The sequence below is a fragment of the Streptomyces sp. TAA040 genome (assembly GCF_000424845.1).
The window spans coordinates 398,518-447,062 of record NZ_AUKR01000001.1 but is presented as its reverse complement, the minus strand read 5'-3'; the positions used below and the strand labels follow the sequence as shown (position 1 = coordinate 447,062).

The following is a 48,545-nucleotide window of genomic DNA, read 5'->3' as shown; positions in this document are numbered from 1 at the left end:
CCCGCCGCTGCCGCATCGACAGCTTCGTCGACCTCCAACGCCGCATCCGCCACCACGACGCCATCCGTGCCGCCTTGACCACCGGCATGAGCAACGGCCTGATCGAGTCCACGAACACCAAGACCCGCCTGATCATCCGCCGCGGCTTCGGCTTCCACACCGCAGACGCCATCATCGCCCTCGTCATGCTCACCCTCGCCGGTGACAACCCCCCCCTCCCCGGCCGCCAACCCGCCACAGAGTGACCCACACATACGGCAGGAGAGCCAGTATTCGCAACTGGCGAGCCAACGGCACTGAGCCGATCGAGTCCATGAAGCTCGGCAGCTCGGTCTTCTACAACGAGGCCGATGTCATGCGCCTTGCGGCTGAGCGTGCCCGGTGAACCGACGCTCTACCGGCCACTGGGTGGGAAGCACCCGAGCCGCCTCATGGCTCGGCGTGAGCCGTCCGCTCCTGCGGACCTTCCTGCTCCACTGCCGCCACGAGGGCAAGTTGCCCGAAGCCTGGGACCACGATCCTGAGCGTCGCCCCGTGCTGGCCCTCAACACCGAGCACATCTATGAGCACTGGGACGACTGGAGCGCGGCTTACGCCGCTTGGCGCAGACGTCGCCACTGACCCCGAGCCGGCCAACCACGACCCACCCCTGAACCACACGCCCTCTGGCCCGATGCCGGGGGGTTTCTGCATGTCCAAGCACATCGAACCAAGGAGACACGAACACAGATGGCTACCAAGAAGACCTTGACCTTCGCCGACGCGATCGAGAACGCCGACCGCGAGGCGCTGATCAAGGCGACCGCTGCACGCGAGGCTCTCGAAGAGCTGAAGGATTCGATCGAGCGTTGGAACGATGCCTACTACGAGGCGACCGGCGTGGTGCAGGGCATGAGGGCCCGCTTCGCCCGAGGCATCGAGACAGCGACCCCGGCCGAGTTCGCCGAGGCACTGGCCGCCGAGGAGCGCGCAAAGCTCCTCGCCAACCGACACGTCGACAAGCGCGACCCTGACGGCGAGGACCCGCGCATCCAGCGCGCCGAGCGCGCCCTTCCCCCGTCCGACAAGAAGGTGGCGAAGGCGGTGGCGTCCGCTCTCCTGGAGGCGAACACCTTCCCCGCCGCTCAGGTGTTCTCGACCTTCGCCGACGTGCGTGCCCTCGTGCCGACCGAGGCCGACGCTCCGGTCCTGATCGTCAGCCAGTCGGAAAGCTCCTGGGACGGCACGTACGACGACCGGCAGTACAAGCGCCGCACGATGTTCCCTGGCGTCACGTACAGCGCAGACGTCACCCTCACCCTGTACCGACGCCCCGAGCACCGCGACATCGTCCCTGAGCGCGTCGTCCGGGCGCTGCGGAAGGTTGGCGGAGAGGTCCGCAACCCCGACTCCTTGAACGTCCTCATGCGGAGCGTGGGGGACGGCTTGGAAAGGGATGAGGTCCGCTTCACCGTGAAGCAGATCGAGGACCCGAACGTCGACCCCGAGCTGAAGGCTCGGCGTGACGACTGGTTCGCGTCGAGGCGAAACACGCTGTCCGCCGGTCCGCAGAGCGGCATGGACGTCTTCACGAGCCTGTATCGATGAGCCTCTGATCGGCCGCTGAGTGTCGCCCCTGGCCTTACGCGCCGGGGGCGGTGCTGAACGGCCCGCTCAAGGGCTGTCAGACACAGGAGGCACCCCGTGTTCGTCATCGTCACACTCGTCCGTACCGTCACCGATCTGCTCGTCACACCGGGAGCACCGGCACCGGCACGTAAGACCGGCTGACCAAGCTCGACCAATACGGAGGCGCCCCCGTCACACGGGGCGCCCCTTCGTCATGCCCTCAGGAGGAACCCACCAGCATGAGTAAGACAACGATCTCCGTCCGCCACACCGACGTAACGCGCGAGCAGCTCGCAGAGATCCAGCGCATGACCGGCAGTACGACGACAGCCGAGGTCGTCACACAGGCGCTCGACCTCTACCTGTCCTACCTGAAGATGCCTGCCGGAACGCCCCTTGTGGCGACCGGTCACACACGCATCCGACAGCCGCAGGGGGTGTGAGACATCAGCCGTACGACGCATCTCGACGTCCGCAAGACAACGGCGCCCGAGCTGTCCCACCTGCCAGTCGGCACCATCGTCGAGCTGCCGGTAGGTACCGGGCGACTCCTCTTCCGTCACACAGCAGACGGCCGATACTGCCCTGTCTCCGGCTCGGGCGTACCGGCCTGGCTGCTCGTCGAGGTCGCCGAGCTCATCGGGTCTCACAGCGTCTGACCAACCTTCCCGGACCTGCCAGCCGGCCGTTTCCCCGTCTTTGGGAAAGGGCCTGCTGGCGCACCCTGCTCAGTCATCAACACCACATCGCCGAGGCGTAGCTACGCGTGGCCGAACTTGACGGATGACCACCCGAGAGGGTAGAACCCTCTCCCTGCCCCCTTCGAGGGGGCGAGACCGTAGCTCCCGCCGTTCAGCGGCGGTAGAGCTGGCCACTCCGAGAGAGGCCGGGACTCCGAGGGAATCCCAGGGGAAGCCGAGGGCACCCCGAGCGTGAACGGACACGCGACCAACCATCACCGCGCCGAGGCGTAGCTACGCGCTGTCCTCGGCCTCTTGAGGGAGGTTGCACACCCGTGCCCATGACCAACAACCCCGCCGCTCCTTCCTGGGTCGGCTACGCATCTCAGTACCTCACGCTCCCCGCGAGCGAGCCGTTCCGGCCCTCCCCTCGGAAGCTGGCCCGGAAGTGCTCCATACCCGCAGCCGAGTTCGAGTCTGGGCTTCGCTCCCTGCAAGAGGCGGGGTTCCTCCGGCGCCTCGGTTACGACACTTGGCAGCTTGCTCGGCCGGTGCGGTAGCCGATGCTGGAAGACCTGTTCCCCAAGATCGAGGAGAGCCGAGCCAAGCTGAGGAAGCGCGGGTACGCCCTGGCGGCCGAGCACTACCCGCCGACCGGGCAGGCGTCTCGGTGGTACGCCGACGTGATCCAGTGTGTTCCTCGTAGCGGCCAACTGGTAGCGAAGCAGCTTGCCCGGCTCTGTGGCGAGGACTCCCGAGTGACCGTGCCGTGGCGCTCCCTGGCGGACGCCGTGGGCGTCCGGGACAGCGCCGGTCGAGAGCGCGCGTACACCGAGCGAGGCGTTCAGGTGCTTGTCGAGGCCGGGTGGCTGTCGGTCGAAACGGTCGGCGCCAAGCGCGGGGCGAAGACGACGTTCAGCCTGGAACCCGGAGAGCGGGCCACAGAGTGGCTGGGCTGGATCGACGTTGATGACTGGCTCAACGAGGCCGCCTGACCGAGCTCGAAGTTTTGGCCAGAGTATGAGCCCCTCGCACGCCGAGAACTTTTGGCCAGAGTAGAGAACACGGCTTCGTCGTCGGCTTCGCCTCCGCCTCACTGCCGCGTAAGCCGCTCGTCGTCTTCGGCCATCGCCGGACGGAGTCCGGCACAGGCGCAGTCGCTCAGCTCATGGGCCGCGTACGCGGCCACTTCCCGTAGAGGCAGCGGCGAAGAGATCTCTTCCGAGTGGGCCGCGTAGCGGCCACCAACCGAAGACGACTTGCCGCTCTGCTCCCTGGGGCCGTAGGCCCCACTTCCCGAAGACGCCTTGCGCTCTTCGAGGACTGCCGCCTGTCGGCTCCTGTCGGAGCCTCCGGCTCGCAGTGCACCACCTGCATCCCTTCGCCGCCGCGTACTCGTCGTACGCCGCTGACAGGCGGCCCTACCCACGGAGGTAATCCACCCCATGAACAACTACTCCCCGATCATCGCCGCCGATGGACGCAAGCTCTGCGGCATCAAGTCGTGCGGCCGTCCGCACCGTGTGCGCGGCCTCTGCCTGGCGCACGGTCAGCGTGTCCGCTTGCACGGCGACCCTCAGGCCGACAAGCCGTTGCGCTCCCACTCCTCGCGCCCCTGGAAGGGCGACGACGTCTCGTACGTCGGTGCCCACAACCGCGTGACTCGCGAGCACGGCAAGGCCGCCGAGTGGAAGTGTGCTTGCGGCTGTGGCCGACAGGCCACTGACTGGGCGTACCTCGGGACCGATCCGGCGGCGAAGGTCGACGAGACCGGCCGCCTGTACTCCGTCAGCCCTGACCACTACGCATCGTTGGCAAGGTCGTGCCATCGCAAGTTCGACGCCTGGCAGGCGCAGCGCCGTACCGGCGTCCCCCTGGGCGCCGCCATCGTCGAGGCAATGGGCGCTTGAGTCGACCGGACCCCGCATTCTCGGGGCGATGGTTCGGTGCCTGGCTTCAGTTCCGAGGTCAGGCTCCCCCGCCCCGCAGATCGGCCGGCTGACGCAGACCGGTAACCAAGTCACAAAAATTCAGTACGAGTTGGCTCGCCTTGTCGCCACACTGGAGGGATGGACGAACTGCATGTGGTCAGACACCTGCCAACCTGGCATCAGGAACCGGAGCCGGACGACGAGTACGACAACGGCACGGACGAGAAGACCGTGTACGCCCTCTTCGGACTGGCCATCTACAAAGCCAACGTCCTCGAACACTCCCTCGTCAACCTTCTCGCCTTCACGAAGATCATTACAGCGAGGGAGCAAGGAGAACAGCTCATCCGCGACCCCTGGACTCAGGGCTTCAAGGACATGATGGGCAAGCTCATCAAGCGCGCCGAGGCTCACACCAGCGCCCACCCGGAGGTCATCGACGACCTCACGAGCAGCCTGAAGCGGCGCAACTTCCTGGTTCACAACTTCTGGCGCGAGCGCATCCCAGACATCATCTCCGAGGCTGGCCGAGTCAAGCTGTGCGCGGACCTGAAGGCGGACTGTCGGCTCTTCACCCAGACCGATGAATGCTTCAGCAAGCAGGTCCTGGACCCCCTCATGGCGAGCATGGGCATCACGGCCAGGGCGATTGAAGCCCAGTACGCAAAGGAGCGCCGCGAGGCGATGGCGCGCTACGAGACCGGGGCGTTCACGGATGAGGACAAGTCCGCCTGACGTGCGTGCGCTTGCGTCTCCCTGCGCGACGACATGCGACCTGACCAAGCAGGGGCTTGAGCACGGGACTTGCGGGCTTCACGGCTCAGGTATTTTCAGGGCATGGAGACACTTGCGGGGCAGTGGTGGCAGAACGTAAACGTGTGGGCAATCATCGTCTCTGCCATCGTTGCCGTACTGCTCGGTTGGCTGAGCGCGTGGGCCACGCTCAAGGCCAGTAACCCCAAGCGCAAGGTCGGTTGGTGGGAGCAGTCCAACACCCCGCTGTTCGCTGAGTCACGTTACGCGGGGGGAAGTGGCCCGCTCACGGTACAACTCGGCAACACTCAGCTGGAGAAGCCGCGCATCGTCGACCTCGTGATCACCAACCTTGGCAAGCACGACATCACGGCAGCCATGTTTCACGAGGGGGCGCCGTTGCGGTTCTCGTTCGGAGCCCCCGTTCTCGTCACTCTGGAATACGGTTCGACGCCGACTGCGGACCTGAGTCAGTTGATCGACACTTACGCCGACAACGGAGCGATGCCCACTGGACCTCTGGTCGGCGGCATTGAACTCAAGCCGACCCTGCTACGCAAGGGGCAGACCGTGACAATCACGGTCCTCGTCGACGGCGACCGCCAGCCCACTCAGTGCACCAGCTTTCCGCTGGTCGACGTGGTGGAGGTGACGGAACCGCCCAGCGTACGAGCGAGGACGCTCGGGAGAGCCGTCCTGGACAACGCGTTGGCGGTCCTCCCCGGCGGTGGACTCTTCCGCTGATCGACCCTGAAACCGTGGCAAGATCCCGGCCGGTAAGACGTAGCGGTCGGGAAGAACGCTCCCAGGGGGTCACTCCCCACCCCTCCCGGCCGACCGGCCGCACGTCGTCAGCCACCCGACCGGCCAGGGACGCGCCACGCGCCACGCTCGCAAGCGATCATGCAGCCTCGGGCCCAAACTCCTCGCCGACGCACTGGCAGGCCGCGAGCGAGGCATACAGCGGCTCGACGGCTCAGCCGGACGGCTTGGCTCTCGGGCTCAGCCGGTACGCCGAGACCGTTGGATCACCGGCAAGGTAGAAGCGGCGATGCCAGTCGTGGGCCTTGCTCACCCCTACCCGAGGACCAACACGGATGAGCTCAGCAGGTACCCGCTCACCCCTGGACAGAGTGACCGAGGTACCCGCCACTACGTCGGTTCCACCCTGCTCTGACGTGATGCCGAGTGCCTGGCAGAAGTTCCCTGGGCCTCGGGCAAGTCGTGCGCTCTCAACCTTCGCTCCTCGCCGCTCGCGTGCCAGGTCTTCCCCCTCGACAACCTCGCCCGCACGGAGGAGGACACCCGAGGCGACGCCGTCTGTCCCCGTGGCGACGTTGGCGCACCAGTGGAGACCGTGAGAGCGGTAGACGTAGAGGTGCCCTGCCGGGCCGAACATCACGGCGTTGCGTTCGGTGCGTCCTCGGTAGGCGTGCGAGGCAGGATCAGCCTCCCCCTCGTACGCCTCCACCTCTGTGATGCGCGCCACAACTTCACCCCGGTCGGTCCGCGTACGGAGTGGGCATCCGAGCAGGTCGGGGGCCACTTTCTCTACGGGGCGACTCAGATCGGGAAGGGGAAGGTTCATGCTGACCGACTTGACATTCCGTAGGTGAAGTAGACGTACGCGTGGCCCGGGGGGGGGGCCGAACATGGAAGAGTTCCGGTCGGTGCGCCCGCGGAAGGCGTGCGAACCGGGGTCCCGTTCCCCCGCGTACGCCTCGACCTCGGTCAGTCGCAGAGCGATCGGCCCGTCCTCGGTGGTCCTCACCAGGACGCGGCCGAGCAGGTCCGCAGCAACATCGAGCACGGGTCGGTCGAAGAAGGTCCGCGGCAACGCAGTACCGTCACGGCCAGCAATCATGTGGCTCGATCCTAGTCGAGCATCGGGGAAGGACGAGATGGCCATCAAGAAGCTGTTCGCGAGTGTGGGGATCGGCGGGGCATCGGTGGAGACCGTGCTGAGCGAACCGAACGTGCTGCCCGGCGGGGTGGTGCACGGCGAGGTCAGGATCGAGGGCGGGTCCGTGGCCCAGCGCATCCAGGGGCTCTCGGTGGGCCTCGAGGCCAAGGTCGAGGTGGAGACTCAGGACGGCGAGCGCCTGCAGAACATGGAGTTCCACCGGGAGCGGCTCGGCGGAGAGTTCGAGCTCCAGCCCGGTGCCGCCCACGTGGTGCCGTTCGGCCTGAGCGTCCCGTGGGAGACGCCGGTGACGATGTTCCTCGGGCAGCCGCTGGCGGGCACCCACATCGGTGTCAGCACCGAGCTGGACATCGCACGGGCGCTGGACTCCACCGACCTCGACCCGGTCAACGTCCACCCGCTGCCGGCGCAGCAGACCCTGCTGGAGGCGTTCGGCGCCCTGGGGTTCCGCTTCAAGAAGGCCGACATGGAGCGCGGGCAGGTGCACGGCACCCGGCAGCGGCTGCCCTTCTACCAGGAGATCGAGTTCTTCGCTCCCGCGCAGTACCGCGGGCTGAACGAGGTCGAGCTCACGTTCATCGCCGACGGCACCATGATGGACGTGGTCATGGAGATGGACAAGAAGCCCGGGCTGTTCACCGGCGGCAGCGACTCCTTCCGCTGCTTCCAGGTCGACCTGGCCGACTTCGACGGAACCGACTGGTCCGCCTACCTCAACCAGTGGCTGGCCGAGGTGGGCGGCCGCCGCAACTGGTTCTGATCAGCACAGGAGCACTGTCATCGGGTTGCTCCGCCCGGACCGGTAGCCGACGGCCGCGGAGAGGACCTCCGCGGCCGTCACCGCGTCCGCGGGAGCCGCCCCGGCGAAGTCGTCCCAGCGCGGGAGGACGAGCAGGCAGCTCCGCCACTCCCCCCACCACGAGAGGTCGGTCAGGCAGTCGGCCAGGGCATCCCAGTTGCGTCCCGACCACTCGGGGAGGTCGAGCGCCTCCCCACAGCGGTCCAGGAAGGCGGCCCTGCCGCCGACTCCGCTGGATCGACCAGCAGGTTCCGCCTACCGGTGCCCGCCGCGTCCGCGAGGAGTGCACGCACCTCCGTCGGGTCAACCGGGGCCGCACGGTGCACGCCCGGCGGCACGGATCCGTCGAGGACTCCGGGCAGGTCGCCCGCCAGGAGTTCGGGGATACGGTCGGAACTGGTCATCGGTTCACCACCGCCTTGAAGCTCTCGCAGTGGTCTTCGGCCCAGTACTGCTCCCCGCCGTCACCCGCGACGATGCGGCGTGCCCCGCGGCCCGGGGAGTCCGGGGCGGGGACGGTGTACTCGCGGTAGTACCCACGAGGCTGCCGTGGCAGAAGTCTTTCGAAGTTGCCGAAGACAGACCCGTCCTTGTGATAAGGGAACGGGCCCTCCTCGATGAGCCGGAGTGTGCGCCTGGCCTCCGGCGGCAGCTCCGCGGAGTGCGCCGGCGCCGGCTCGTCCGGCGAGGCAAGTGCGGAGCCGAGCCGCCCGGTGCCGACGGCCGACCGTCGGCACAGCCGCCCAGCAGCAGCGGCAGGGTCGTGAGGAGGACGAGCAGGAACTTGCGGAGCACCCGGTCATGCTCGCAGCGCCCGGGACGCCTGCTGGTTAGGCTGGCCCGGAAAGCGATCCGCACGATCAGGAGGTTCCGTCCGTGACCGAGCAGACGCGTCCGCCGCTCCCCCATGACTTCCATCCGCCGGTGCCGTCGTTCACGGTCGTCAGCGAGGACGTCACCGACGGAGCCGGTCTGAAGGACGCCCAGGTGCAGGCGACCGGGAACACCTCGCCGCACCTGCGATGGGAGGGCTTTCCGCCCGCGACGAAGAGCTTCGCCGTCAGTTGCTTCGATCCGGACGCGCCCACTGGGAGCGGCTTCTGGCACTGGAGCGTGTTCGACATCCCCGCCTCGGTGACCGAGCTGCCCGCCGGCGCCGGGACCGGCGACTTCGCCGGTCTGCCGCCGGGCGCTGTCCAGGTGCGCAACGACGCCGGGACCCGGGACTTCACCGGAGCCGCGCCGCCTCCCGGGGATGGTCCGCACCGGTACGTTTTCACGGTGTTCGCCGTCGGCGAGGACGCGCTCGGTCCCGACGCCGACGCGACCCCGGCGGCGGTCGGCTTCAACCTGCGGTTCAAGGCCATCGCCAGGGCCCAGCTGATCGGCGAGTACGAGGTGCCCGGCTCCGCCTGACATGTACCGCGGGTGATCCGGTTGAGGCGCTACGTGCGCGTGCCGTTCCGACAACGGGCACCGTGGTCGCGGCGCGGTGTGCTGGTGCGCGACCGACACCGGTGCGCGTACTGCGGACGGCGTGCGACCACGGTCGACCACCTGCTGCCCAGGTCCCGCGGCGGCGGCGACACCTGGCTGAACACCGTCGCGGCCTGTTCCGAGGACAACCAGCGCAAGGCGGACCGGACACCCGCACAGGCCGGGATGCGGCTGCTCACCCAGCCCTTCGAGCCGACCCCCGCGGACGCGCTGCTGCTGGCGCTCGGGCTCCCCGCCGGCGAGGCGGCTGCCGCCTGGCCCGTCGCCCCCGCCGCGGTCTGATCCCGGCGGCCGGCACCGTGGGAAAGCGAAGCGCCCGCCCAACCCCGAGGGGTTGGGCGGGCGCTTCGCTTTGCGGTCTGCGCCGATCCGGTGGTCGGACGCGCAAGTCAGTCGATCGGCGGGCGTTCGGTGGCGGTCGGCTTGGTCACGCTGGGGCCGCCGCTGCCGCCGCCGCGGAACCCGTCCAGCGCGCCGCCCAGCCCCTTGAGCGCGTCGCCGATCTCGCTGGGCACGATCCAGAGCTTGTTGGCGTCGCCCTCGGCGATCTTCGGCAGCATCTGGAGGTACTGGTAGGAGAGCAGCTTCTGGTCCGGGTCACCGGCGTGGATGGACTCGAAGACCGTGCGGATGGCCTGGGCCTCGCCCTCGGCTCGCAGGGCGGCGGCCTTGGCGTCTCCCTCGGCCCGGAGGATCTCGGACTGCTTGTGCCCCTCCGCCTGGAGGATCTCCGACTGCCGGACACCTTCGGCCTGGAGGATCGCGGCGCGCTTGTCGCGGTCGGCGCGCATCTGCTTCTCCATCGAGTCCTGGATGGAGGTCGGCGGCTCGATCGCCTTCAGCTCGACGCGGTTGACCCGGATGCCCCACTTGCCGGTCGCTTCGTCGAGCACCCCGCGCAGCGCGGCGTTGATCTCCTCGCGGGAGGTCAGCGTCCGTTCCAGGTCCATGCCGCCGATGATGTTGCGGAGGGTTGTGACGGTGAGCTGCTCGATGGCCTGGATGTAGCTCGCCACCTCGTAGGTGGCGGCGCGGGCGTCGGTGACCTGGTAGTAAATGACCGTGTCGATGTTGACGACGAGGTTGTCCTGGGTGATCACCGGCTGCGGGGGGAAGGGGACGACCTGCTCCCGGAGGTCCACCCGGTTGCGGATGGTGTCGATGAACGGCACCACGATGTTGAGGCCCGCGTTGAGTGTGCGGGTGTAGCGGCCGAAGCGCTCCACGATGGCGGCGCTGGCCTGCGGAATGACCTGAATCGTCTTGATGAGTGCGATGAAGACCAGCACCACCAGGATGATCAGCACGATGATGACGGCGTCCATCGCGTCTTCCCCCTGGGTTCTCGGGTGGCTCTACGGGCTGTGACCGATCGGTTGTCGCGGGCTATCACATCACGACAGCGGTGGCTCCGTCGATCTCCACGACGTCCACCCGGCTGCCGGGTTCGTAGGCCTCGCCGGCGTCGAGGGAGCGGGCCGTCCAGACCTCACCACCGATCTTGACCCGGCCTCCGTGCAGATCCACACGCTCCAGGACGAAGGCGTGCTGCCCTTTCAGGGCGTCGACCCCGCTGGCGAGTTCGGGACGCTCCGCGCGCATGCGTTTCGCGAGGGGGCGGACGACGACGATCAGCGCGGCGGAGACCACGGCGAAGACCACCACCTGCGCCACCACTCCCCCGCCGAGTCCGGCGGTGAGCGCCCCTGCGACGGCACCGACCGCGAGCATGCCGAATTCGGGCATCGCGGTCAGCACGAGCGGGATTCCGAGCCCTACGGCGGCCATCAGCCACCACACCCAAGCGTCCACCTCACCCATGGTAGGCGGCCGGAGCGCTGTGCGACAGGGCAGGACGGAACGGATCAGCCCAGCGGCAGTCCGTGGGCCGCCCAGCGGTCGCCGCGTTGTTCGACGACGAGGGGCAGCCCGAAGCACTTGGAGAGGTTGCTGCTGTTCATCTCGGTCTCCAGCGGCCCGGCGGTGAGCACCTTGCCCTGGCGCACCATCAGGACGTGCGTAAAGCCCGGAGCGATCTCCTCGACGTGGTGGGTGACCATGATCATGGACGGGGCGTACGGGTCCCTGGCGAGGCGGCCCAGCCGCCGGACCAGGTCCTCGCGTCCGCCGAGGTCGAGTCCGGCCGCCGGCTCGTCGAGCAGGAGCAGTTCGGGGTCGGTCATCATGGCGCGGGCGATCTGGGTCCGCTTGCGCTCGCCCTCGGAGAGGGTGCCGAAGCGACGGTCGAGGTAGTCGCTCATGCCGAGCCGGTCGAGGAAGGCGCGCGCCCGGTTCTCGTCCACCTCGTCGTACTCCTCGCGCCAGCCCGCGGTCATGCCGTAGGCGGCGGTCAGCACCGTCTGGAGGACGGTCTGGCTGCGTGGGAGCTTGTCCGACAGCCCGCTGCCCGACATGCCGATACGGGGGCGGAGTTCGAAGACGTCCACTCCGCCGAGCCGGTCGCCGAGGATGCTGACCCTGCCGCTGCTGGGGAAGAGGTAGCTGGAGGCCAGGTTGAGCAACGTGGTCTTGCCCGCGCCGTTGGGCCCCAGGATGATCCAGCGCTCGCCCTCCTTGACCGACCAGGAGACGTCGTCCACCAGAGCCCGGCCGTCGCGGACCACTGATACGTCCACCAGCTCCAGTACATCGCTCATGAGCGCGTTGTCTCCCATGCAGTCGCTTTCGTGTGTGCCTGTGGGCACAGACCCCAGGGAAAACCTACGCCACCGCTCCGGGCCGGTTCCCGCCAGGCTTGCCCGGCGGAACTAGCCGGGGCCTCCCCCCACCGCTCTCCACCGTACGGCGGTCGGCGCCGTGCTCGCGAGGGCCGCCGCACGGCCGGGGCCGCGGACACCCGGTCGAGGTTCCGGCCCGACCTCGCCGGGGAGCGGGCCGCGGCAGCTTCTAGAGTGGGGGGATGCTGGAGGAATCCCGTTCCGGGCGGCTGGCCGCCTGGGGAAACGCCCTGTTCGCCGGTGAGGTCTCCCCGGACGAGGCGGTGGCACGCGTCGTCGGCCCCGACGCCGTACACCGGGTTGCCGGTCTGCCGGGAGAGGAGTCGGAGGTCGGCCTGTCGCTCGCGCTGGGCAGGTTGCGGGCCCGGGTGCCGAGCGGCGCCCGGGACGCCGGAGCGGCGGGCCTGCGCGTCGCCCTGCCCGTCCCCGGTCATCCGCTGGGGCTCTCGGGTCCGCCGGAGTTCAACGCGCGGGCGCTGGAGGCGTGCGAGGCGGTGCTGGCGCCAGGCGCCGGGGTGGGGCTGGTGCCCGAGGTGCGGACCCGGGGCCCCGCCGGTGACGCGCACGTCTCGGTGCGCTGGGAGTGCCTCCCGATCCGGGTGGCGCCGCCGGCAGACGTGCCGACGCTGGGCGAGGCCGAGCGGGAACTGACCGAGGCGTTGCGCGACGCGACCGAGGCCCTGACCCGACTGGACGTGGCGGGTTCCGGGCCGGTGGCGGGGGCGGCGCTGGCCGCCTACCAGGCGCGGGCCGAAGCGGGGCGCGAGTTGCTCGCCCCCGGTTGCCCGCCCCGGGCGGTACGGGTGCTGGAGCTGGCCCAGCGGGTGGCGGCGCTGGTGGACATCGCCCGCGAGCCCGAGCAGGGGGCGGCGGTGAGTGCCTCGCAGATGGCCGTGCGGGCGGAGTTGCTGCGTCCGGTGGAGCGGACGGCCCGGCGGGCGCAGGTGGCCGCCTACAACGCCTACGCGGAGGAGCTGGACCGGCGCCGTGCCTGACGGGAGGTGCCAGAGGGGGTCCGCCGGGCCTCGCCCCGAGCGGAGGAAGAACCCGTGCGGCCTGCCGGATGGTTTCGCCAGGCATGGTGCAGGGCCTTCTCGGCGCCGGGCCGCCCGGCAGGGGCCGGGAGGGCCGTGGCGGGTGCCGGGAACGGCTCAGCCGTTGACGCCCTGATTGCCGAAGGCCGGGTTCAGCCCGCCGATGACGGTGGCGGTGTTGCCGACCGCGTTGACGGGGATGTGCACGGGGACCTCGGCGAGGTTGCCGGAGGCCACACCCGGGGAGTGGGCGGCCACGCCGCCGGCGTGCGAGTCGGCGCATACGGCACCGGCCGAGGCGCCGACGGCGACACCGGCGGCGGCGACTGCGAAGGCGGCCTTCTTGGCAGCGTTCATGGGTAGTGACTCCTCCTGGTTACGATCAGCGACTCCAACCGCGGGGTCGCGCACTGAGCAACGCGACGCGGTCCCCGATGACACGCCCGGCGCGGCCGCACCCCTCGTTCGGAGCAGTGCGCGCCCGGGTACGGGCAGGGCGATGGGCGGGGTGCGGCCCCCGGGCCGTGAGCCCGGGGGCCGCACCGGCACGGCAGGGGTGCCGTGCCGGTGCGCTCACTTGTTGAGGCAGAAGTTGCCGAAGGCGGGGTTCAGCGCGCCGATCACGGAGACGGTGTTGCCGCAGGCGTTCACCGGGACGTGCACCGGGACCTGGACCTGGTTGCCGGAACCGACGCCGGGCGAGTGGGTCGCGGCACCGCCGGCGTGGGCGCCGCCGGTCGCAGCGGCGACACCGGCACCGGCGGCGACGAGCCCGCCGGCTGCCATCGTGATGGCCGTGGCCCTCTTCAGGTTCTTCAGGTTCTTCAGGTTCTTCACTTTCTTGACCCTCCTTGCCAACGCCGCGACCTGTCGCCGCGGCACACCAGGAGTAACCGCGGAGGGTCGCCGGGGATGCGGCAATAGGCCTACAACCACACGACGGTATGAAATTCTGGCCCGGAACCTGACCCTCCGTATCAACCCGGCGCGAACGCGGCGGTCCGGGTGCGCCCGGGTATCAACTGGTCAACCCCTGTCTGACCGCCCAGAGCGCGGCCTGGGTGCGGTCGGCGAGGTCCAGCTTCATCAAGATGTTCGACACATGCGTCTTGACGGTCTTCTCCGAGAGCACCAGGGCGCGTGCGATCTCGCGATTGGAGCGCCCGTCGGCGATCAGCCCGAGCACCTCGCGCTCCCGCTCGGTCAGCGAGCCGGCCCGGCCGCCGCCCTGCTGCCGTTCCGCCGCCAGCAGCGCCGCCGCCACCTCGGGCTGGAGCAGCACGTGCCCGGCGTGGACCGACCTGATCGCGGTGGCCAGCGCGTCCGGGGCGACATCCTTGTAGACGTACCCGGCGGCGCCGGCGCGCAGCGCGGGGACGGCGGTGCGCTGCTCGGTGAAGCTGGTGACCACCAGGACCCGGGCGGGGTTGCCCAGCCCGTGCAGGGTCCGCAGTGCCTCGACTCCGTCGGTGCCGGGCATCCTCACGTCCATCAGCACCACGTGCGGCCGCAGCTCCTCGGCCCGGGCGACCGCCTCGGCCCCGTCGGCGGCCTCGCCCACCACCTCGATGTCGTCCTGCACCTCCAGGAAGGTGCGCAGCCCGCGCCGGACGACCTGGTGGTCGTCGGCGAGCAGCACACGGATCCGGTCAGCCACCGGGCACCTCCATCTCGATCAGGGTGCCCTTGCCGGGCTCGGACCGCACGGTGAGTCCGCCGCCGACCGACGCCGCCCGGTCGCGGAGGGAGACGAGTCCGAGGTGGCGTCCCGCCTGCCGCACGGACGCCGGGTCGAAGCCCCGGCCGTCGTCGGTGACCCGCAGCACCGCCCCGCTGCCGCGCCGGTGGAGCAGCACGTCCACCCGGGTCGGGTCCGCGTGCCGCAGCGCGTTGTGCAGCGCCTCCTGCGCCACCCGCAGCAACGCCTCCTCCTGGGCCGCGGGCAGGGCGCGCACCCCGCGGCTCTCGAACGCCACCTCGGCGGAGTGGGCCCGGTCGAGCACCTGGACCTGGGTGCGCAGCGTGGCGACCAGTCCGTCCTCGTCCAGGGCCGCGGGCCGGAGCTCCACGACGGCCGCCCGCAGCTCCTCCGCGGCGTCGGCGGCGAGCCGGGCCACCTCATGGAGTTCACTCCTGGCCCGGTCCGGGTCGCGCGCGACCAGCTCCGCCGCCGCGCGGGCCGTCAGCCGGAGCGAGAAGAGCTTCTGGGAAACGGCGTCGTGCAGGTCGTGCGCGATCCTGGCGCGCTCACCGGCGATGGTGAGCTCCCGGCTCCGTTCGTAGAGCGCGGCGTTGGTCAGCGCGATCGCGGCGTGCTCGGCCAGCAGGCTCAGCAGTTCCTCGTCCTCGTCGGTGAAACCGCAGGCCCCGCCGGCGAGCGCGTCCGGGCCGCGGCGGCGCTTGTTGGCGAGGAAGAGCGCGCCGAGCACCTCGTCGCCGTCCACGACCGGCATCCCGAGGAAGTCGGACAGCTCAGGGTGGGCGGCGGGCCAGCCCTCGAAGCGCGGGTCACGCCGCACGTCGGCGAGCCGCTGCGGTCCGGAGCCGTCCAGCATCGCGCCCAGGATGCCGTGCCGGCGGGGCAGCGGACCGATGGCCCGCCACTGCTCGTCGCTGACACCGTCGACCTCGAAGCGGGCGAAGCCGCCGCGGTCGTCCGGAACGCCCAGGGCGGCGTACTCGGCGTCGAGGAGGTCCCGGGCGGAGCGGACAATCGTCCGGAGGACGTCCCTGACCTCCAGGTGCCGGTTCATGGCGAGGAGGGCTGCGCTGACGGTCGCCAGACCGGTTCGGAGGGCCATGCGGGCCACGGTACGCGCGGGGACGCGGCGCTGGCACCAGTCCCCGGTCGGGGCCGGTACGGGCCCGTGGACGTAGGCCGCGGGGCGCGAACGCCGGGGACGGCCGCGAGTCGCGGGACGTCGACGCCGGGCCGCTGCCCGTACGGTGCGTCACCCGCACCCCGGCGCCGGTGACTCCGTGTCACGGAGCGGCCGACGCGGTGTGAGTCGGCGCATAGGACGCAGATCACTTGCTGAGGGGGTTGGTCCACGAACCGCGCGGCTCCCCCATCCCGAGCAGCGGATGGACACCGCGAACCCGGACGTCCGGTACATTCCCACTAGGGAGGGCAGGAGGAGGGAGCTTTGCCCGGTTGTGCACCGGACACCCACACTGTCCGGCGGCGCGGGCAGTTCGCGTCCAGCTGACCGGAAGGTTGAACCCCCATGGCCGCTGCCTCCGCCGTTCTCCCCCGCCGCCCGCACGGCCGCCGTACGAAGACGGCGACCGGACTCGTGGCAGCGGGCACCCTGGCCGTGGCGCTGACCCCCGTCACCGGACCCGTCCAGGCACAGGGCTCGGCACCCGCGCTCCCCACCACGGCGCAGACCGCCGAACGGAGCGCCGCGGGTCTGGAGGACCAGGACGCCGCGCAGGCGGAGGAGAGCCGGGAGCGCACCGAGGACAACGCGGCGAGCCGCTCGGACGCCAGGACGGCCCTGCCGACAGCGCCGCAGGAGGCCGCCCGCGCCCTGCTCGGGGACGGCGCCGAGTACGCCTGCTTCGCGAACATCGTGGAGCGCGAGAGCGGCTGGGACCACGAGGCGCGCAACCCCAGCGGGGCCTACGGGCTGGTGCAGGCACTGCCCGGCTCCACAATGGCCGCGGCAGGCGAGGACTGGCGCACCAACCCGGCGACCCAGATCGAGTGGGGCGCGGAGTACATGAAGGACCGCTACGGCAGTGCCTGCGGAGCCTGGGCCTTCTGGCAGGAGCACCACTGGTACTGACCGCTCGTCAGCGGGCCGCCCGCTGACGAGCGGCAGCGCGCCTACTTGCGCATGACCTCCGGCTCGTGCCGCCGAAGGAAGCGCGCCACGACCACACCGCAGACCAGGGCCATGGCGAGCAGGACGCCGACGTTCATGAACCACTGGCCGAGCTCGTGGTCCCACAGCGGGTCGGGGTTGTTCCGGTCCCAGGGCAGCAGCACGTTGAGCTGCGCGGTGTCGCCCATGCCGGCGACCGCCCAACGCGAGGGCATGAGCCAGGCGAGCTGCTCCACCCCGGCCTTGTCATGGATCTGGAACAGCACACCGGTGAAGACGACCTGGATGATGGAGAACATCACGAGAAGCGGCATCGTCTTCTCCGCCGTCTTGACCACCGCCGAGATGATCAGGCCGACCATCATCGAGGTGAGCCCCAGGGCGATGACGACCAGGGTCATCTCCACCGCGGGGGTGTCCTCCAGCAGCAACCCCTCCGCGGGCATGTCCCGCGGCAGGAAACCGATCGCGCAGAGGATCACTCCCTGGAACGCGGTGATCAGGCCGAGGACGAGCACCTTCGACATCAGGTACGCCGAGCGGGAGAGGCCGGTGGCCCGCTCGCGTTCGTAGATCACCCGTTCCTTGATCAGCTCACGCACGGAGTTCGCCGCGGCGGCGAAGCACATGCCGACCACCAGGATCAGCAGGATGGTGGTCGCGTCCCGGTTGGCGAACGAGGGCGGGGCCCCGAAGGCGAGCCCCTTGTCGGAGGGGATCACCACGCTGACCGTGCCCAGCACGGCAGGCAGGATCACCATCAGGCCGAGGAAGCCCCGGTCCGAGGCGATGACCGAGACGTAGCGGCGCATCAGGGTCCAGAGCTGCGAGCCCCAGCTCTGCGGTTTCTGCAGCCTGGGCTTGCTCTGCTGCGGGGGCATGCTGACCGCCTGCGGAGCGGCCTCGTCCACCTCTGCGGCGTACAGCCGGTAGTGCTCCGAACCCCGCCAGCGGGACATCCAGTCGTACTCCCGATAGTTCTCGAAGGCGGAGAAGACATCCGCCCAGGAGCCGTATCCGAAGAAGTTGAGCGCCTCCTCCGGCGGTCCGAAGTACGCGACGCCGCCGCCCGGTGCCAGCACCAGCAGCTTGTCGCACAGGGCCAGCTCGGCCACCGAGTGGGTCACCACGAGGACGGTGCGCCCGTCGTCGGCGAGTCCGCGCAGCAGCTGCATCACGTCGCGGTCCATGCCCGGGTCCAGGCCAGAGGTGGGCTCGTCCAGGAATATCAGCGAGGGCTTGGTGAGCAGCTCCAGTGCCACCGACACCCGCTTGCGCTGCCCGCCGGAGAGCGCCGTGATCCGCTTGTCCGCGTGCGGGTCGAGCTTCAGCTCGGCCAGCACCTCCTCGACGCGGGCGTTGCGCTCCGCCTCCGCGACGTCGCCGGGGAACCGGAGCTTGGCCGCGTAGCGGAGCGCCTTCCGGACGGGCAGCGCGGTGTGCAGGATGTCGTCCTGCGGAACCAGTCCGATGCGGTGGCGCAGCTCGGCGAAGTGGGTGTAGAGGTCGCGGTCGTCGTACAGGACCTCGCCCTGGTTGGCGGGGCGGTAGCCGGTGAGTGCCTTGAGCAGCGTCGACTTGCCGGACCCGGAGGGGCCGATCACTGCGATCACGGACTTCTCGGGGACTCCGAAGGAGACGTCGTTGAGAATCGTCTTGCCACCGTCCACCTGGACGGTCAGGTGGCGCGCGGCGAACGAGACCTCACCGGTGTCGACGAACTCCTCCAGCCGGTCCCCGACCAGGCGGAAAGTCGAATGGCCGACACCGACGATGTCCTGGGGGCCGAGCTGCACCCGGCCGTTCCGGGGCATCTGCCGACCGTTGACGTAGGTGCCGTTGTGGCTGCCCAGGTCGTGGATCTCGCAGCGCCCGTCGGGGCCGGCCAGGAACTCCGCGTGGTGCCGCGAGACCTGGAGATCGGAGACCACCAGTTCGTTCTCCAGCGCGCGGCCCAGGCGCATGACCCGCCCGAGGGCGAGCTGGTGGAAGGTGGTCGGGCTGCGGTCGCCGGCAGGTCCCTGCGGCCCCTCCGGCCGACCGCCCTGCTGGCGGCCGGCTCCCGGCTGCGACTCCCGGGCCTGCTGCCGCGCGGGCTCGGGCCGGTACTGCTGCTGGTAGGGCTCCGGCTGCTGCCGGTACTGCTCCTGCTGCTGGCGCGGGTGGTGCTGCCGCTGATCGTGCTGCTGGTGCTGCGGCGCTTCCGGCCGGGCCGCGGCGGTGCTCGTGAGCACCAGGCGGGGGCCGTCGTTGGCGTTGCCGAGGTGCACGGCGACGCCGGGAGCGAGCTCCAGCTGCTGGACCCGCTGCCCCTGTGCGTAGGTGCCGTTGGTGCTGCCGTGGTCCTCGATGACCCAGCTCCGCCCGCCCCATCGGACGGTGGCGTGGCGCCAGGAGACCCGTGCGTCGTCCAGGACGAGGTCGCCCTGGGGGTTCCGGCCCAGTGTGTAGGACCGGGACGGGTCGAGCGTCCAGGTCTGTCCGTTCAGTTCCAGTGCGTGTTCCGACACTCCATGCCCCACAAAGTTTTCCCCCGAGCCACCCCCGGCGACGGGGGTCTGAGGACGGCGAACATCGTGGGGGAACTATTCCAGGCTTCCAGCCCGCGCAGGAAACCGCCCCGGAGGAACGGTCCTGTGCGCCCCGTCCGGGGAACGGACACCCCGCACGCCCGCGGCACGGCGCCGGATATCGTGGTGCCATCATGAGCTCACCTCTGACTCCCCCGCCCCCGATCGGCTCCGTCGACGAGGACGCGCCCACTCTCCTCGTGAAGATCTTCGGCAAGGACCGCCCGGGGATCACCGCAGGCCTCTTCGACACCCTGGCCGCCTACGGTCTGGACGTCGTCGACATCGAGCAGGTGCTGACCCGTGGCCGGATCACCCTGTGCGCACTGGTCACGGCGCCGGACGGCAGCGGCAACGGCAACACCGAGGGCGGGCTGCGGGCCACCGTGCACAGCTGGGCCGAGTCGATGCGGCTGGAGGCCGAGATCATCTCCGGCCGCGGCGACAACCGGCCCCGCGGCAGCGGCCGTTCCCACGTGACGGTGCTGGGGCAGCCGCTCAGCTCGGCCTCCACCGCGGCCATCACCGCCCGGATCACCGGAGCGGGCGGCAACATCGACCGCATCTTCCGGCTGGCGAAGTACCCGGTCACGGCGGTGGAGTTCGAGGTCTCCGGCGCCGAGACCGCCGCCCTGCGCACCGCCCTGGCCACCGAGGCGGCGGCCCTGGGCGTGGACGTGGCGGTCGTCGCGTCGGGCCTCCAGCGCCGAGCGCAGCGGCTGGTGGTGATGGACGTGGACTCCACCCTGATCCAGGACGAGGTCATCGAGCTGTTCGCCGAGCACGCCGGGTGCGGGAACCGCGTCGCCGAGGTCACCGAGGCGGCCATGCGCGGCGAGCTGGACTTCGAGGAGTCGCTGCACGCACGGGTGGCCCTGCTGGCCGGGCTGGACGCCTCCGTGGTGGACAAGGTGCGGGCCGAGGTCCGGCTCACGCCGGGTGCCCGGACACTGGTGCGGACGCTCAAGCGGCTCGGCTACCAGGTCGGGGTCGTCTCCGGCGGGTTCACACAGGTCACCGACGACCTCCGGGAGCGGCTGGGCCTGGACTTCGCCGCGGCCAACACGCTGGAGGTCGAGGACGGCCGGCTCACCGGCCGCGTGACCGGCGAGATAGTCGACCGGGCCGGGAAGGCACGGCTGCTGCGCAGGTTCGCCGAGCAGGCCGGGGTCCCGCTGTCCCAGACGGTGGCGATCGGCGACGGGGCGAACGACCTGGACATGCTGAACGCCGCGGGGCTCGGGGTGGCCTTCAACGCCAAGCCCACGGTCCGGCAGGCCGCGCATACCGCGGTCAACGTCCCGTTCCTGGACACCGTGCTCTACCTGCTGGGCGTGACCAGGGAAGAGGTCGAGGCGGCCGACGCCCGGGAGTGAGCCGACGCCCGGGAGCAGGGGCACACGCCTCGGCGGACGCGACCCGGTGTGCGGGCCGGGGCCCCGCCGGGAGGCACGACTCGCGTCCGCGGAATCGCCCCCGGGGGGTGGCTCGCGCTCAGCCGTGCGGCGCCCAGTAGTCGACGAGCTTCGCGGCGCCGGGCTCCAGCGACTTCCAGGAGCCGCTGAAGTCGAGGACCGCGACGGCCGAGGTGGGGAAGCCCCGCTCGGCCATGCGCGCTCGGACGCCCTCGTCCGCCTCGCCGGTGAGCACGTCGGCCAGCCCCTGGATGCCGGGGTTGTGGCCCACCACGAGCAGGTCTCCGATCTCGTCCGACACCTCGTTCAGCACGGCGATCAGTGCGCCGGGGGACGCGTTGTAGATCCGCTCCTCGTACACCGTCTTCGGGCGCTTGGGCAGGTGGGGGGCGGTCAGCTTCCAGGTCTCCCGGGTGCGGACCGCGGTGGAGCAGAGAGTGAGTTCCGGACTGATCCCCTGGGCTGCCAGCCATTCACCGGCAACGGGGGCGTCCTTCCGCCCCCGTTCCGCGAGGGGACGCTCGTGATCGGCCACCTCGGGCCAGTCTGCCTTGGCGTGTCGGAGCAGGACCATTTTGCGGGGCACATCGACGCTCATGGCTCCCAGCTTCGCACGAAACGAGCCGTGCGGCTCGGGGTGTTGACAAGGCACCCGAGCCGCCCCTCCGTGCCGACGGCCGAAAGGTCAGCCGCGCAGCAGCTCCCAGACATGGAGGAGGAGACTACCGGGGGCGGCCGCCAGTCCGCCGGACGCCTGCACCTCGCCACCGCTGGTCAGCAGGGTGAGCAGGGCCAGGAAGGCGAGCACGGGGACGACCGGTGCCCACCAGCGCAGCCGTGTACCGTCGCCGCCGGCAACCTCAGCGGTGGTGCCGTTTCGCGCACGGGCGGTCATGGGTTTCGCCTCCGTCGGCCGTAGCTTCGTGGTCTCCCTCGAAGCTACGGAAACGCGGGGCGGGGCCCATCCGGTGGCCCACCCACTCGACCCTGAACCCTGCCCCCTAGGGGGAGGTGGGACCTGCGCCACCACCGGGTGAGGGGGCCGACCGGGAGCAGGACACGGCGGCGGACGTCAGGGTGCGGCGATGCTCGCGACAACGCCGATCAGGACCGAGATGCCGAGCATCAGGCCGAGGACGAGCAGCAGCTTCTTCTGGCCGTTGCCGGGGTGAGGATCGAGCACGGGCATACTCCCAGTCTCGCACTCAGTCGCCGTCCTCGACGCACCGGTCCCGGCCGGCGATCGTGCCCACCACGATCTGGAGGGCCATCAGCACGGCCATCAGCAGCAGAGGCGCCCGCCAACTGCCGGTGCCGCCGTGCAGGGCGCCGACGAGCAGCGGACCGGGCAGGGAGATCAGGTAACCGGTGCTCTGCACGAACGCCGACAGCTTGGCCACCCCCGGGCCGCTGCGGGCCCGCATCCCGATCATGGTCAGCACCAGCGGGAAGGCGCAGTTGGAGACGCCCAGGAGCAGCGCCCAGGCCCAGGCCCCGGCCGCCGGGGCGAACCAGAGGCCGGCGTAGCCGCTGAGTCCGCATACGCCGAGGAGCACCGCCAGCGGACCCTGGTGGGCGAGCCGGGCGGCGATCCGGGGCAGCACGAAGGAGAGCGGGATGCCCAGGCCCATCGTGACGGCCAGCAGCAGGCCGGCGGTGGACGCGGGCAGGCCCGCGTCCCGGAAGACCTGCGGCAGCCAGCCCAGGATCACGTACGCCGCGGTGGCCTGGAACCCGAAGAACACCGCGAGCGCCCACGCGGTCGCCGAGCGGGTGATCCGCAGGTCCGTCTGCCCGGCGGGTGTTCCGGCCGTGCCGTCGCCGGCGGGTCCGCCTGCCCGGCCACCGGGCGCGTCCCCCGGGGCCGCGGCGCGGGGGCCGCCCGCCCGCCGCCCGGCCACTGCCACCGCGGCCCACGGGACGACGGCCAGCGCCGCGAGGGCCGCCCACAGGACCAGTCCGGTCCGCCAGTCGCCGCCGAGGGCGCGAGAGGCGGGCACCGTGAGGGCGGCGGCCGCCGCAGTGCCCAGCGAGAGGGACATCGAGTAGAGGCCGGTCATGGTGCCCACGCGGTCCGGGAACCAGCGCTTGACGAGCACCGGCATGAGCACGTTGCCGACGGCGATACCCGCCAGGGCGAGGGCACTGGTCAGCAGGAAGACCGCGGTGCCCCCGGCGAGCGGACGCAGCGCCAGCCCGGCGGTGATCGCGGCCATTCCCAGCAGGACGACGCCGGTCGGCCCGTGGCGCCGGGCCAGTCGGGGGGCGAGGCTGCCGAAGACCGCGAAGCACAGAGCAGGCATGGAGGTCAGCAGGCCCGCCACGGTGCTGCTCATGCCGATCCCGGTCCGCACCTCTTCGAGCAGCGGCCCGAGCCCGGCCACCGCGGGCCGCAGGTTCAGTCCGGCCAGCACCAGCCCGGCGGCGACGACCGGCACGGTCCACCGCGGCAGGGAGGGCGCGGCGCCGGGGGCGCCGCTGTCCGGAACGGCCGGGGCACGCTCCAGGACGGTGGTGTACTCCGGGGCGGGCCGGTCCTTGCGTTCCATCCGGTCATCATAGAATGATGGGATGAATCAGTGACAACCCGGTGCGCTGTGCGCCCGCGCGGAGCGCGGCGGCCCGCGTCCTTCATGCGGGCGGTCCCTGCCGCCGGGACGACCCCCGGGAGAGCCATGCCGCTCGACTCACCGCGCCGCTCCGCCCTCTCCGACCAGGTGATCGAGGCGCTGCGCACCCAGATCACCTCCGGCGGATGGCCGGTGGGAGAGCGCATCCCGACCGAACCGGAGCTGGTGGAACAACTGGGAGTGGCCAGGAACACCGTCCGGGAGGCCGTACGAGCGCTGGCCCACAACGGCCTGCTCGACATCCGGCAGGGGTCGGGGACCTACGTGGTGGCCACCAGCGAGCTGGCCGGAGTGATGCAGCGCCGCTTCTCGGGAGCCGCGTCGCAGCACGTGGCGGAGCTGCGCTCGGCCCTGGAGGCGGAGGGCGCGCGGCTGGCCGCGCTGCGCCGCACCGAGCGCGATCTCGGCCTGCTGGACCAGTTGCTGGAACGGCGCGAGGAGGCCTGGCGGTCCAGGGTGGTGGAGCGCTTCGTGGAGGCCGACGCGACCCTGCACCTGGCGGTCGTGACGGCCTCGCACAACGAGGTCCTCACCGCGGTCTACGCCGACCTCGGCACGGTGCTGCGCGAGTACCTCCGGCACGACGTCGGGGAGGAGCTGCGGGACGAGGAGCACGTCGACCACGCACGCGTGGTGGCCGCGATCCGTGCCCGGGACGCGGAGGCCGCCGCGCGTGAGGCGGGCTCGCACGCGGTCTCCTGCCGCCCGTCCGCCCCGCGGGCGAAGGCCCGCTGAGCCGGGGTCCGGGACGCCGCGTGTGAGCACGGGCCCCGGGGAGCGCACTGGGAGCGCCGGGAACGCGACCGGCCCGTGTCCCCCCGAACGGGGCGGACACGGGCCGGTCGCGGCGCCGGTGCGGGTCAGGCGCCCATCATGTGCACACCGCCGTCCACGTGCACGATCTCGCCGGTGGTCTTGGGGAACCAGTCGGAGAGCAGCGCGACGACACCGCGGGCCGCCGGCTCCGGGTCCGCGAGGTCCCAGCCGATCGGGGCGCGGGTCTTCCACACGTCCGCGAGCTCCTCGAAGCCCGGGATGGACTTGGCCGCCATCGACTTGATCGGGCCGGCGGAGACCAGGTTGCAGCGGATGTCCTTCGCCCCCAGGTCGCGGGCGAGGTAGCGGGAAGTCGACTCCAGTGCGGCCTTGGCCACTCCCATCCAGTCGTACTTCGGCCAGGCGACCTGCCCGTCGAAGTCCATCCCGACGACGGATCCGCCGCGCTGCTCAAGCAGCGGCAGCAGCGCCATGGTCAGCGACTTCAGCGAGTAGGCGGAGACCTCGACCGCGGTGGCGACCGACTCCCACTCGGTGTTCAGGAAGTTGCCGCCCAGCGCGTCCTGCGGGGCGAAGCCGATGGAGTGCACGACTCCGTCGAGGCCGACGCCCTCGCCGAGGTGCTCGGAGACCTTGGCCGCCAGGCCGGCCAGGTGCTCCTTGTCCTGCACGTCCAGCTCGATGACCGGGGCCTCCTTCGGCAGCCGCTTGGCGATCCGCTGGACGAGCGAGAGGCGGCCGAACCCGGTCAGCACGACCTCGGCGCCCTCCTCCTGCGCCAGTCGGGCCACGTGGAAGGCGATGGAGGAGTCGGTCAGCACTCCGGTGACCAGAATGCGCTTGCCTGCGAGAAGTCCACTCATAGTGTTCAGTGCCCCATGCCCAATCCGCCGTCAACAGGGATGACGGCTCCGGTGATGTACGCGGCCTCCTCGGAGGCCAGGAAGCGCACCGAGGCGGCGACCTCCTCGGGCTGCGCGTAGCGGCCCAGCGGGATCTGCCCCATGATCTTCTCGCGCTGCTCGTCGTTGAGCACGCGGGTCATGTCGGTGTCGACGAACCCCGGGGCGACCACATTGCAGGTGATGTTGCGGGAGCCGAGCTCCCGGGCCAGCGAGCGGGCGAACCCGACCAGACCGGCCTTGGAGGCGGCGTAGTTGGCCTGGCCGGCCGAACCCAGCAGGCCGACCACGGACGAGATCAGCACGATGCGTCCCGAGCGGGCCCTGAGCATGCCGCGGGACGCCCGCTTCACCATGCGGAAGGTGCCCGTGAGGTTGGTCTCCAGGACCGAGGTGAAGTCCTCGTCCGACATCCGGAGCAGCAACCGGTCCCGGGTCACGCCGGCGTTGGCGACGAGCACCTCCACCCGGCCCTGCTTCTCCTCGACCTCCTTGTAGGCCTGCTCCACCTGCTCGGGGTCGGTGATGTCGCACCGGACGCCGAGCAGCCCCTCCGGCGGCTCGCCGGAACGGTAGGTGACGGCGACCTTGTCACCCCCCTCGGCCAGCGCACGCGCGATGGCGAGGCCAATGCCGCGGTTGCCTCCGGTGACGAGAACCGAGCGGCTCAAGGGACCACCTTTTCCGTGTGTCGTCGAAACCCTGCCTGCAGGGACGAAACTATCGTTTTGCCGGGAGTCGTACGGACTCGGCCGCCCACAGGGGCTTCCGTCACGCCCTGTGGAGTCCCTACAGAACCCCGCCCGCCCGGAGGCGTCGCCGCTCGGCAGGGCATCGTACGGGCGGCGCGGCGCGGCGGGGCCGCCTCCGCCTCCTGGCGCCGGAAAGCCCGTTGACGGGCGGCTCCGCGGCAGGGCAGATCGCCGGAGCGGAGGCGCGGTGACCGGACGTGGAGGCCGCGCGGCGCATGGGCCCGCCTCCGGGCGGGCGGCGGGCGCCGCGCGCCCCCGGGGCAACGGCCCGGCATAGACTCTGCGGGCCCGTGCCGTCCACCGGCCGGGCACCCCATCCATCCCGATCTCAGGACAGAACGTGACACGTCTCGGCGACTCCGTGCAGCGCGCCAGTGAGCTGCTGGCCCAGGACCTCTCCTCGGACGAGACCGTACGGCGGCTGCTCGACGAAACCGGCGCACGCCGCTCACTCGACCTGCGCGACCTGCCGGCCCGGGAGCAGGCGGAGCTGCTCGCGGCCCGCACGGTCGAGGTACTGCCGGGAGTCGAGCAGTTGGCCGAGCGCATCGAGCGGCGCCGGGCGGAGGGGGCCGGGCTGAGCATCAAGCTCGGCGTCGACCCGACGGCGGCGGACATGCACCTCGGCCACGCTGTTCCGGTGATCGTCCTCAGCCGCTTCCAGCGGATGGGGCACGAGGTGACACTGCTGATCGGCGACTTCACCGCCAAGATCGGCGACCCGTCCGGACGGACGGCCGAGCGCCCGCCGCTGACGGACGCGGACATCGCGGAGAACCTGGCGGGCTACCGGGACCAGGTGCGGCCGTTCTTCGACTTCGACCGGGTCTCCTTCCGGCAGAACAGCGAGTGGCTCTCGCCGTTCACCTTTTCCGAGTTGCTGGGTCTGCTGGCTCAGGTGCCCGCCTCGCAGCTGCTGCAGCGGGAGGACTTCCGCAGCAGGCTGGCGGCCGGTTCCGGTCTGGCCATGTCGGAGCTGCTCTACCCGATCGCGCAGGGGCTTGATTCGGTGGCGCTGGAGTGCGACGTGGAACTCGGCGGCGCCGACCAGCTGCTGAACCTCCAGATGGGCCGCACGCTCATGGAGGTGCGCGGCCAGCAGCCGCAGCTGGTCCTCACCATGCCGCTGATCGAGGGCACCGACGGCACCGGCGCCAAGATGTCGAAGTCCAAGGACAACTACGTCGGCCTCGGGGCGACGGCCGAGGACGTCTTCGGGAAGGTCATGTCGGTTCCCGACCGGCTGATGGAGCCGTACCTCAAGGCGTGGACGGAGTGGACGGACGCGGAGATCGCGCTCACGCTGTCCCGGGTCGACGAGAAGACGCTGCACCCGATGGACCTGAAGAAGATCCTCGCCGGCGAGGTGGTGCGGGCCCTGCACGGGCCCGAGCGGGCGGCGGCGGCCAGGGCGGGGTTCGTCGCGCAGTTCTCGAAGAAGTCCTTCACCGAGGTGGGCACGCTGCCCTCGGTGGACGCGGGCGAGCACGGGGCCGAGGGGGTCGCGGCCGTGCTCACCGAGGTGCTGAAGTTCACGCCCAGCACCTCGGCGGCCCGGCGGCTCGCCAAGCAGAACGGGCTGCGGTTCATCGAGGAGCCGGCGAACGGCGGCGTACAGGAATCCGTCGTGCTCTCCGAGGCGGAGGCGCTGCGCCCGCTGGGCGAGGTCGTGGCGGAGAAACTGGCCGGGGCCGGGGCCGCGCCCGGCGGCACCTACTACCTCAAGGCCGGCCGGAAGGTCGCCCGGATTACCGGGGTCCGGCCCTGACGGGTCCGGACCGATCCGTCAGGGCCGGACCCGTGGGGCCGGTGGTCACCTGGCTCTGCTGCCGCCGCCCTTGAGCGAGTGGTAGAGCGGAGTGCCGAGAGCCACGATCAGGACCGCGCCCGCCAGTTGCAGCAGGTGGCGGATCCAGTCGATGCCGTCGGTGTTGTCGACCCCGACCCAGCCGGCCACCGCGTTGCCCAGGAGGCTTCCCAGGACACCGAAGATGATCGTCAGCCAGATGGGGATGGCCTGCTTCCCGGGCAGGATCGCCCGGGCGAGGGCGCCCAGGATCAGGCCCAGAACGATTGCCCACAGCCAGCTCATTTCGCCTCCTTGTGCGGCGCCGGGTGCGCGTGCTCCGCAAGTCTGCGCCGGGGTGCCGGCACCCGCACTCCGCACGGCGCCGTACGGGTGAGGGCCCACCGGGCGGGGTGACGCAGCCCGCAGTCACCCACCGGCCGCCGCGGCCGTTCCCGGGCGTACCGTGGGCGGGAGCCGCGGCGGCCCCCGCCCGGCACGGGATCAGGTGGTGGAGCGTGATGCGCAAACGGAACAGCCCGGAGGTTCACCGGATCAGCGGTGCCCGCCGCGGGTTGAGCGAGGACGTGCGCGGCCGGGAACGACGGTACGTCGTCTCCATGCTGGCGCGCACGGCCGCCGTCCTGCTCACCGTGCTGCTCTGGGACGTGCAGCGGCCGCTGGCAGTGGTGACGCTGGCGCTCGGGGTCGCCCTCCCCTACGTCGCAGTGGTGATCGCCAACGCCGGCCGGGAACGCTCGCCGGCCGTTCCGTCGAGCTACCTCTCGGCACCGCCGCGGGTCGCGCTGCCTGCCGCCGCCGAGGGACCGCCGTCGTCCCGACGCCCCCCGGACGACCGCGGCAGGGCTCCGGGCTGAGTTTCCGTCACTGGGCAAAGCTCAAGGAAAGCTCAGATCAATCGCGCGGTAACGGTGCACCCCCCGGGTGCCCGCGTGCCATACTTCCTACACGCTCCACATCCCCGTCGGAGCGGCAGACCGACGCCGGGCAGCTCCCCCCGTGGCTGCTCGGCGTCGCCGTGTTTGGATGGGTGGCGTGACCACCGAAGAAGCGCCCCACTGCTCCGCCAAGGGCTGCCGGGCACCCGCTGAATGGGTGCTGGCCTGGAACAACCCGAAGCTGCACACGCCCGAGCGACGGAAGACCTGGGTGGCGTGCGAGGAGCACCGCGAGTACCTCGGGCAGTTCCTCGGCATGCGCGGCTTCCTCAAGGACGTCGTGCCGCTGGCGGAGTGGGAGCACGGGGACGACTGAGACGCCTGCGCGGATCGCCGTACGGCCGGGGCCCGAGGCCGTACGGCGGCGGGTCAGCCGCCGATGGCCGACATCGGACGCTCGGGCTGGACGAACGCGGGGTCGTCGATTCCCGCCCCGGCCTTCTTGCCCCACATCGCGGTCTGCCAGCGCCGGGCCAGCTCCGCGTCGTCGGCGCCGGAGCGCAGTGCGCCGCGCAGGTCGGACTCCTCCGTGGCGAAGAGGCAGGTGCGCACCTGGCCGTCCGCGGTCAGCCGGGTGCGGTCGCAGGCGCGGCAGAACGGGCGGGTGACGGAGGCGATGACTCCGACGCGGTGCGGGCCGCCGTCGACCAGCCAGCGCTCGGCCGGGGCCGAGCCCCGCCGCTCCTCGCCCTCGGGGGTGAGGCTGAACCGGCTGCGGAGCGACTCCAGGATGTCGCCGGCCGTGATCATGCCTTCGCGCTGCCAACTGTGCTGCGCATCGAGCGGCATCTGCTCGATGAAGCGGAGTGCGTAGTCGTTCTCGATCGCCCAGGCGAGGAGGTCGGGGGCCTCGGAGTCGTTCAGCCCGGGCATCAGGACGGCGTTCACCTTGACCGGGGCGAGGCCCTGCTCCCGGGCCGCCGCGAGGCCGCGCAGCACGTCCGCGTGGCGCTTGCGGCGGGTCATCCGCTGGAAGACGTCCGGATCGAGGGTGTCCAGGGAGACGTTCACCCGGTTCAGCCCGGCGGCCCGCAGCGCCTCGGCGGTTCGTTCCAGGCCGATGCCGTTGGTGGTGAGCGACATCCGGGGCCGGTTCTCCAGCGCGGCGCAGCGCTCGATCACCGACACGAGGCCGGGACGCAGCAGCGGCTCCCCGCCGGTGAAACGGACCTGGGTCACGCCGAGGTCGTCGGTGGCGACCCGGATCAGCCGGACGATCTCGTCGTCGGTGAGGAGTTCCGGCTTGGCCAGCCACTGCAGGCCCTCCTCCGGCATGCAGTAGGTGCAGCGGAGGTTGCAGCGGTCCGTCAGCGACACCCGCAGGTCGGTGGCCACCCGGTCGAATGTGTCGATCAGCATGCGCGGAGCCCTCCCCGGCGTTGGACTTCTGCTCTGCAGCGTACGGCAAGCCTCCGACATTCAACAGTTCGTTGAATATACGATGTGATCATTTCCTGCTCCTCTCCGCTCTTTTCCGTCCCCGATATCCCGGAAGCCGTTGCCGTCCCCGGGGGTCGGCGATAGCTTCGCCCCGTCAGCCGAACGATCAAATCCGATAGTCGGATGGACGGTTGACCACAGTGCGCACCACGACCAGTGTTCACCCGGACATGGAGAACCGATGGCATTGAGATCCCCCACCCGGCGGCGGAGACTTCTCGCGGTACCCGCGGGCCTGGCCCTGACCCTCTCTCTCGGGCTGCTGCCCGGCGCGGGCACCGCCCTCGCCGAGGAGACGTCCTCCGCGCGGAAGGCGTCCTCACCACAGGAGGGCCCCGACCTCTCCTACGTGGTGAACACCGGAGCCGACCGAGAGTCGGTGAAGAAGGCGCGGAACGCGATCAGGAAGGCCGGCGGCACGGTCGTCACGACCCACCGGGAGATCGGTGTACTGGTCGCGCGCTCGAGCAACCCGGACTTCGGCGACACGCTCCGATCGAGGGAAGGAATCGATTCAGCGGGCGCCACCCGCACGGCGCCGCTGCGCAGCGCGGCCACCACCGACATCGGTGAGCCCGAGTACGTGGAGCCGAACGAGATGTTCCGGACCACTGCCGAGGGGGACGAGCCGCTGGAGTCGCTCCAGTGGGGGCTGCCGCAGATCAAAGCCGGCGAGGCGCACCGGATCAGCGAGGGGAGCCGCGACGTCACCGTCGCGGTCATCGACACCGGCGTGGACGACACCCACCCGGATCTCGCCCCGAACTTCTCCGCGGGCCAGTCCGCGAACTGCGTCGGCGGCGTGCCCGACACCTCGCCGGGCGCCTGGCGCCCCTACCCGGACGGCAGCTACCACGGGACCCACGTGGCCGGCATCATCGCCGCCCCGCGCAACGGCATCGGCATCGCGGGCGCGGCCCCGGGCGTCCAGGTGTCCTCCATCAAGGTGAGCGAGCCCGGCGACGGCTTCTTCTACACCGAAGCCGTGGTCTGCGCCTTCATGTTCGCCGCCGACAAGGGCGTCGAGGTCACCAACAACAGCTACTACATCGACCCGTGGCTGTACGCCTGCCGGGACGACGAGGACCAGGGCGCCCTGGTCGACGCGGTCACCCGGGCCCTGCGGTACGCGCAGCGGGAGGGCACCTCGCACGTGACCTCGGCGGGCAACGCCAACCACGACCTCGCCGCGGACAGCCTCACCGACCGCTCCAGCCCGAACGACTCCACCCCGGTGGAGCGGGAGATCGACCCCTCGGTGTGCCCCGACCTGCCGACCCAGCTCCCGGGGGTGACCTCGGTCTCCGCCACCGGGTCCCAGGAACGGAAGTCCTACTACTCCAACCACGGCCTCGGCGAGATCGACGTCGCCGCGCCCGGCGGCGACGGCCGCTACCAGGTCCCCGAAGCACCGGCGAAGAACGGCGGCGTGCTCTCCACCATGCCGGACGGCGAGTACGCCTTCCTCCAGGGCACCTCGATGGCCGGTCCGTACGTCGCGGGGGTGGCCGCCCTCATCAAGAGCCGGCACCCGGACGTCACCCCGCAGGAACTCGGCTGGCGACTGAAGGCGCAGGCGGTCAGCACCCCCTGCCCGGACGGGCCATTCGACCCCAGCGGTGACGGGGCCTACCTGGCCACGTGCACCGGGACCGAGCGCATCAACAGCTTCTACGGCTACGGCATCGTGGACGCGCTGGCGGCGGTGCGCGACTGACGCACGGGCGAGGGAGCGGCGACCGCCCCGTCCTCAGGGGGCCGGGTGTCACCCGGCCCCCTTTGCCGTGCGGCGGGGCGGCAGTCCGTCCCGGCCCTCCCCAGGAGGACCGCCGACTCCGGGCACGAGCGGGCGGCCCGTCGGCTGCGGCGCTGGGGCCGGCTGCCATCCGGGGCCGCGCAGCAGGCGCCCCGCCCTCTCGGACCAACTGCGGGCGGCCCTCCAGTCCCGTCCCATCGCCCGGTACTCGTGAGTGGCGACCACCAGGGGGTTGTAACTGGCGACGTTCTTCGTCAGCCCGTACACGCAGGGCTCGGTCTCGGCCGCGAAGGACCCGAAGAGCCGGTCCCAGACGATCAGGATGCCGCCGAAGTTACGGTCCAGGTAGTCGCCCTGCGAGGCGTGGTGGACGCGGTGGTGCGAGGGGGTGTTGAGCCAGAACTCCACCGGAGCGGGCAGCTTCCCGACACGTTCGGTGTGGATCCAGAACTGGTAGACCAGGTTGACCGACGAACTGAAGACCAGGGCGGCCGGATGCACGCCGAGCGCGAGGAGCGGGAGGTAGAACGGCCAGACGGTGAGCGAGGTCCAGGGCTGGCGCAGCGCGGTCGTCAGGTTGAACTTCCGGCTGGAGTGGTGCACCACGTGGCAGGCCCACAGCACGCGGATCACGTGGTGGCCGCGGTGCGACCAGTAGTAGCAGAAGTCCTGCCCCAGCAGGATCAGCGGCACCGTCCACCACAGGATGGGGATGCTCAGCGGGGAGAGTGCGTACACGGCCGCGTAGACCGCCAGGATCGGGATCTTCCAGAGCGCGTCGAACACGAGGCTTCCGAGCCCCATGGTGACGCTTGTGGCGGCGTCCTTGGCCTCGTAGCCGGCGGCGTCCTCGTCGGGATGGAACCGGTAGCTGACCATTTCGACGACGGTCAGCAACAGGAAGGCGGGCACGGACCACAACACGACGTCGGGCAGGGCAGTGGGCATAGCGGCACGGTAGAACCTGCGGACGGCGGTGACCAGAGGCTATTACCGAGCAGTATGCAAGACGCACCGTCAACAGCGGAGCCGTGCCCGATTCGCACCGTATACCCCGTCACTCCGCGCTCGGAGCGGGCTCGACGGGAAGGCCAACGGCGCGGCGGCGGGTCGGGACTGACGGGGAGCCAGGTACCGGGACATCACGGGGCATTGCCGGACGAGACTCTCCAGGCCCGCGGCACCCCGCGATGCCGGAGCTGTCGGTGACGGCCCGTATCCTCTGGGACCATGCTCGAAGACCAGACGGCAGCCGCCTCGCACATCCCCGCGCAGCAGGCCGCCGCCACGGCGTGGCCCGCCGAGTACCCCCAGGGCTACGCGGTGGTGGACGTGGAGACCACCGGCCTCGCCCGCCACGACCGCATCGTCTCGGCGGCCGTCTACCGGCTGGACGCCCGCGGCCGGGTCGAGGACCACTGGTACTCACCGGTGAACCCGCAGCGCGACCCCGGCCCAACCTGGATCCACGGGCTCACCACCGAGATGCTGCTGGACGCGCCGCTCTTCCCCGACATCGCCGAGGAGTTCGCGGACCGGCTGGACGGCCGGGTGCTGGTCGCGCACAACGCCGTCTTCGACTGGACGATGATCGCCCGGGAGTACGCCCGGGCCTCCCGCACCGCCCCGGTGCGGCAGCGGCTGTGCACCATAGCGCTGGCGAAGGAGCTCTGCCTGCCGCTGCCCAACCACAAACTGGAGTCGCTGGCCGCGCACTACGGCGTCGTCCAGCAACGCGCCCACCACGCGCTGGACGACGCGCGGGTGCTCGCCGAGGCCTTCCGCCCCAGCCTCCAGCGCGCGGCACGGGACGGTGTCCGGCTGCCCCTGCTGGCCTGCCAGCCGCTCACCGAGTGGTCCGACCCCGGCTCCGGCGGTCCGTCCGAGAGCGGCGCGTCCGGACGCAGCGCCTACGGTGCCCGCACATGGCGGCCGAACCGCAAGCGCCCGGCCTGCCCCTACCCCAACCCGGGCCGATACCAGCCCGGTGGCACCCTCGTCCAGGGTATGCGGGTGGCCTTCTCCGGCGACACCTCCACCGACCGCGAGCTGCTGGAGGACCGCACCGCCGACGCGGGTCTGCACGTCGCGACCAGCGTCTCCCGGCTGACCAGTCTGCTGGTGACCAACGACCCGGAGTCCGCGACCGGCAAGCTCGGCAAGGCCAGGGCCTTCGGCACCCCGGTGATCGACGAGGCCGCCTTCACCCACCTCCTCCGCGACGTCTCCCCCGCGCCCCGCCCCTGAACCGCCCGTAGCCGCCGGGCGCCGGGCGCCGGGCGGGCCCACCCGAGCGGGTCGGCGCCACCCCCGGCGGGGCCGGCGGCCGCACGCCGGGTAACGTCGGGGCACGTGTACCGCTTCCTGTTGACCCGGCAGTGGGTGATCCTCACCGTGATCGCCCTGGTGCTGATGCCCACCATGGTGGAACTCGGCTTCTGGCAACTGCACCGGCACCAGGACCGGGTCGCGCACAACGAACGCGTGGCGGCCAGCCTGGCAGCCGATCCGGTGCCGGTGGAAGAGCTGAGCGGGCCGGGGCAGCGGGTCCCCGAGGAGGACACCTACCGTCCGGTGACCGCCACCGGTGTCTACGACAGCGCCCGCGAGGTCGTCGTCCGCCGCCGCACCGCCGAGGACGGCCGCGAGATCGGGTACTTCGTCCTGACGCCGCTGGTACGGCCGGCGGGTCCGGTGCTCCTCGTGAACCGCGGCTGGGTGCCCCCGGGGCCGGACCAGGTCTCCTTCCCCGAGGTGCCCCCCGCTCCGGACGGGGAGGTCACCGTCACCGGGCGGCTGCGCCCGGACGAGACCACCGGGTCCACCGGCATCAAGGACCGCGGCGGGCTGCCGGACCGGCAGGTCATGCTGATCAGCAGCGAGCAGCAGGAGGATCTCCAGGGCAGGGCCGTGCTCAGCGGGTACATCGAGCTGACCGCGACCGAGCCGGAGCCGGAGGCCTCGCACCTCGCCGAGCAGATCGGCGACCCGGACCACGACGGCATCGGGGCGCACATGGCCTACGCCGTGCAGTGGTGGCTGTTCGTCGCCGCCGTGCCGGTCGGCTGGGTGATCCTGGTCCGCCGGGAGGTACGGGACCGGCGTGCCGCGGCAGCGATGGCACCGGCCGGGGGCTCCCCCGCACTCGCCCCGGCCGCCCCCGGCACGGCAGACTGACCCCATGGATCTCGGTTTTCAGGACAGGACATACCTCGTCACCGGAGGCACCCGCGGGCTGGGGTTCGCCACCGCCCGTGAGCTGGTCGCGGACGGGGCGAACGTCGTCGTGACCGGCCGCTCCCCCGAGTCCGCCGAAGCCGCGGCCGAGGAACTCGGGCCGCGGGCCGTGGGCGTCGCCGCCGACAACGCGGACCCGGCGGTCGCCGAACAGCTCGTGGAGACGGCGCTCTCCCGCTTCGGCCGGTTCGACGGAGTCCTCATCAGCGTCGGCGGGCCGCCCGCCGGCAGCGCCCTCGACCTCACGGACCACCAGTGGCAGGCGGCCTTCGAGTCGGTGTTCCTGGGGGCCGTACGACTGGCCCGTACGGCTGCCGAGCGGCTCACCGAGGGCGGGGTGATCGGCTTCGTGCTCTCCGGATCGGTCACCGAGCCCCTCGCGGGGCTGACCCTGTCGAACGGGCTGCGACCGGGGCTGGCCGGCTTCGCCAAGTCGCTGGCGAACGAGCTGGGACCACGCGGGATTCGCGTGGTGGGCCTGCTGCCCTCCCGGATCGACACGGACCGGCTGCGCGAGCTGGACGCCCTCTCCGGGGACGCAGACGCCTCCCGGGAGCGCAACTCCGCGCTGATCCCGCTCCGCCGGTACGGCACCCCGGAGGAGTTCGGAAAGGCGGCGGCGTTCCTGATGTCCCCCGCGGCGTCCTACCTGACCGGCACCATGCTGCCGGTCGACGGCGGTGCCCAGCACCGCATCTGAAGCGGAACCGCCCCGCCCCGCCTTCCGGGCCGCGCCAGGAGGCGGGACGGCGGCCGAAGCGGCGGGCCGGGCACGGGGGCGCCCGCCCCGCGGCGCTCAGCTCACCCGGTCCGGCCGGTGGCGCACCGCCCGCAGCCGGGCCTCCGTCGGCAGTGCCGACAGGCCCGCGGAGGTCCTGGCATGCACCAGCGCCTCGTGGTGCAGGCGGCGGACGGCCTCGCCGGGATCCGCCTGGGGGTCCAGCCGGATTCGGAAGCGGGCGCGCGGCGCCTTCCGGCGCCCGGCGAGCCGCATCCGGGCCCGTGCCACGCCCGGATAGGACCCGACCTCGGCCGCCGCGACCTCCTCCAGCGCCCTGGCCCGCAGCAGCCCGGCATCCTCGGCGTCCGCACCCACCGGCAGCTCACTGAGCCGCTGCCGGCGTGTCTGGGCGAGCGCCCAGCACAGCAGGAGCAGCAGCGCGAGTGCCAGGGCACCGATGACCACCGGCCACCACCAGCCCTCGTCCCTCCACTGCATTCGGTCCGCACGGCTGAGCAGCACGTCGGACGGCTCCCGCCACGGCCACCAGGAGGGCGGCGCGACGTCCGCCCGGCCGGGGAGGTCGGCGCCCGCGGCCAGTACCGCCGCACCGGCGGCGGCCATCAGCAGCCCGAGCAGTCCGAGCAGTACCCGGTTCACCTTCTTCAGCACCGCATCCACCTCACTGCCGGGACGGACGTCGTAGGCGGATTCTCGGCGCGGGCGCCCTCACCAGGCCGAGGCGCCGGATCCCGTCGTCCAGTACCGCGTCCAATTCGGTGCGGACCTCGTCGAGCTCCCGGAAGTGCGCGACCGCGTCGACCCGCACCCTGCGCCGCTTCACTCGAACCCGGGCCGAGCGGATGCCGGGGACCGCGGACGCCCGGTCGCGCAGCGCCCTTTCGGCGGCGGAGCGTTCGAGCCCCGCGCGGGTGCCGGGTTCGGTCCGCATGGTCAGCAGGCCGCGGAGTCCGGGGGTGACGGCGAGCAGCAGCAGCCAGCAGCCGAGCACCAGTACCAGGGCGGCGGCGGCCACCGCCCAGGGGTCGTCCAGCCGCCGGGCGGCGAGACCGTCCGCCAGCCAGGGGCGCCAGGCCATCGCGGAGCGGCCCGCGCGCACGGCGGCCACGTCGTACAGGAGCGCCCCGACCGCGGCCAGCAGCACCAGGGCCGCGACCGCGGCCGGGATCCGTCGCGTCGACCAGAACCGGCCGCCGCGGCCCTTCGTGGTCCCGGGCTGCGACGCGTGCCCGGGCCGCCCGGCCGCGGGGGGCTTCTCCAGGGTCGGAACGCCCGGCCGAGGCGCGGAGCCGGCCGGCCGGGACGCGGGGTCCGTAGCGCTCACTGCACCCTCCCGGGGCCGGCGGGTTCGAAGTGTGCCGAGTACAACCGTTCCACCTCGACGACCACCTCGGGCACCGCCATGTCGGCGAGTTCGTCCACGCGCCGCACGACACGGCTGCGGACCACGGCGCAGCGGGCGGCGATGTCGCAGGGGTAGCGGAGTTCGACCGCGACCCGCACCCGGGCCTCGGTCCGGTCCGGCGGCCCGCCACGGCCAGGTTTGCCGGTGCCCGAGGGGACGCGGACGTTGACGGTGGCGTGCGGGACACCGGGCCGGCGCGTGAACGCGCCGGGCCCGGCAGTCCCGTCCGCTCCGGCGGTCCCGTCCGGGTCTGCGGTCCCGCCCGGCACGGCGGTTCCGTCCGGCACGGTGCGCAGGGCCTCGCGGGCGGCCTGTGCGGCGATCTTGGCGACCACCCGGTCGGCGACCCGGGTCGCCCCGCGCTCACCGGCCGGGATCGGGGACATGGCCACCCGTCACCTCCGGCGGGTGTCGTTGCGGCCACGGGTACCGAAGAAGTCGCCCGGGTCCAGGTCTCCGTCGGCGAACCGACCGACCACGAAACCGATCGCTCCCAGGGCCGCGACCAGCAGAAAGGCACCGAATCCGCCGAAGTACCCGGCGAAGCCCAACGCCATGCCGGTGATCAAGCCGATGACAGCCATACTCATCGTGCGCTCCTCGTGTGTTCGCTCCGCCGCTTGGGGACGCTGCTACTGCAGCGGCGGCCGGTCGGTGTCGTCCTCCTCGTCCTCGTCCTCCTCGTCGGGGAGCTTGACGTCCGCGACCGCGATGTTGACCTCCACCACTTCGAGGCCGGCCATCCGCTCGACGGCGGAGATCACGTTCTCGCGTACCGCGTGCGCGACCTCGGCGATGGGGACGCCGTACTCCACGACGATCTCCAGGTCGAGCGCGGTCTGCACCTCGCCCACCTCGGCCTTGACGCCGCGGGTGACGGACTTGCTGCCGCCCGGGACGCGGTCTCGTACCGCACCGAAGGTGCGGGAGAGGCCGCTGCCCATGGCGTGCACGCCGACCACGTCCCGGGCGGCGAGGCCGGCGATCTTCGCCACGACGCCGTCGGCGATGGTGGTACGCCCCCGGACCGCGGGGGCTCCGCCGCCGCGCCGGGTGGATTCGGTCGCCGACGCGCTGCTTCCGCCGGTGGATTCCTTGGTCGCGGAGGGGGTGTCAGGTGTGTCGGCCACTGCCGTCACCTTTCTCTGTGGGGTGCTGAGAACTCGTGCGAGGAACTCTCCGAACAGCCACGGCCGCCTCCGCGGAAGCCGCTTCCCGGCGGCCGCGGCGGCACGTCACGGCGCCTGTCGGCCAGCCTAAGCCCACCTGTCCGCTCTGCGCTCTCCGTGGCTGGACCGAACGGGGCGGAGGCCCGCAACCGGCGGCCTCCCGGCGGGCGCCCGCCCCGTGGCGGGAGGATCCGGGCCGTGCGTGGCAGACGCCCCGCCGCGTCCCCTACTCGCCGGATCCGGCCAGGTCTGCCAACCGCCTCGCCTGGGCGGCCCGTTCGGCGGCCCGCTGCTCCTCGTACCCGCGGTCGCACGCGCCGCGCAACAGTGCCTTCGTCTCCACCACCGCGTCCCGGGGGGCGGCCAGCAGCGCCGCCGCCAGGTCGGTGGTGGCCGCGGTCAGCTCCGCCGGGGGCACCACCAGGGTCGCCAGTCCCAGCCGTTCGGCCTCTGCGGCGTGCACCGCACGGCCGGTGGCACAGATCTCCAACGCCCGCGAGTAGCCGACGAGCCCGACGAGCGGATGCGTACCGGCGAGGTCGGGGACCAGTCCGAGGCCCGTCTCCCGCATGGCGAACTGGGCGTCCTCCGCACACACCCTGAGGTCGCAGGCGAGCGCGAGCTGGAAACCGGCCCCGATCGCGTGGCCCTGGACCGCGGCGATGCTCACCAGGTCGTTCCGGCGCCACCAGGTGAAGGCCTCCTGGTAGCCGGCGATGGTGGCGTCGAGTTCCGCGGCGGAGCCGCGCGCCAGGTCCAGCAGCGAGGGGTCGTCGGGGAAGCCCTCCGGGGTGAACGCCTGCCGGTCGAGGCCGGCGGAAAAGGACTTGCCCTCCGCACGCAGCACGACGATCCGGACGTCGCCCGGAAGGAGACGCCCGGCCTCGGCCAGCGCGCGCCAGAGAGCAGGCGACTGGGCATTGCGCTTGGCCGGATTGGTCAGCGTGACCGTGGCCACGGGGCCGTCGACGGCGAGCTGGACGCCGTCCTGGTCGAGCAGGGTCATGGGAAGCCTCCGGTGTGGCGGATCCGCGGATTGATTACCGCAGAGTAACCACCCGGTCGGTCAACCGAACGACCGGGTGGCGACCCACCGGACTCCCCGGCAACCTCAGGTCGAGGCAGCCTTCTTCCCCCGCGTCGCACCACCGCGACCGCGCAGGGTCACACCGGCCTCGCTGAGCATCCGGTGCACGAACCCGTAGGACCGGCCGGTTTCCTCGGCCAGTGCCCGAATGCTCGCACCGTTGTCGTACTTCTTCTTGAGGTCAGCCGCGAGCTTGTCGCGCGCAGCGCCGGTAACCCGGCTGCCCTTCTTCAGAGTCTCGGCCACCCGTGCCTCCTCGTAGGAAGTGCGCTCTGAACTCTCATGATCACCCCTTCCTCCCTTTCTGGCCACCCATTCGGCAAGGTCCGTCCGACGAGCTCCACCGGGAGATGCCGCCGAAAGATCGACACAATGATCGATTCCGCTGAATGATCTTGCTTGCCCGTATCCGTGCGGAGGAGCGAACGCGCAGGTCAGCCGGGGCTCACCTGAGGCACTGAAGCACTCGGGGCGAGGAGGCACGACGTCTGCGCGGGCGCCGGGAAACACGCCGGTGGTACGACCCGTTCTCACCCATATGAAGGATCACCGGTGGACCGAATGCGCCGGTGAAGATCGTTCACACCCCGGACGGACCGCGCCGACGGGGAAACGGAGCCGAATGCGGGGAGCTGCGGCCGGCCGCGCACACGGGACCGCCCCGGGGCGACGGCGGGCAGGGGCGCACGGTCAGCGGCGCAGGCCCCGGGCCCGGCCGGACGAGGCCCGTACCGGTCAGGCCAGCGCCACCAGGTCGGCGTAGTCCTGGCCCCACAGGTCCTCGACGCCATCGGGCAGCAGGATGATGCGCTCCGGCTGGAGCGCGTCCACGGCACCCTCGTCGTGACTGACCAGGACCACCGCACCGGTGAAGGTCCGCAGCGCGTCGAGGATCTCCGCGCGGCTCGCGGGGTCCAGGTTGTTCGTCGGCTCGTCCAGCAACAGCACGTTCGCCGAGCTGACGACCAGGGTGGCGAGGGCCAGTCTCGTCTTCTCGCCGCCGGAGAGCACCGCCGCGGGCTTGTCGACGTCATCCCCCGAGAAGAGGAACGAGCCGAGCACCTTGCGCACCGCGACGAGGTCCATGTCCGGTGCGGAACTGCGCATGTTCTCCAGAACGGTGCGGTCCGGGTCGAGCGTCTCGTGCTCCTGGGCGTAGTAGCCCAGTTTGAGCCCGTGCCCGGGGACCACCTTCCCGGTGTCGGCCTCGTCGATCCCGGCGAGCAACCGCAGCAGCGTGGTCTTGCCCGCGCCGTTGAGCCCCAGGATCACGACCTTCGAGCCGCGGTCGACGGCCAGCGAGACATCGGTGAAGATCTCCAGCGAGCCGTAGGACTTGGACAGGCCCTCCGCCGTCAACGGTGTCTTGCCGCACGGAGCCGGGTCCGGGAACCGCAGCTTCGCGACCTTGTCGCTCTGCCGCTGCTCCTCCAGCCCGGAGAGCAGCTTCTCCGCCCGGCGGGCCATGTTCTGCGCGGCCACCGCCTTGGTGGCCTTCGCCCGCATCTTGTCGGCCTGCGCGTTCAGGGTCGCGGCCTTCTTCTCGGCGTTCGACCGCTCGCGGCGGCGCCGGTTCTCGTCCGCCTCCCGCTGGGCGAGGTAGCGCTTCCAGCCCATGTTGTACTGGTCGATCCTCGAACGGTTGGCATCGAGGTAGAAGACCTTGTTGACGACCGTCTCGACCAGGTTGATGTCGTGGGAGATGATCACCAGGCCGCCGCGGTAGGTCTTGAGGAAGTCCCGCAGCCACACGACCGAGTCGGCGTCCAGGTGGTTGGTCGGCTCGTCGAGCAGCAGGGTGTCGGCATCGGAGAACAGGATGCGGGCCAGCTCCACGCGCCGGCGCTGACCGCCGGAGAGCGTGTGCAGCGGCTGCGCCAGCACCCGGTCCGGCAGGCCCAGACTCGCCGCGATGGTCGCGGCCTCCGCCTCGGCCGCGTAGCCGCCGCGGGTGACGAACTCGTTCTCCAGGCGCTCGTACTTGCGCATCGCGCGCTCCCGCGTGGCGCCCTGGCCGGTCGCCATCCGCTCCTCGTTCTCCCGCATCTTGCGGATCACGGAGTCCAGGCCGCGGGCGGCGAGGATGCGGTCCCGGGCGAGCACCTCGAGATCGCCGGTGCGGGGGTCCTGCGGCAGGTACCCGACCTCGCCGCCGCGGCTGATGGTGCCCCCGGTCGGCACGGCCTCACCGGCCAGGCACTTGGTCAGGGTGGTCTTGCCGGCGCCGTTGCGGCCGACGAGGCCGATCCGGTCGCCCTTGGCGATGCGGAAGGTGGCCGACTCGATCAGCACCCGGGCACCGGCGCGCAGCTCCACTCCGGAAGCGGTAATCACTGAGAACTCCTGGCAGACGTACGTTGCGGGACTGGGGGACGGCTGTTGCGGCCCGACGGCGCGGAGGCCCGGGGCCGAATCCGGCCGGGGAGGCTCGTCGGGCCCGTGCGGCGGCACGCGGCGACCGCGGGACGTACGTCGTCAGCTAATGCGTGAGAGGAGTTGCCATACGGACCATTCTACCGGCGACACGCAAGCCGCTCCGCCGCCGGAACCGGGCGGTGCCCGATCCGGCGGCCCGCGCGGGTCCGGTGCTCAGGCGCCTCCGGCGTGCACCTGGAAGGCGGCCCGGCGCACCGCCTTGGCCAGCGCGGGGTCGGGATGCGCCGCCGCGAGCGCGACGAGCACCTGCACCGTGCGCGGGTGGCCGGTTGCCCTGACCTCCTCCAGCAGCCGCGGCACCGAGCTCTGCACCGCGGACTCCAGGTGGTCGACCAGCAGCCGGCCCTCGCCGTGGTCGGCCACCGCGGCGGCGGTGTCGATCCACAGCCAGGTGGCCTCCTCCCGGCTGAGCACACCCAGCGTCCCGGCCGCCAGCTCGTCCGGGTCGGCGCCGTCCTGCTCGGCCAGCCACAGCAGCGCGTACGGCCGCAGCGGCGGCTCCTCCAGCGTGCCGCGCACCGCGCTCTCGGCCGGGGCCCCCACCTGGCGCAGCGCCTCGAAGGCGAGCGCGCGGATCAGGGCGTCCTCGCCACGCGCGGCGTCCAGCAGCTCCGCCACCGCGGGTCCGGTGGGCCGGGCGGCCAGCCACGCCCGGTACTCGTCCTTGGCGGGCCCCGGAGTCAGGCGGGCGCAGCCGCGGAGCATGTCCTCGGCCGGCTGCTCGATGTTGCCCACCGGGCTCAGGGCCGCCACGCAGATCTGCTCCAGCCGGACCCACACTGCCCAGTTCCCCAGCGGGGTGAGCGCCGCGAGCCCCGCGCCGTCCGGCTCGCGGCAGCGGGTCAGCGCCCCGACCGCCGCGAGGCCGTCCAGGGCCCAGCGCAGCAGCTGCACCAGCTCGGCGGCGACCGGGGGCGCGGACCGCCCGCCGTCCACCCGCTCGGCCCGGAGTTCGGCGATCCGCTGACCGAGCAGTTCCAGGAGCACCTCCTCGGTCACCGGCCCCGAAGAGAGATGCATCACGGACAGCAGCTGGGGCGCGGCCACGACCACCTCGCCGGGGAGCGCGTGGTCGGCGTGCCCGGGCGCCGGGTGGGCCAGCGACCAGCCGTCGAACAGCGCCACCCAGCCGCGCAGCACCGCCGAGTCGTCGCGGTCCCAGGCGCGCAGCCGCCATCCGGCGCGCACCGCCCCTGCGTGCAGCTCGACCAGGCCGGCCAGCCTGGCCCGGTCCCAGTGCCCTTCGATGCGGTCGACGGGGGTCCGCAGCTCGGCCGCGGCCCGTTCGGGTTCCTGGGCGGGGGACACACCTGCCTCGTCAGCCCAGTGGGCGAGCCGCACGGCGTCGTCGAGCGCCGCCCGTGCCTGCCGCGCGAGGTGCTCGCGCGGCGCGATCGAGGCGGGCGGCCTGGGCACCGGTCGGCTCCGCCGCACGGCGGCAGTGCGGCGGACGCTCGCCACGGCCTGCCGGGGGACGAGGCTGAGTCTGTTGTCTCGCGGAGTACGGGACGTCACAGACGCAGTCTTCCTGGTGATCCGCCAAAAGCCCAAACGGCCACGGTGACGGGCAACATGGCGGCGGGCGAGGAACCCGCGGACGGCCGCTCGGGCCGCGGGGCGAACGGGCCGCGCGCGCAGGCCTCGCCGGCCGTCAGACGAACGGGGTCAGGAACCGGCGCAGGGCTTCGCCGCACCCCTCCGGGTCCACGTTCCACGTCGCCGCGTGCGGTGCGCCGCGGACGGTGTGCAGGGTGGCGAGTTCCGGCCGGGCCCCGGCGTAGGCCCGCGAGGCGCGCCAGGACGCCACGGTGTCCTCCGGGCCGTGCAGCAGCAGGGCGGGGACGGTCAGCCGGGCCGGATCGGCGATCCGGTCCAGCTCGGCCGCGCCCAGACCGGCCCGCGCCCGCGCGGCCCGGACGGCCGGTGCCACCAGCGGTCCGGGGACCCGGCGGGCGGCCAGTGCCCGCAGTGTCTCCCGCCAGTCCAGCACCGGGGAGTCGAGGACGACGCCGCTCACGCGTGCCCGCAGCGCCGAGCCCTGGAGGGCGTGCAGCGCCATGGAGGCCCCGGTGGACCAGCCGTACAGGACGACCCGCTCGGCGCCTCGCCGCACCGCGTAGCGGATCGCGGCGTCCAGGTCGTGCCACTCGCGCGAGCCGAGGCGGGCCAGGCCGCCGGGGGCGCGCGGGGCTCCGCGGTCGCCCCGGTGGGCGAGGTCGAGCACCGGCAGCTCCAGGTCGTGCAGGTCGGGCAGCACGGCCAGCGGCTGCTCCCGGGTGGCGCCGAGCCCGTGCGCGGTGATCACCCAGGTGGACCGGCGGGCGGGCACCAGCCAGGCGGGGAGCGGTCCCAGCTCGCCCGGGAGGTGCACCTCCGAGAAGTCCAGCCCGAGCGCGGACCCCGGGTCCCCGGAGTGCACCTGGGGGCTGATCCGGACACGGTCCCCGGTCTCCAGGGTCCCGCTCGTGACCCGGAGCAGGCGGCGCACCACCGTGTCGGCGTCGGTGTCCCCGGCAGCGACCGCCGCGGTCGGCGGGCCGCCGGTCCGGGACGCGGTGCCGGAAACCGGTGCGGGTTCGACGACCTCCCCCACCACGGCGCAGCCGCGCGGGCCGCTCAGCGCGTAGGTGCCGGGCAGCAGGGAGTCCAGCGAGCGGGTGAGCGAGACCCGGTCGGGACCGGTGCCGTGCACGGTCAGCTCCCCGCCGTGGAATCCCGGCGGGTACCGGCGGCGGGAGTCGGGCCGCAGGATCGCGCCCGCGGCGGACCGGGCGGCCACGAGGGCGCCCGCGGCGGCGCCCAGGGCGGTGGTGGCGGTGACCGCAGCAGTACGCATCCGCACAGTGTCCAGTGCGGGGGCCCTCCCGGCCAATGGGCGCGGCCCCGGGAGTGGCGGAACCGGGCCGCCGCCGGTGCACGGGCCGTTCGCAGGGGCCCCGGGGCGGGGCCGCACGCTGCGGGGCGCCGGTCACGGTGCGGCGCTGCTCCCGCCGGGTTGGCCGTAGCCGCGGAACCGGTCCGCGACCCGGTCGAGCTCTCCGTCGGGCAGCAGCGCCGGGGCACGGCCCGGTACGGCGGAGGCGGCGAGCCACACCCGGCAGAGCCACTCCAGTTGCACCGTGTGCTCCAGGGCCCGCGCCAGGGTGTCGGCGTGCACCAGCGTGCCGTGGTTGCGCAGCAGGCAGCCGGTGCGCCCGCGCAGCGCCTTCGGCGAGGGCGTCGCTGCCGTAGGGGGCGTAGGGCGCCACCCGGACGGGTCCGCCGAGCGCGGCGGCGATGTAGTGGACGGCGGGCACTTCGTCGACCAGCGTGGACACTGCGGTGGCATGCACCGCGTGGGTGTGCACGATCGCGCGCGCCTCGGTGTGGCGGTAAAGCGCGAGATGGACCGGGAGTTCACCCGTTGGCGTGAGCGTTCCGGCGAGTCGCGAACCGTCCGTGCGGTCCGGCGCAGAGGTCCAGCGGGCCCAGCCGGTCGTAGGGGACGCCGGGCGGGGTGGCCAGGACGGCGTCCCCCACCCGCACGGAGACGTTGCCGGACGTGCCGACCACCAGCCCGTCGGCGACCGTGCGCCGCCCCGTCGCCACCAGTTCCCGCCAGGGCTCCCGCCACTCCGGCCGCATTCCGCCCCACCTCTGGCCGCGCACACTACCGGGACGCCCCCGGCGGGCGGCGGAGGCGCGGAACGTGACCGGGATCTCCTGCCCCGCGGAGCGGACCCGGCAGGGGGCGGTTCGGCTACCGTTCACCACGTCGCCGTTGCACGTTGCTCTCGGGTTTCCGCGGGTGTCGACCGGTGTTTCCCACCGGTTCACCGCGGACCTCCGAGCGAGCCCCGGTGCGGCACGCAAGGGCGCACGTCAGCCGCATATTCGGAAGGGCACCGCACCCCTGGAACTGCGACACCCCGAAGCCTGCCCCAGTTCACCTTCCGTTCACCCTGCGTCCTTACGTTCACCGAGCCCCCTGACCGCCGAACTGATTGCCGGGTGAATGGAACACGTCACGCTTCTCATCGGGATCGTGATCGTCACGGCCTTGGTGTTCGACTTTACGAACGGCTTCCACGACACGGCCAACGCCATGGCCACCACCATCTCCACCGGCGCGATGCGGCCCAAGGCCGCGGTGGGGATGTCCGCCGCCCTGAACCTCGTCGGTGCCTTCCTCTCGGTGGAGGTCGCCACCACGATCTCGAAGGGGATCATCGACGAGACGGCCGGCATACGCCCCGAAGTGATCTTCGCCGGGCTCGTCGGAGCCATCCTCTGGAACCTGTTGACCTGGCTGGGCGGCCTGCCCTCCAGCTCCTCGATGGCACTGTTCGGCGGTCTGATGGGCGCCACCATCGCCTCGGTCGGCGTGGGCGCCGTCCACTTGGACGCGGTGCTCACGAAGGTGCTGCTCCCGGCCTGCATCGCCCCGCTGGTCGCCGGTGTGGCCGCGATGCTCGCCACCCGGCTGACGTACCGCACGACCCGCGGTGCCGACCCGCAGCGGACCTCCAAGGGGTACCGCCGGGGTCAGATCACCTCCGCCGCGCTGGTCTCACTGGCCCACGGCACCAACGACGCGCAGAAGACGATGGGCGTGATGACGCTCGCGCTGATCTCCGGCGGCGCACTCGGGGCCGACGCCGACCCGCCGATGTGGGTGATCGCCTCCGCGGGCATCGCCATCGCTCTGGGCACCTACCTCGGCGGCTGGCGCATCATCCGCACCATGGGCAGGGGCCTGACGGACATCGCGCCGCCGCAGGGCTTCGCCGCGCAGACCAGCTCGGCCGTGACCATCCTCGCCTCCTCCCACCTCGGCTTCGCGCTGTCCACCACGCAGGTCTGCTCCGGTTCGGTGATGGGCTCCGGTCTCGGCCGCAAGGGGGGCGTCGTCCGCTGGAGCACCGCGAACCGGATGTTCGCCGCCTGGGCCCTGACCCTGCCGGCCGCCGGACTGGTCGCCGCACTCGCGGCCCTGCTCGCCGAGCAGGGCGACTGGGGCGTCACCGCGGTCGGCGTGGGGGCCCTCGCTGCCTGCCTCGCGATCTGGCTCGCCTCCCGCCGCGAGGTGGTCGACCACCGGAACGTCAACGACACCGACCACGAAGCCCCGGCTGACGCGGGCGTCACCGACACCGGTGGCACCGCTGACACCCCGGGCACCGGTGGCACCGCAAAGGCGCCGGCCGGCGCCGCCACCGCCGACGGGTCGAGCACCGACGGGCCGCCCGCCGCCGGGGAGCGAACCCCGGTGAGCGACGCCGTCCTCGCCGTCTCTCCCCCGCCGGCCGGCCCCTCCGGCGCCGGGACCGCCGGCCCCACGGACGCCGGGACCGGCGACCGGCCGGCCGGCGACCCGGCCGCCGCCAACAGGTGACCAGGAAGGAAACCGCGCAATGAACATCGAGTGGGCATCCCTCGGCGCCGTCTTCGGCGTCAGTATCCTCGCCACCATCGCTCTGGTGGGCGTCTTCACCCTCGGCATCGTGGGCGGCTCGGCCCGGTCCGCGAACGGCACCGCCAGCGCGGGCGGACGGGTGCTGTCCGTCCTCAGCTACACGCTCTGCGGAGTCGCCGTGGCCTACGGCATCTACATCATCGCCGCCTGAGACCGCCCCGGACGGCACACCGCGGGGGCGTCGGCAGCAGAACTGCAGCGCTCCCGCGGTGTGCCCTGCGGTGTGTCTGCTCGCACTCTCCCGTCGCAGGTCAGAGGGGAGTTGACGGCTCCCCGCGGGCGTGGTGGACTGCCCGTTGCCAAACGGCGGCAGGAGAGGAAGCCGGTGCGAGTCCGGCGCGGTCCCGCCACTGTCACCGGGGAGCACGCCCCCACCCACGTCACGGCCCGCGGGCTGGAAGGCCGGGGGCGCTGCCGATCCGGGAGCCAGGAGACTCTCACCGCCGGTCACGTCGAGCCAGGGCGCGGACCCTGAGTGAGGACACACCCATGCCCGGCATGCTGCTGCCACCGCCCCCTCCGCGCCACCGGGGTGAGACGGCCGGCTGACGACGCCATGGCTTTCTCCCCTTCGGGCGCGGTGCTCGGCTACCTCGCCGACGTGCTGGTCGCCGACCCCCGCCGTGGCCACCCGGTAGCCGCTTTCGGCCGGGCCGCCACCGCCGCAGAACGACGCCTGTGGCGCGACGACCGGGCCGCGGGCGCCCTGCACACCGCGCTCTGCGCGGGCGGTGCCGCCGTGCTCGCCGCTGCCGTTGACCGCGCTCTGGCGGTGCCCGCGCGCCGCACCGGGACACCCCGACGGCTCGCCGACGCCGCGGGCGGCCTACCGGCGGTCGCCCTCACCGCAGCCGTCACCTGGTCCGTCCTCGGCGGCACCTCGCTGGGACGGGAGGCGCGGCTGGTGGCCGAGGCGCTGGCAGAGGAGGACCTCGGCACCGCCCGGGAACTGCTCCCGCGCCTCTGCGGCCGCGACCCGCAGGCGCTCGACTCCCCCGCCCTGGCCCGGGCCGTCGTCGAGTCGGTCGCCGAGAACACCTCGGACGCGGTGGTGGGCGCGCTGGTGTGGGCGGCGCTCGGCGGCGTGCCGGGGATGGCCCTCTTCCGGGCGGCGAACACCCTGGACGCGATGGTGGGCCACCGGTCCCCCCGCTACCGACGGTTCGGCTGGGCCGCCGCCCGGCTGGACGACGTGCTGGGCCTTCCGGGCTCCCGGCTGACCGCACTGCTGGC

The 48,545-nt window shown here is 72.0% G+C and carries 55 protein-coding genes, 3 pseudogenes and 1 riboswitch (1 of these 59 running past the window's edge); of the genes and pseudogenes, 26 read left to right on the top strand and 32 right to left on the bottom strand.

What is annotated here, in order from left to right; genetic code table 11:
* From H300_RS0102050 to H300_RS0102015, 9 genes are all read left to right on the top strand, one after another.
* On the top strand, positions 1–245 hold a 245-nt coding region (locus tag H300_RS0102050; RefSeq protein ID WP_028426081.1), incomplete at its 5' end, for a transposase.
* Complete coding sequence (locus H300_RS31355; protein WP_158678304.1) at positions 242–385, top strand: hypothetical protein; 144 nt, start codon at positions 242–244, stop codon at positions 383–385. The genes H300_RS0102050 and H300_RS31355, both read left to right, overlap by 4 nt.
* Before the next feature lie 23 nt (positions 386–408).
* Positions 409–621, top strand: coding sequence for a hypothetical protein (locus H300_RS31350; protein WP_158678303.1), 213 nt, complete (start codon positions 409–411; stop codon positions 619–621).
* Positions 622–729: 108 nt separating this feature from the next.
* Positions 730–1,587: a hypothetical protein gene (locus H300_RS0102045; protein WP_028426080.1), complete on the top strand. Its 858-nt coding sequence runs from the start codon at positions 730–732 to the stop codon at positions 1,585–1,587.
* Positions 1,588–1,847: 260 nt separating this feature from the next.
* The gene (locus H300_RS0102035; RefSeq protein ID WP_028426079.1) at positions 1,848–2,051 is read left to right on the top strand and encodes a hypothetical protein; all 204 of its coding nucleotides are present in this window, start codon (positions 1,848–1,850) and stop codon (positions 2,049–2,051) included.
* An 800-nt stretch (positions 2,052–2,851) separates the two neighbouring features.
* Positions 2,852–3,283, top strand: a complete 432-nt coding sequence (locus tag H300_RS0102030; RefSeq protein WP_028426078.1) for a hypothetical protein — start codon at positions 2,852–2,854, stop codon at positions 3,281–3,283.
* 450 nt (positions 3,284–3,733) lie between these two features.
* The gene (locus tag H300_RS29070; protein WP_051269310.1) at positions 3,734–4,198 is read left to right on the top strand and encodes a hypothetical protein; all 465 of its coding nucleotides are present in this window, start codon (positions 3,734–3,736) and stop codon (positions 4,196–4,198) included.
* A 159-nt stretch (positions 4,199–4,357) separates the two neighbouring features.
* Positions 4,358–4,954, top strand: coding sequence for a hypothetical protein (locus H300_RS0102020; protein ID WP_028426077.1), 597 nt, complete (start codon positions 4,358–4,360; stop codon positions 4,952–4,954).
* 102 nt (positions 4,955–5,056) lie between these two features.
* A complete protein-coding gene (locus H300_RS0102015; protein WP_028426076.1) occupies positions 5,057–5,716 on the top strand; it encodes a hypothetical protein in 660 nt (219 codons plus the stop codon).
* Positions 5,717–5,948: 232 nt separating this feature from the next.
* Here H300_RS0102015 and H300_RS29705 read toward each other — a convergent pair whose 3' ends face one another.
* Both H300_RS29705 and H300_RS29700 read right to left on the bottom strand, forming a co-directional pair.
* Positions 5,949–6,560 (bottom strand): DNA-3-methyladenine glycosylase, encoded by a 612-nt coding sequence (locus tag H300_RS29705; protein WP_078515636.1) that lies wholly within the window; start codon positions 6,558–6,560, stop codon positions 5,949–5,951.
* A gap of 14 nt (positions 6,561–6,574) precedes the next feature.
* Positions 6,575–6,836 (bottom strand): annotated as a pseudogene (locus tag H300_RS29700) (DNA-3-methyladenine glycosylase); the annotation flags it as partial.
* Between the two features lie 37 nt (positions 6,837–6,873).
* Here H300_RS29700 and H300_RS0102010 point away from each other — a divergent pair.
* The gene (locus tag H300_RS0102010; RefSeq protein ID WP_028426075.1) at positions 6,874–7,656 is read left to right on the top strand and encodes a sporulation protein; all 783 of its coding nucleotides are present in this window, start codon (positions 6,874–6,876) and stop codon (positions 7,654–7,656) included.
* Here the strand turns inward: H300_RS0102010 and H300_RS32075 are convergent, their stop codons facing one another.
* On the bottom strand, positions 7,657–7,902 hold the full coding sequence (locus H300_RS32075; protein WP_486583470.1) for a barstar family protein: 246 nt from the start codon (positions 7,900–7,902) through the stop codon (positions 7,657–7,659).
* A 193-nt stretch (positions 7,903–8,095) separates the two neighbouring features.
* Positions 8,096–8,314: a guanyl-specific ribonuclease gene (locus H300_RS32070; protein WP_486583469.1), complete on the bottom strand. Its 219-nt coding sequence runs from the start codon at positions 8,312–8,314 to the stop codon at positions 8,096–8,098.
* Between the two features lie 257 nt (positions 8,315–8,571).
* Here H300_RS32070 and H300_RS0102000 point away from each other — a divergent pair, with 257 nt between their 5' ends.
* Both H300_RS0102000 and H300_RS24530 read left to right on the top strand, forming a co-directional pair.
* Entirely contained in the window at positions 8,572–9,111 is a 540-nt protein-coding gene (locus H300_RS0102000; RefSeq protein ID WP_028426074.1) for a YbhB/YbcL family Raf kinase inhibitor-like protein, read from the top strand.
* A gap of 3 nt (positions 9,112–9,114) precedes the next feature.
* Positions 9,115–9,474 (top strand): annotated as a pseudogene (locus tag H300_RS24530) (HNH endonuclease); the annotation flags it as partial.
* Between the two features lie 107 nt (positions 9,475–9,581).
* On the opposite strand, the gene H300_RS0101990 reads toward H300_RS24530, so the two are convergent.
* The 3 genes from H300_RS0101990 to H300_RS0101980 form a co-directional block, all read right to left on the bottom strand.
* Positions 9,582–10,517, bottom strand: a complete 936-nt coding sequence (locus tag H300_RS0101990; RefSeq protein WP_028426073.1) for an SPFH domain-containing protein — start codon at positions 10,515–10,517, stop codon at positions 9,582–9,584.
* Between the two features lie 64 nt (positions 10,518–10,581).
* Entirely contained in the window at positions 10,582–11,013 is a 432-nt protein-coding gene (locus H300_RS0101985) for an NfeD family protein (protein WP_028426072.1), read from the bottom strand.
* A gap of 44 nt (positions 11,014–11,057) precedes the next feature.
* Positions 11,058–11,849 (bottom strand): ABC transporter ATP-binding protein, encoded by a 792-nt coding sequence (locus tag H300_RS0101980; protein WP_037978907.1) that lies wholly within the window; start codon positions 11,847–11,849, stop codon positions 11,058–11,060.
* Between the two features lie 263 nt (positions 11,850–12,112).
* On the opposite strand from H300_RS0101980, the gene H300_RS0101975 reads away from it, so the two are divergent.
* Positions 12,113–12,925 carry a hypothetical protein gene (locus H300_RS0101975; RefSeq protein ID WP_028426070.1) on the top strand — a complete coding sequence of 271 codons (813 nt, stop codon included), beginning with the start codon at positions 12,113–12,115 and terminating at the stop codon, positions 12,923–12,925.
* 156 nt (positions 12,926–13,081) lie between these two features.
* On the opposite strand, the gene H300_RS0101970 is transcribed toward H300_RS0101975, so the two are convergent.
* The 4 genes from H300_RS0101970 to H300_RS0101955 form a co-directional block, all read right to left on the bottom strand.
* Entirely contained in the window at positions 13,082–13,321 is a 240-nt protein-coding gene (locus H300_RS0101970; RefSeq protein ID WP_028426069.1) for a chaplin, read from the bottom strand.
* A gap of 216 nt (positions 13,322–13,537) precedes the next feature.
* Positions 13,538–13,783 (bottom strand): chaplin, encoded by a 246-nt coding sequence (locus tag H300_RS0101965; protein WP_028426068.1) that lies wholly within the window; start codon positions 13,781–13,783, stop codon positions 13,538–13,540.
* 199 nt (positions 13,784–13,982) lie between these two features.
* Entirely contained in the window at positions 13,983–14,621 is a 639-nt protein-coding gene (locus H300_RS0101960; protein ID WP_028426067.1) for a response regulator transcription factor, read from the bottom strand.
* On the bottom strand, positions 14,614–15,765 hold the full coding sequence (locus H300_RS0101955) for a GAF domain-containing sensor histidine kinase (protein ID WP_028426066.1): 1,152 nt from the start codon (positions 15,763–15,765) through the stop codon (positions 14,614–14,616). Before H300_RS0101955 ends, H300_RS0101960 begins: the two co-directional genes overlap by 8 nt.
* 426 nt (positions 15,766–16,191) lie before the next feature.
* On the opposite strand from H300_RS0101955, the gene H300_RS29065 reads away from it, so the two are divergent.
* On the top strand, positions 16,192–16,755 hold the full coding sequence (locus H300_RS29065) for an aggregation-promoting factor C-terminal-like domain-containing protein (RefSeq protein WP_051269304.1): 564 nt from the start codon (positions 16,192–16,194) through the stop codon (positions 16,753–16,755).
* 41 nt (positions 16,756–16,796) lie between these two features.
* Here the strand turns inward: H300_RS29065 and H300_RS0101945 are convergent, their stop codons facing one another.
* Complete coding sequence (locus H300_RS0101945; RefSeq protein WP_028426065.1) at positions 16,797–19,316, bottom strand: FHA domain-containing protein; 2,520 nt, start codon at positions 19,314–19,316, stop codon at positions 16,797–16,799.
* A gap of 182 nt (positions 19,317–19,498) precedes the next feature.
* On the opposite strand from H300_RS0101945, the gene serB reads away from it, so the two are divergent.
* Complete coding sequence (gene serB / locus H300_RS0101940; protein WP_028426064.1) at positions 19,499–20,740, top strand: phosphoserine phosphatase SerB; 1,242 nt, start codon at positions 19,499–19,501, stop codon at positions 20,738–20,740.
* 118 nt (positions 20,741–20,858) lie between these two features.
* Here the strand turns inward: serB and H300_RS0101935 are convergent, their stop codons facing one another.
* The 4 genes from H300_RS0101935 to H300_RS0101920 form a co-directional block, all read right to left on the bottom strand.
* The gene (locus tag H300_RS0101935; RefSeq protein ID WP_028426063.1) at positions 20,859–21,377 is read right to left on the bottom strand and encodes a SixA phosphatase family protein; all 519 of its coding nucleotides are present in this window, start codon (positions 21,375–21,377) and stop codon (positions 20,859–20,861) included.
* An 87-nt stretch (positions 21,378–21,464) separates the two neighbouring features.
* Positions 21,465–21,674, bottom strand: coding sequence for a hypothetical protein (locus H300_RS24520; RefSeq protein ID WP_037978804.1), 210 nt, complete (start codon positions 21,672–21,674; stop codon positions 21,465–21,467).
* Positions 21,675–21,851: 177 nt separating this feature from the next.
* Positions 21,852–21,968, bottom strand: a complete 117-nt coding sequence (locus tag H300_RS32065) for an SGM_5486 family transporter-associated protein (RefSeq protein WP_486583454.1) — start codon at positions 21,966–21,968, stop codon at positions 21,852–21,854.
* A gap of 16 nt (positions 21,969–21,984) precedes the next feature.
* A complete protein-coding gene (locus H300_RS0101920) occupies positions 21,985–23,328 on the bottom strand; it encodes an MFS transporter (RefSeq protein WP_051269301.1) in 1,344 nt (447 codons plus the stop codon).
* A gap of 126 nt (positions 23,329–23,454) precedes the next feature.
* Between H300_RS0101920 and H300_RS0101915 the strand changes: the two genes are divergently transcribed.
* Positions 23,455–24,144: a FadR/GntR family transcriptional regulator gene (locus H300_RS0101915; RefSeq protein WP_028426061.1), complete on the top strand. Its 690-nt coding sequence runs from the start codon at positions 23,455–23,457 to the stop codon at positions 24,142–24,144.
* Positions 24,145–24,269: 125 nt separating this feature from the next.
* On the opposite strand, the gene fabI is transcribed toward H300_RS0101915, so the two are convergent.
* Together fabI and fabG are read right to left on the bottom strand one after the other, a co-directional pair.
* Complete coding sequence (gene fabI, locus H300_RS0101910; RefSeq protein ID WP_028426060.1) at positions 24,270–25,049, bottom strand: enoyl-ACP reductase FabI; 780 nt, start codon at positions 25,047–25,049, stop codon at positions 24,270–24,272.
* A gap of 5 nt (positions 25,050–25,054) precedes the next feature.
* The gene (fabG, locus tag H300_RS0101905; protein ID WP_028426059.1) at positions 25,055–25,759 is read right to left on the bottom strand and encodes a 3-oxoacyl-[acyl-carrier-protein] reductase; all 705 of its coding nucleotides are present in this window, start codon (positions 25,757–25,759) and stop codon (positions 25,055–25,057) included.
* Positions 25,760–26,180: 421 nt separating this feature from the next.
* Here fabG and tyrS point away from each other — a divergent pair, with 421 nt between their 5' ends.
* On the top strand, positions 26,181–27,608 hold the full coding sequence (gene tyrS, locus H300_RS0101900; protein WP_028426058.1) for a tyrosine--tRNA ligase: 1,428 nt from the start codon (positions 26,181–26,183) through the stop codon (positions 27,606–27,608).
* 45 nt (positions 27,609–27,653) lie between these two features.
* Here the strand turns inward: tyrS and H300_RS0101895 are convergent, their stop codons facing one another.
* A complete protein-coding gene (locus tag H300_RS0101895; protein ID WP_028426057.1) occupies positions 27,654–27,932 on the bottom strand; it encodes a GlsB/YeaQ/YmgE family stress response membrane protein in 279 nt (92 codons plus the stop codon).
* A gap of 215 nt (positions 27,933–28,147) precedes the next feature.
* Between H300_RS0101895 and H300_RS0101890 the strand changes: the two genes are divergently transcribed.
* Both H300_RS0101890 and H300_RS0101885 read left to right on the top strand, forming a co-directional pair.
* Positions 28,148–28,504 carry a DUF3099 domain-containing protein gene (locus H300_RS0101890; RefSeq protein WP_028426056.1) on the top strand — a complete coding sequence of 119 codons (357 nt, stop codon included), beginning with the start codon at positions 28,148–28,150 and terminating at the stop codon, positions 28,502–28,504.
* A gap of 169 nt (positions 28,505–28,673) precedes the next feature.
* Positions 28,674–28,901: a hypothetical protein gene (locus H300_RS0101885; RefSeq protein ID WP_028426055.1), complete on the top strand. Its 228-nt coding sequence runs from the start codon at positions 28,674–28,676 to the stop codon at positions 28,899–28,901.
* A gap of 53 nt (positions 28,902–28,954) precedes the next feature.
* On the opposite strand, the gene moaA is transcribed toward H300_RS0101885, so the two are convergent.
* Positions 28,955–29,944: a GTP 3',8-cyclase MoaA gene (gene moaA / locus H300_RS0101880; RefSeq protein ID WP_028426054.1), complete on the bottom strand. Its 990-nt coding sequence runs from the start codon at positions 29,942–29,944 to the stop codon at positions 28,955–28,957.
* A 262-nt stretch (positions 29,945–30,206) separates the two neighbouring features.
* Between moaA and H300_RS0101875 the strand changes: the two genes are divergently transcribed.
* Positions 30,207–31,742 (top strand): S8 family serine peptidase, encoded by a 1,536-nt coding sequence (locus tag H300_RS0101875; protein ID WP_028426053.1) that lies wholly within the window; start codon positions 30,207–30,209, stop codon positions 31,740–31,742.
* 48 nt (positions 31,743–31,790) lie between these two features.
* Here the strand turns inward: H300_RS0101875 and H300_RS24515 are convergent, their stop codons facing one another.
* On the bottom strand, positions 31,791–32,729 hold the full coding sequence (locus H300_RS24515) for a sterol desaturase family protein (RefSeq protein WP_078515634.1): 939 nt from the start codon (positions 32,727–32,729) through the stop codon (positions 31,791–31,793).
* Between the two features lie 282 nt (positions 32,730–33,011).
* Here H300_RS24515 and H300_RS0101865 point away from each other — a divergent pair, with 282 nt between their 5' ends.
* The 3 genes from H300_RS0101865 to H300_RS0101855 all read left to right on the top strand — a co-directional run bounded on the left by H300_RS0101865 (position 33,012) and on the right by H300_RS0101855 (position 35,718).
* Complete coding sequence (locus tag H300_RS0101865) at positions 33,012–34,028, top strand: DEDDh family exonuclease (protein WP_028426052.1); 1,017 nt, start codon at positions 33,012–33,014, stop codon at positions 34,026–34,028.
* 105 nt (positions 34,029–34,133) lie between these two features.
* On the top strand, positions 34,134–34,958 hold the full coding sequence (locus H300_RS0101860; protein WP_028426051.1) for an SURF1 family cytochrome oxidase biogenesis protein: 825 nt from the start codon (positions 34,134–34,136) through the stop codon (positions 34,956–34,958).
* A 4-nt stretch (positions 34,959–34,962) separates the two neighbouring features.
* Positions 34,963–35,718 (top strand): SDR family oxidoreductase, encoded by a 756-nt coding sequence (locus H300_RS0101855; RefSeq protein ID WP_028426050.1) that lies wholly within the window; start codon positions 34,963–34,965, stop codon positions 35,716–35,718.
* 96 nt (positions 35,719–35,814) lie between these two features.
* Here H300_RS0101855 and amaP read toward each other — a convergent pair whose 3' ends face one another.
* The 11 genes and pseudogenes from amaP to H300_RS24510 all read right to left on the bottom strand — a co-directional run bounded on the left by amaP (position 35,815) and on the right by H300_RS24510 (position 45,481).
* Entirely contained in the window at positions 35,815–36,411 is a 597-nt protein-coding gene (amaP, locus tag H300_RS0101850; protein ID WP_028426049.1) for an alkaline shock response membrane anchor protein AmaP, read from the bottom strand.
* A gap of 10 nt (positions 36,412–36,421) precedes the next feature.
* The gene (locus H300_RS0101845) at positions 36,422–37,084 is read right to left on the bottom strand and encodes a DUF6286 domain-containing protein (RefSeq protein ID WP_028426048.1); all 663 of its coding nucleotides are present in this window, start codon (positions 37,082–37,084) and stop codon (positions 36,422–36,424) included.
* Positions 37,081–37,551, bottom strand: coding sequence for a hypothetical protein (locus H300_RS0101840; protein ID WP_037978902.1), 471 nt, complete (start codon positions 37,549–37,551; stop codon positions 37,081–37,083). The genes H300_RS0101845 and H300_RS0101840 overlap by 4 nt, the downstream gene beginning before the upstream one ends.
* Positions 37,552–37,560: 9 nt before the next feature.
* Positions 37,561–37,755: a hypothetical protein gene (locus H300_RS0101835; protein WP_028426046.1), complete on the bottom strand. Its 195-nt coding sequence runs from the start codon at positions 37,753–37,755 to the stop codon at positions 37,561–37,563.
* A 42-nt stretch (positions 37,756–37,797) separates the two neighbouring features.
* Positions 37,798–38,295 carry an Asp23/Gls24 family envelope stress response protein gene (locus H300_RS0101830; protein WP_028426045.1) on the bottom strand — a complete coding sequence of 166 codons (498 nt, stop codon included), beginning with the start codon at positions 38,293–38,295 and terminating at the stop codon, positions 37,798–37,800.
* A 265-nt stretch (positions 38,296–38,560) separates the two neighbouring features.
* A complete protein-coding gene (locus H300_RS0101825) occupies positions 38,561–39,340 on the bottom strand; it encodes an enoyl-CoA hydratase/isomerase family protein (RefSeq protein ID WP_028426044.1) in 780 nt (259 codons plus the stop codon).
* Positions 39,341–39,445: 105 nt separating this feature from the next.
* Positions 39,446–39,667, bottom strand: a complete 222-nt coding sequence (locus H300_RS0101820; RefSeq protein ID WP_028426043.1) for a helix-turn-helix domain-containing protein — start codon at positions 39,665–39,667, stop codon at positions 39,446–39,448.
* 489 nt (positions 39,668–40,156) lie between these two features.
* On the bottom strand, positions 40,157–41,755 hold the full coding sequence (locus tag H300_RS0101815; RefSeq protein WP_028426042.1) for an ABC-F family ATP-binding cassette domain-containing protein: 1,599 nt from the start codon (positions 41,753–41,755) through the stop codon (positions 40,157–40,159).
* A 255-nt stretch (positions 41,756–42,010) separates the two neighbouring features.
* Positions 42,011–43,372, bottom strand: coding sequence for a hypothetical protein (locus tag H300_RS0101810; RefSeq protein ID WP_199779113.1), 1,362 nt, complete (start codon positions 43,370–43,372; stop codon positions 42,011–42,013).
* Positions 43,373–43,508: 136 nt separating this feature from the next.
* Entirely contained in the window at positions 43,509–44,693 is a 1,185-nt protein-coding gene (locus H300_RS0101805; RefSeq protein ID WP_028426040.1) for an alpha/beta hydrolase, read from the bottom strand.
* Positions 44,694–44,825: 132 nt separating this feature from the next.
* A pseudogene (locus H300_RS24510) lies at positions 44,826–45,481 on the bottom strand (class II aldolase/adducin family protein).
* A 370-nt stretch (positions 45,482–45,851) separates the two neighbouring features.
* Here H300_RS24510 and H300_RS0101790 point away from each other — a divergent pair.
* From H300_RS0101790 to H300_RS0101780, 3 genes are all read left to right on the top strand, one after another.
* Positions 45,852–47,231 carry an inorganic phosphate transporter gene (locus H300_RS0101790; protein WP_028426037.1) on the top strand — a complete coding sequence of 460 codons (1,380 nt, stop codon included), beginning with the start codon at positions 45,852–45,854 and terminating at the stop codon, positions 47,229–47,231.
* Positions 47,232–47,250: 19 nt separating this feature from the next.
* Positions 47,251–47,463: a hypothetical protein gene (locus H300_RS0101785; protein WP_028426036.1), complete on the top strand. Its 213-nt coding sequence runs from the start codon at positions 47,251–47,253 to the stop codon at positions 47,461–47,463.
* 165 nt (positions 47,464–47,628) lie between these two features.
* Positions 47,629–47,748: riboswitch (cobalamin riboswitch) on the top strand.
* 120 nt (positions 47,749–47,868) lie between these two features.
* Positions 47,869–48,545, top strand: the 5' portion of a protein-coding gene (locus tag H300_RS0101780) for a cobalamin biosynthesis protein (RefSeq protein ID WP_028426035.1). 316 nt of this gene lie beyond the right edge of the window; only the first 677 of its 993 coding nucleotides appear in the window; the start codon lies at positions 47,869–47,871; its stop codon lies beyond the right edge, outside the window.

What these genes read in the sequence shown, in the direction of transcription:
- H300_RS0102045 (WP_028426080.1), top strand. Translation starts at nt 730, where the DNA reads ATGGCTACCAAGAAGACCTTGACCTTCGCCGACGCGATCGAGAACGCC.
- H300_RS0102035 (WP_028426079.1), top strand. Translation starts at nt 1,848, where the DNA reads ATGAGTAAGACAACGATCTCCGTCCGCCACACCGACGTAACGCGCGAG.
- H300_RS0102030 (WP_028426078.1), top strand. Translation starts at nt 2,852, where the DNA reads ATGCTGGAAGACCTGTTCCCCAAGATCGAGGAGAGCCGAGCCAAGCTG.
- H300_RS29070 (WP_051269310.1), top strand. Translation starts at nt 3,734, where the DNA reads ATGAACAACTACTCCCCGATCATCGCCGCCGATGGACGCAAGCTCTGC.
- H300_RS0102020 (WP_028426077.1), top strand. Translation starts at nt 4,358, where the DNA reads ATGGACGAACTGCATGTGGTCAGACACCTGCCAACCTGGCATCAGGAA.
- H300_RS0102015 (WP_028426076.1), top strand. Translation starts at nt 5,057, where the DNA reads ATGGAGACACTTGCGGGGCAGTGGTGGCAGAACGTAAACGTGTGGGCA.
- H300_RS29705 (WP_078515636.1), bottom strand. Translation starts at nt 6,560, where the DNA reads ATGAACCTTCCCCTTCCCGATCTGAGTCGCCCCGTAGAGAAAGTGGCC.
- H300_RS0102010 (WP_028426075.1), top strand. Translation starts at nt 6,874, where the DNA reads ATGGCCATCAAGAAGCTGTTCGCGAGTGTGGGGATCGGCGGGGCATCG.
- H300_RS0101990 (WP_028426073.1), bottom strand. Translation starts at nt 10,517, where the DNA reads ATGGACGCCGTCATCATCGTGCTGATCATCCTGGTGGTGCTGGTCTTC.
- H300_RS0101985 (WP_028426072.1), bottom strand. Translation starts at nt 11,013, where the DNA reads ATGGGTGAGGTGGACGCTTGGGTGTGGTGGCTGATGGCCGCCGTAGGG.
- H300_RS0101980 (WP_037978907.1), bottom strand. Translation starts at nt 11,849, where the DNA reads ATGAGCGATGTACTGGAGCTGGTGGACGTATCAGTGGTCCGCGACGGC.
- H300_RS0101975 (WP_028426070.1), top strand. Translation starts at nt 12,113, where the DNA reads ATGCTGGAGGAATCCCGTTCCGGGCGGCTGGCCGCCTGGGGAAACGCC.
- H300_RS0101970 (WP_028426069.1), bottom strand. Translation starts at nt 13,321, where the DNA reads ATGAACGCTGCCAAGAAGGCCGCCTTCGCAGTCGCCGCCGCCGGTGTC.
- H300_RS0101955 (WP_028426066.1), bottom strand. Translation starts at nt 15,765, where the DNA reads ATGGCCCTCCGAACCGGTCTGGCGACCGTCAGCGCAGCCCTCCTCGCC.
- H300_RS29065 (WP_051269304.1), top strand. Translation starts at nt 16,192, where the DNA reads ATGGCCGCTGCCTCCGCCGTTCTCCCCCGCCGCCCGCACGGCCGCCGT.
- serB (WP_028426064.1), top strand. Translation starts at nt 19,499, where the DNA reads ATGAGCTCACCTCTGACTCCCCCGCCCCCGATCGGCTCCGTCGACGAG.
- H300_RS0101935 (WP_028426063.1), bottom strand. Translation starts at nt 21,377, where the DNA reads ATGAGCGTCGATGTGCCCCGCAAAATGGTCCTGCTCCGACACGCCAAG.
- H300_RS24520 (WP_037978804.1), bottom strand. Translation starts at nt 21,674, where the DNA reads ATGACCGCCCGTGCGCGAAACGGCACCACCGCTGAGGTTGCCGGCGGC.
- H300_RS32065 (WP_486583454.1), bottom strand. Translation starts at nt 21,968, where the DNA reads ATGCCCGTGCTCGATCCTCACCCCGGCAACGGCCAGAAGAAGCTGCTG.
- H300_RS0101920 (WP_051269301.1), bottom strand. Translation starts at nt 23,328, where the DNA reads ATGGAACGCAAGGACCGGCCCGCCCCGGAGTACACCACCGTCCTGGAG.
- H300_RS0101915 (WP_028426061.1), top strand. Translation starts at nt 23,455, where the DNA reads ATGCCGCTCGACTCACCGCGCCGCTCCGCCCTCTCCGACCAGGTGATC.
- fabI (WP_028426060.1), bottom strand. Translation starts at nt 25,049, where the DNA reads ATGAGTGGACTTCTCGCAGGCAAGCGCATTCTGGTCACCGGAGTGCTG.
- H300_RS0101895 (WP_028426057.1), bottom strand. Translation starts at nt 27,932, where the DNA reads ATGAGCTGGCTGTGGGCAATCGTTCTGGGCCTGATCCTGGGCGCCCTC.
- H300_RS0101890 (WP_028426056.1), top strand. Translation starts at nt 28,148, where the DNA reads ATGCGCAAACGGAACAGCCCGGAGGTTCACCGGATCAGCGGTGCCCGC.
- H300_RS0101885 (WP_028426055.1), top strand. Translation starts at nt 28,674, where the DNA reads ATGGGTGGCGTGACCACCGAAGAAGCGCCCCACTGCTCCGCCAAGGGC.
- moaA (WP_028426054.1), bottom strand. Translation starts at nt 29,944, where the DNA reads ATGCTGATCGACACATTCGACCGGGTGGCCACCGACCTGCGGGTGTCG.
- H300_RS0101875 (WP_028426053.1), top strand. Translation starts at nt 30,207, where the DNA reads ATGGCATTGAGATCCCCCACCCGGCGGCGGAGACTTCTCGCGGTACCC.
- H300_RS24515 (WP_078515634.1), bottom strand. Translation starts at nt 32,729, where the DNA reads ATGCCCACTGCCCTGCCCGACGTCGTGTTGTGGTCCGTGCCCGCCTTC.
- H300_RS0101865 (WP_028426052.1), top strand. Translation starts at nt 33,012, where the DNA reads ATGCTCGAAGACCAGACGGCAGCCGCCTCGCACATCCCCGCGCAGCAG.
- H300_RS0101855 (WP_028426050.1), top strand. Translation starts at nt 34,963, where the DNA reads ATGGATCTCGGTTTTCAGGACAGGACATACCTCGTCACCGGAGGCACC.
- H300_RS0101840 (WP_037978902.1), bottom strand. Translation starts at nt 37,551, where the DNA reads ATGTCCCCGATCCCGGCCGGTGAGCGCGGGGCGACCCGGGTCGCCGAC.
- H300_RS0101835 (WP_028426046.1), bottom strand. Translation starts at nt 37,755, where the DNA reads ATGAGTATGGCTGTCATCGGCTTGATCACCGGCATGGCGTTGGGCTTC.
- H300_RS0101825 (WP_028426044.1), bottom strand. Translation starts at nt 39,340, where the DNA reads ATGACCCTGCTCGACCAGGACGGCGTCCAGCTCGCCGTCGACGGCCCC.
- H300_RS0101805 (WP_028426040.1), bottom strand. Translation starts at nt 44,693, where the DNA reads ATGCGTACTGCTGCGGTCACCGCCACCACCGCCCTGGGCGCCGCCGCG.
- H300_RS0101790 (WP_028426037.1), top strand. Translation starts at nt 45,852, where the DNA reads ATGGAACACGTCACGCTTCTCATCGGGATCGTGATCGTCACGGCCTTG.
- H300_RS0101785 (WP_028426036.1), top strand. Translation starts at nt 47,251, where the DNA reads ATGAACATCGAGTGGGCATCCCTCGGCGCCGTCTTCGGCGTCAGTATC.